Raw genomic sequence first — 55,436 nt, forward strand, 5'->3', positions numbered from 1 at the left:
CTGCCGCTCGCGGTGATCGGCCTCCTCGAGCGGCACGGCCTGCGCGAGCGCGCGCAGATCTGGATCGGCAGCATCAAGGCGGCCACCGCGGGACGCCTGCTGATCGTCTACCTGTTCGTGCGCGAGATCACGGCCGCGGTCGGGCTGACGGGGCTGGGCGGCCATCCGCAAATGGTGCGGCCGCTCATTGCGCCGATGGCCGAAGGCGCTGCCGAAAACCGCTTCGGCAAGCTCGCCGACTCCGTGCGCTACACATTGCGCGCCTATGCGGCCTCCGCCGACAACGTCGGACTCTTCTTCGGCGAGGACATCTTCGTGGCCTTCGGCGCGGTGGTGCTGATGACCACGCTGCTCAAGGAAGCGGGCGTGACCGTGGAGCCGATGCATGTGGCGCTCTGGGGCATCCCGACGGCGCTCTGCGCATTCGCGATTCATGCCACGCGGCTCTGGCTGCTCGATCGCAGGCTGGAGCGCGAACTGGGCGGGGCGCGTAAGGACAGCGGCGTGGGACCGGAGTACGGCGTTAAAGCGCCTGGTCCGGATCGACCGCCTTGCGTGGGACCGGAGTACGGCGCTGAAGCGCCTGGTCCGGATCGACCGCCTTGCATGGGACCGGAGTACGGCGCTGAAGCGCCTACTCCGGATCGACAGGGGGACGAGGCATGACGCTCTCCATCGAGTATCTGTTCTGGCTGCTCGGCATCGTGCTGCTGATCGTGGGCGGCATGATCGTCACGGACCGCACGCATCCGCGGCGTTTCATGGCCGGCGGCTTCTGGCTGCTCTACGCGCTGATCTTTCTCGCCGGCGACAAGCTGCCCGCCGAGGTCGTGGGCGCGCTCGTGATCGCCATGGCGCTGATCGCCGGCTTCGGCGGCGTGACGGCCGCGAAGCCGAAGGTCCTGTCGCTCGAAGCGCGCATGGCGAGCGCGAAGCGCCTCGGCAACCGCCTCTTCGTGCCCGCGCTGACGATCCCGTTCGTCACCGTCGTCATCACGCTGGCCGCGAGCCATCTCGTGTTCGGCGGGACGCCGCTCTTCGATCCGAAGAACGTCACGCTGGTCGGCTTCGGCGTGGGGTGCGTGATCGCACTCGCCATCGCCTGCCTCATCACGCGCGACAGTGTCGGCCAGTCGATGCAGGAGGCGCGCCGGCTCGTCGACGCGCTCTCGTGGGCGGCGGTGCTGCCGCAGATGCTCGGCATGCTCGGGCTCGTGTTCTCGGATGCGGGTGTGGGCAAGGCGGTCGCGCACGTCGCGACGTCGTACATCGACATGGACCTGCGCTTCGTCGCGGTGGCGGTCTACTGCGTGGGCATGGCGCTCTTCACGGTCATCATGGGCAACGGCTTCGCGGCGTTCCCGGTGATGACGGGCGGCGTGGGCGTGCCGGTGCTCGTGGGCGTGTTCCATGCGAACCCGGCGATGATGGCCGCCATCGGCATGTTCTCGGGCTACTGCGGCACGCTCCTCACGCCCATGGCGGCGAACTACAACATCGTGCCCGCCGCGCTGCTCGAACTGCCGGACAAGAACGCCGTGATCCGCGTGCAGGTGCCGACCGCGCTGGGCATTCTCGCCTGCAATATCGTGCTGCTGAATCTGCTCGGGTTTTAGGCGCGCACGGCCGCCCGGCCCGCCGCGGCCATGCGCCGCTCAACCGGGATCGACCGTGAAGCCGTGCTGGCGCAACAGCGCCAGCACCCCCCTGGGTCCGCCCAGGTGCAGCGAACCGATGGCGACGAAAACCGGCTTGTTGGGCGCCGCGATCTGCAGCATGCGCGAAACGAAGCGCCGATTGCGCTCGTAGAGGATGCGGTTGTCGATCGAATCGGAAACGCGCTTGTCGTGCGCCAGCTTCTCCGAGCGCGCGCTCTCCCACGCGGCGATCGCATCGGCATCGCCCACGCGCCACAGGTGCAGCAAGGTCTGCACGTCGGCGGCGTTCTGCGCCGGTGTCTGCGCGAGATCCTGGGCCAGCATCTCGCGCTGCTGCGCCAGCGTGAGGCGCGTGAACGCGCGCATCTGCTCGGAAAGCGTCTCCAGCCCCACGATGCGGCGGCCCTTGAGCCGCAGGAAGACATTCTGCAATTGCGCCTCGGTGCCGTACTCGGTCTGCAGGCCCGCGCTCAGCGAGTCGTAGGTTTCCACGAGCAGCGAAGCGAGCCACGGCCGCATCCGGCGAATTTCGGCGAGCGCCTCGGGATTGCCGCGCAGACGCGCCTCCAGCTTCTGCCAGAGCGGATCGGGCAGCAGTTGCGGCAGACAGGGCCGCGAGCATACGCCGTATTTCGAGACGTCGTCCTGCGAGACGAGCAGATCGTCGGGCGAGAGTTCGAGCGCGAGCGTGGGCGAGGCGTTGAGCGCCGCGAGGATCGATGGCCGAAACGGCTGGTTCGGCGGATAGTCGGCCGGATCGCCCACGTGCAGCGTGCCGAGCACGTAGATCGTGGTCGTGCCGCGCGTGGCGACGTAGTACGGCATGCGCGCCGGCTGCACGCGCACCGGCCCGCCGGCGGTCGTGCCCGAGGCGTAGCTCGGCACTGCGGGCGGCGCGTGGAAGCCGGGGATGCCCGCGCCCGTCGAGGGCGCAGCCGGCACCGGCATGGGCGGCCGGATGCCTGGCGTATTGCCGGCGGAGCCGCCCGCGAGCGCGGCAGGACCGAACGCGACCGCCAGCGCGAGCGACGCGCCCGCGGCCACGCGCGCGGCAGTACGCTTCACCATGCGCCGCAGCGCGCGCAGGACCGAAGCGATACGGCCACCGGCTGTACGCAGGCGACACGTCGCGCGACGCGCCGCTGTCTCATCAGGCCGGCATGGGCCGCCCATCCTGTTCCCCCACCTCCTCAGCACGATGGCAGGATACCTGACGGCCGTCCACTTCGCGAAGTACCGGGACCTCCTTGCGGCATCGCTCGATCGCATACGGACAGCGCTGATGGAACGTGCAGCCCGAAGGCGGATGGAGCGGCGAAGGCAGTTCGCCTTCGAGCCGGATCTTCACGCGCCGGTCGGCCGCGAAGATCGCGGGCGTGGCGGAGAGCAGCGCCCGCGTATAGGGGTGGCGCGGCCGCCCGATCACGGTCTTGCGCTCGCCAAGCTCGGCAATGGCGCCGAGATACATGACCATCACGTCGTCGGCCACGTGCTCCACCACCGAGAGGTTGTGCGAGATGAAGACGTAGCTCGTGCGGAACTGTTCCTGCAGGTCCATGAACAGGTTCAGGATCTGCGCCTGGATCGACACGTCGAGCGCGGAGACGGGTTCGTCGGCCACGACGATCTGCGGATCGAGGATCATCGCGCGCGCGATCGCCACGCGCTGGCGCTGCCCGCCCGAAAACATATGCGGATAGCGGCTCGCATGCTCGGGCCGCAGGCCGACGATACGCATCATGTGCGCGATGCGGTCCGCGCGCTCGCCGGCCGTCAGCTTCGTGTTGATCGCAAGCGGCTCGCCGAGCGTCTCTTCCACGGTCTTGCGCGGATTGAGCGAGGCATACGGGTTCTGGAACACCATCTGCACGCGGCGGCGCAGCGCGGCGGCTTTCTCGCCGCTCGCGTGCGCAACGTCCTCGCCGTCGATCACGAGCCGGCCCGCCGTCGGCGGCTCGATCATCGTGAGCTGGCGCGCGAGCGTGGACTTGCCGCAGCCCGATTCGCCGACCACGGCGAGCGTGCGGCCGCGCGCAAGCGAGAACGAGACGCCGTTGAGCGCCTTCACGGTGCTCTCGCCGAACAGGCCGCGCCGAACGGTGTAGTGCTTCTTCAGATCCTCGGCGACGAGCACGCGATCGTCGTCGCGGCCCGCGTCGCGCGGCGTTTGAGGGGTGCGGGGCGCGGGGTGAGGGACCGCATTCATTGCGCGCCTCCGTTCGTCTGGGTCGTCGCGAGATTGAGCGGCTTGATGCAGCGGACCTGCGCGAGCGGCGCTGCGTCCACGTCGGGCATGCTGCCAGGCAGCGGCCCGAGCGCGGGACGCGCCTTCCGGCAATCGTCCACCGCGTACCGGCAGCGCGGCGCGAAGAGACAGCCGCCCGGCCGGTCGTCGCGCCCCGGCACCATGCCCGGCAGCGCGGCGAGACGCTTCGCGCCCTTGTTGTGCTCGGGAATCGCGGCGAGCAGCGCCTCGGTGTAGGGGTGATGCGGCCGCGCGAAAATGTCGGGCACCCGGTTCGTCTCGATGACCTCGCCCGCGTACATCACGGCCACGCGCTGCGCGACCTCGGACACCACGGCGAGATCGTGCGAAATCAGCACGAGCGCCATGCCGCGCTCTTTCTGCAGATGCACGAGTAACTCCATGATCTGCGCCTGGATCGTCACGTCGAGCGCCGTGGTGGGCTCGTCGGCGATCAGCAGCTTCGGGTTGCAGGCCACGGCCATCGCGATCATCACGCGCTGGTTCATGCCGCCCGACATCTGGTGCGGAAAGTTGTCGATGCGGTTCTTCGCGTCGGGTATGCCCACCTGGTCGAGCAGTTCGAGCGCGCGCGCATGCAGTGCGGCGCCGCGCAAACCCTCGTGCTGCTTCAGCACTTCCTTGATCTGGAAGCCCACGGTGTAACTCGGATTGAGGCTCGTGAGCGCGTCCTGGAACACCATGGCGATGTCCTTGCCCACGATCCGGCGGCGCTCCCTGCCCGTGGCGTTGAGCAGGTCGCGGCCGTCGAACGCGATCGAGTCGGCGCTCACCTTGCCGGGCGCATCGATCAGGCCCATCAGCGCCATCATCGTCACGCTCTTGCCCGAGCCCGACTCGCCGACGATGCCGAGCACCTCGCCGGGCGCCACGGAAAGGTCCACGCGGTCCACGGCGGGCAGGCCGTTGAAGTTCACCGCCAGATTGCGGACGCTCAGCAGCGCATTCGTCTGGATATTTGTCTGCGCATTTGTCTGGGTATTCATCTCAGGCCATCCGCTTCAGCTTGGGATCGAGTGCGTCGCGCAGCCCGTCGCCGAGCAGATTGATCGCAAGCACCGAGATCAGGATCGAAAGGCCAGGCATCGTAACGATCCACCATGCGCTGTCGATATAGTCGCGCGCCGAGGCGAGCATCGCACCCCACTCCGCCCGCGGCGGCTGCACGCCAAGACCGAGGAAGCCGAGCGCGGCGGCATCGAGAATCGCCGAGGAAAAGCCGAGCGTCGCCTGCACGATCAGCGGCGCCGTGCAGTTGGGCAGCACCTGCGAAAACATCAGCCGCAGCGTGCCCGCGCCGGCCACGCGCGAAGCGGTGACGTACTCCTTGTGCAATTCGCCGAGCGCCGAGCCGCGCGTGAGGCGCACATAACCCGGCAGCGCGACGATCGCGATCGCCAGCATCGTATTGGTGAGGCCCGGGCCGATGATCGCGACCACGGCCACCGCCAGCAGCAGCGACGGCAAGGCGAGCAGCACGTCCATGAGGCGCATGATCGGCGTGTCGGCCCACTTCTCGAAGAACGCGGCGACGAGCCCGAGCACAACGCCCGGAATCAGCGCGAGCACCACCGAAACACAGCCGATCCAGAGCGAAAGGCGCGCGCCGTACATGAGGCGCGAGAGTATGTCGCGGCCCGCTTCGTCGGTGCCGAGCAGGAACTTCGCGTTGCCGCCGTCGAGCCAGGCGGGCGGGATCTTCACGTAGTCGCGGTATTGCTCGATGGGGCTGTGCGGCGCGACCCAGGGCGCGAAGATCGCGACGAAAACCAGCACGAGCACGATGACGCCGGCGCCCACGGCGCCCTTGTTCTGCGCGAAGTTCGCCCAGAATTCGCGCAGCACGAGCCTGCGGCCGGAGAGCGGCGTGAGCGCTTTGGGCGTGGCGTTCTGAATGTCGGCCATCACGCCTCCTCGTTTTGTTGCATGAATTGCGGGGTTGGCATCGTCATGGCGCGCTTACCTCGTATGGCGGATGCGCGGATTGAGCACGCCGTAGAGGAGATCGACGCAGAGGTTCACGAGAATCACGAGCGTCGCGATCATGAGAATGCCGCCCTGCACCACCGGATAGTCGCGGCGCGCAATCGCGTCGATGAGCCACTTGCCGATGCCGGGCCACGAGAACAGCGTTTCGGTGAGCACCGCGCCCGCCAGCAGCGTGCCGACCTGCAGGCCGATCACGGTGACGACGGGAATCAGCGCGTTGCGCAGCGCATGCACGACGATCACGCGCACGGGCGAAAGACCTTTGGCGCGCGCCGTGCGGATATAGTCCTCGCGCAGCACTTCGAGCATCGAAGACCGCGTCATGCGCGCGACCACCGCGAGCGGGATCGTGCCCAGCACGATGGCGGGCAGGATCAGATGCGAGAGCGCGGAGCGGAACGAGCCTTCGTCGGTGCCGGGCAGGAGCGAATCGATCAGCATGAAGCCGGTCACGTGCGGAATGTCGTACTCCACGGCAATGCGGCCCGAAACCGGCGTCCAGCCCAATTTCGCCGAGAACACCATGATGAGAATGAGGCCCCACCAGAAGATCGGCATGGAGTAGCCGGTGAGCGCCGTGCCCATCACGCCGTGATCGACCAGCGTGCCGCGCTTGAGCGCCGCGAACACGCCCGCGGGCAGCCCGATCACGAGCGCGAAGAGGAGCGCGCAGATGGAGAGCTCGACGGTGGCGGGAAAGCGCGCAAGGAACTCGTCCATCACGCTCGTATTGGTGATGATCGAGGTGCCGAGGTTGCCTTGCAGCGCGTGGCCCACGTAGTGCAGATACTGGAGCGGCAGCGGTTCGTCGAGCCCGAGGCGATGCATCGCCTCGGCGTGCATCTGCGGGTCGACGCCGCGCTCGCCCATCATCACTTCGATGGGGTCGCCCGGAATCAGGTGGATGAGCGCGAACGCCAGAACGGTGATGCCGATGAAGGTGGGTATCACCATGCCGACCCGGCGCAACACGAAGCGGAACATGTTGTGTTCCCCCCAAAGCTTGAATTGAGCGTGAAAGTGAAATGCGACCGGCGACGGGGGCGCGTGACCCCGGTCGCCGGATCAGGCCCAGCCAGCGACCTCAGTGAAAGGTCCGCCGGCCGAACACCCCCTTCGCCCGATGTTACTGCACGCTCACGCCGTCGAAGCGCGCATAGCCCAGCGGCTCGATACGCATGTCGATCACCTTCTTGCTGACCGGCTGGTAGACGGTCGAGTGCGCGATGGGCGAGAACGGCAGCTGCTGCGCGAAGATCTGCTGCGCCTCGGTATAGTACTTCGTGCGCTGCGCCTGATCCGACGTAATGCGGCCTTTCTGGATCAGGTCGTCGAACGGCTTGTAGCACCACTTGCCGAAGTTGTTGCCGTTCACGGCCTCGCAGCCGAGCAGCGTGCCGAGCCAGTTGTCGGGGTCGCCGTTGTCGCCCGTCCAGCCTATCAGCATCGCGTCGTCCTCGCCGGCATGGGCGCGCTTGATGTACTCGCCCCACTCGTACGTGACGATCTTCGCCTTCACGCCGATCTTCGCCCAGTCGGCCTGGATCATCTCGGCCATCAGGCGCGCGTTCGGGTTATACGCACGCTGCACCGGCATGGCCCACAGCGTGATATCGAAACCGTTCGGCAAGCCCGCCTTCGCGAGCAGCGCTTTGGCCTTCACCGGATCGTAGGGATTGGCCTTCAAGGTCCTGTCATACGACCACTGCGTGGGCGGCATCGGGTTGGCGGCGGCCTGGCCCGCCCCCTGGTACACCGAATCGATGATCGCCTTCTTGTTGATCGCCATGTCCAGCGCCTCGCGCACCTCGAGCTTGTCGAGCGGCTTGTGCTCGACGTTGTACGAGAGGTAGCCCAGGTTGAAGCCCGGCTGCGAGGGCATGGCGATATTCGGTTCGAGCTTGAGCGGCGCGATGTCGGCGGGGCGCGGATAGCTCATCACCTGGCATTCGTCGCGCTTGAGTTTCTGTACGCGCACGCTCGCATCCGGCGTGATCGAGAAGATCAGCTTCGAGATCTTCACGGCGCCCGGCTTCCAGTAGTCGGGATTGCCTTCGAAGCGGATGGTCGCGTCCTTCGTGTAGCTCTTGAAGATGAACGGACCCGTGCCCACCGGATACTGGTTGATGTCGGCGGCCTTGCCGGCCTTCAGCAGTTGATCGGCATACTCGGCCGAGAGGATCGAGGCGAACTCCATCGCCACGTTCTGGATGAACGGCGCGTTCGGCTCGTTCAGCGTGAACTTCACCGTGTACGGGTCGACCTTCTCGACTCTCGCGATCAGCTTGTCGAGGCCCATGTCGGTGAAGTACGGGAACGACGCCGGGTACGCCTTGCGGAACGGCTGGTTCGGATCGAGCATGCGCTGGAACGTGAACACGACGTCGTCGGCATTGAATTCGCGCGTGGGCTTGAAGAACGCCGTGGTCTGGAACTTCACGCCGTGGCGCAGATGGAAGGTGTAGGTCTTGCCGTCGGGGGACACGTCCCACGACTGCGCGAGGCCGGGCTCGACCTTCGTGCCGCCGCGCTCGAATTCGACGAGGCGGTTGTAGACGGTGAACGTGTTCGCATTGAAGTCGACGCTCGTGGTGTATTGGGCGGGATCGAAGCCGGCGGGGCTGCCCTCCGAGCAGTAGACGAGCGTTTTGTTCGGAATGCTTTCGGCCTGGGCGAGAGAGGCTCCAGCCATCGTTGCGGCCGCAAGCACGACGAAAGAGGACAGTCGTGCAGCGCGCAACAGTTTGTTTTCGTTCATGTTTCCTCCAGTTCTGTGCCGGTTGGAACCGGCGTGGCGCGATCCTGCCCGGGTCCATGCCGCAGTTGCAGGCGAGCGGCGTAATGGGTGCGCAAAACACGCGCAAAACGCATAACTTTCTATTGTCGCCGCCCCTTCAGCGCAGACGTATGATTCCTGTCAATCCGGATGGTATTTGATACGCAACTGGAATGGATTCGATCACGGCCAAAAAAAACCGCGCGGCCCTGCCGGGTGACAGGAACCGCGCGGTCTGGTGATCCGGCGATCGGGTTCGCCGCGGCGCTCGCGCGCCGCTCGCGTCTCAGAAGCCGAGGCGCTCGCAAACGGCCTTGGTGGCCGCAGCGCTATTGAGCGTATAGAAGTGCAGGCCCGGCACGCCCGCTTCGCTGAGGCGGCGGCACAGCTGCGTCACCACGTCGAGGCCGAACGCGCGGATTGACTCGCGGTCGTCGCCATAGCTTTCCAGACGCTTCGCGATCCAGCGCGGCACTTCCGCGCCGCACATCTCGGAGAAGCGCATGAGCTGCGAATAGTTCGTGATCGGCATGATGCCGGGCACGATCGGCACGTCGACGCCCAGCTTGCACACCTCGTCGACGAAACGGAAATACGCGTCGGCATTGAAGAAGTACTGCGTGATCGCCGAATCCGCGCCCGCTTTCACCTTCTGCGCGAACGCGTCCAGATCGTGACGCGGCGAGCGCGCTTGCGGATGGTACTCGGGATACGCGGCCACTTCGATATGGAACGCGTCTCCGGTCTCCGCGCGAATGAACGCGACGAGGTCCGACGCATAACGCAGCGCGCCCATTTCGCCCATGCCCGAAGGCAGGTCGCCGCGCAGCGCGACGATATGGCGGATGCCGTGCGAGCGATAGGCCGCGAGGACCTCGCGCAGGCTTTCCCGCGAGGCGCCGATGCACGAAAGGTGCGGTGCCGCCTCGATGCCGTCTTTCGCGATGTCGACCACGGTGTCGAGCGTGCCCTGCTGGGTCGAGCCGCCCGCGCCGAACGTCACCGAGACGAACTTGGGCTTGAGCGTGGCGAGCTCCGCGCGCGTGGCGCGCAGCTTCTCCACGCCGTCCGGCGTCTTGGGCGGAAAAAATTCGAATGAAAGTTCGATCGGTTTCATGATGGGTTGCCGCGGGGACACCTCAGCCGAGGCTGCGGTTGCCGAAAATCAGGGCGGACAGGAGCCACGACACGATGCTGTAGAGGATCGAACCGAAGAACGCGGACCAGAAGCCCGACACTTCGAAGCCCTTGAGCAGCGAGGCCGCGAGCCAGAAACACAGCGCGTTCACCACGAGGATGAAGAGGCCGAGCGTGACGATCGTCACGGGCAGCGTAAGCAGGATCAGCACCGGGCGCAGCACGGCGTTGATGAGGCCGAGCACGAGCGCGATGATCAGCGCGGTGCCGAAGCTGCGGATATGAATCGACGGCACGAGCCAGGTGATGATCAGGAGCGCAAGCGCGTTGATCACCCAGGTCAGCAGCACGGTCATGGTTAGCTCCTTGTTCTTGACGGTAAAGCCGGTGGCGAAACATGCCCGCCACCGGCATCCGCTGACGGCTTAGTAGCGGTAGTGGTTCGGCTTGAACGGACCGTTCTTCTCGACGCCGATGTACGAAGCCTGCTCGTCGGACAGCACGGTCAGGTTCGCGCCGATGCGCGCGAGGTGCAGGCGCGCGACCTTTTCGTCCAGATGCTTCGGCAGCACGTACACCTTGTTCTCGTACTTCTGCCCTTGCGTGAACAGTTCGATCTGCGCGAGCGTCTGGTTCGTGAACGAGTTCGACATCACGAACGACGGGTGGCCCGTGGCACAGCCCAGGTTCACGAGGCGGCCTTCGGCCAGCAGGATGATGCGCTTGCCGTCCGGGAAGATGATGTGGTCGACCTGCGGCTTGATGTTGTCCCACTGGTACTGGCGCGTGGAAGCGACGTCGATTTCCGAGTCGAAGTGGCCGATGTTGCAGACGATCGCGTTGTGGCGCATCGCCTTCATGTGGTCGTGGTTCAGCACGTGGAAGTTGCCGGTGGCCGTCACGAAGATGTCGGCCTTGTCGGCCGCGTATTCCATCGTCACGACGCGGTAGCCTTCCATCGCGGCCTGCAATGCGCAGATCGGATCGATTTCCGTGACCCACACCGTGGCGCCCAGGCCGCGCAGCGATTGCGCGCAGCCCTTGCCCACGTCGCCGTAACCCGCGACCACGGCGATCTTGCCCGCGATCATCACGTCGGTCGCGCGCTTGATGCCGTCCACGAGCGACTCGCGGCAGCCGTACAGGTTGTCGAACTTCGACTTCGTGACCGAGTCGTTCACGTTGATGGCCGGGAACGGCAGGCGGCCTTCCTTCTCCATCTGGTACAGGCGGTGCACGCCCGTCGTGGTTTCTTCCGTCACGCCCTTGATGTGCGCGAGGCGCTTCGAGTACCACGCCGGATCGACGTCGAGGTGCGCGGCGATCGACTTGTAGAGCGCGACTTCCTCTTCGTTGGTCGGCTTGGCGATGACCGAGCGGTCCTTTTCGGCCTTCGAGCCGAGGATCAGCAGGAGCGTGGCGTCGCCGCCGTCGTCGAGGATCATGTTGGCGAACTCGCCGTTCGGCCATTCGAAGATGCGGTGCGAGAACTCCCAGTATTCGTCGAGCGATTCGCCCTTGAATGCGAACACCGGCACGCCGCCTTGCGCGATGGCGGCCGCGGCATGGTCCTGCGTCGAGAAGATGTTGCACGAGGCCCAGCGCACGTCGGCGCCCAGCGCCGTCAGCGTCTCGATCAGCACGCCGGTCTGGATCGTCATGTGCAGCGAGCCGGCAATGCGCGCGCCCTTCAGCGGCTGCTGCGCCTTGTACTCCTCGCGCGTTTGCACGAGACCGGGCATTTCGGTTTCGGCAATGTCCAGTTCCTTGCGGCCCCAGGCAGCAAGCGACATGTCGGCGACGACGAAATCTTTGGCTTGATCTTGCGGAATTGCGGCGTTCATCACGCCCTCCTTTCTAAAATTAACCTAGAAATTAAAGACGTGAGCGCCGTTTCGATGCGGCATTCGCCTCGCGCCATCCACGGGATACCTCGGGATATTGGCGAAAACAAAGTGCCGGATTGAGCGTCTCCGAGCCTGGCGGGGTGAACCCGTCGCAACGCTCCTCGGAGTCGAGGCGTGATTGTAGCAAATCGAGATGGCGGCCGCGTGAGCGGCCTGGCGCGGCGCGGGTATTTTGCGCACCGGGCCGACGCCGGATGCCGGATCAGATGGGCAGGAAGCCCAGCGCCGGCGCGAGCAGCACCATGGCCACACCCGCGATCATCATCGTGAGGCTCGCCACCACGCCTTCCTCGCTGCCGAGCTCGCGCGCCTTCGCGGTGCCCACGCCGTGTGCGGCCGCGCCGAACAGCGCGCCGCGCGCGAGGCGCGTGCGCAGCGGCACGCACGCCAGCACGAGTTCGCCGAACAGCATCCCGCACACGCCCGTGGCGATCACGAAGAGCGCGGTGAGGTCGCGCGGCGCGTGGATCTTGTCGGACACCGCGAGCGCGAACGGCGTCGAGATCGAGCGCGTCATCAGGCTGCGTTGCAGATCGGGCGCGAGATGCAGCAGCTTGGCGAGCGCGAGCGAGCCGCCCACCGCGACGACGATGCCCACCGTCACGCCCACCGTCAGCGAGATCCAGTGACGCTTGATGAGCGCGCGGTACTCGTAGATCGGCACGGCGAACGCAACCGTCGCGGGCCCGAGCAGCCACATGAGCCAGCGCGTGTCGGCAAAGTAGACGGGATACGGAATGTGCAGCGCGAGCACGATCACGCCCAGCACGACGGGCACCGCAACGAGCGGCGTGAGCCACGGCGAGCGAAAGCGCGCGTAGAGCGACTTCGAAGCGAAATAGAGCGCGACCGTGGCGATGAAGCAGGCGGCGGCGATCAGGCGCGCGGCGTCGTCGGCGAACAGGGAGGCAAGAAGCGTGTTCATGACGGATTCGTCCTGGAAAACAATCGGTCGGACTGCATGCGAAATGCGGCTGCGAGGTTTCGGCCGGTCAGGCGCGCGCGTGCTGGAGACGCGCCTGCTGCGCGCGGCGCAGCGCGAGACGCCGTTCGAGCCGCGCGGCCTGCTCCACGGCAATCGCCACGGCCACCATCACCATCAGCGTGCCCCCCATCACCACCAGCGCGAGACGCCAGCCGTCCGCGCGAAACAGGCCGCCATACTGAACCGCCGCCACGGCGGCCGGGATGAAGAAGAGCAGCATGTCGGAGAGCAGCCAGTCGGCGCCGGCCTTCACCCAGCGCGGCGCGACGCCGCCGCAAAAGAGCAGCGCGAGCAGCGCCACCAGACCGACCACGCCCGACGGCACCGGCAGATGCGTGACACGCACGAGCGCGTCGGCGGCAAACCAGACGCCGGCCAGCAACGCCGACTGCGCGGCGATCCGGCCCACGCGCGCCACCCCGCCTGCGTTTCGCGGAGCGTTGCGGGAGGAAAGAGAGGTCGGAGCGATCATGGCAAACCCTGGCTGGCGTTTCGATGGAAGTCAGTATAAGTTGCACCGCAACATAAATAAAATGACTTAGACTCATCGAAGTCATTCCAATCTGGAATTCAAAGCTACGACCGTGGAACTGCGCGCGCTTCGCTATTTCATCGAGGTGGTCCGGCAACAGAGCTTCACTGCTGCCGCGGAGGCCATGCACGTCACCCAGCCGACCATCAGCAAGATGGTCAAGGCGCTGGAGGACGAAACCGGCACGCAGCTGCTGCTGCGCGACGCCCGCCAGATGGTGCTCACCGACGCGGGCCGCGTTGTCTACCAGCGCGGCCAGGACGTGCTCGCGGCGCAGGCGCAACTGGAGGCCGAGCTCGCCGATCTGGCCACGCTGGGCCGCGGCGAGCTGACCATCGGCATTCCGCCGATGGGCGGGTCGCTCTTCACGCCGGCCATTGCGGCGTTCCGCCAGCGCTATCCGAAGATCGAGCTGAAGCTTTTCGAGCAGGGTTCGCGCGCGATCGAAGCGGCGCTGATTTCGGGTGAACTGGAACTGGGCGGCGTGCTGCAACCCGTCGATCCGGCGACGATCGACGTGCTGCCGATCTCGCACGAGGTGCTGTGGCTCGTCGCCCCAAAAGGCTCGCGCTGGGACGGCGCCGCGAACGTGCCGCTCGCCGACCTCGCCGCCGAACCGTTCGTGTTCTACGGCGAGAGCCTCGCGCTCAACGACGTGGTGTTGCACGCGTGCCGCGCGGCGGGCTACGTGCCGCAGATCGTGGGGCGCAGCGGGCACTGGGACCTGATGGCCGCGCTGGTGCTCGCCGGCGTGGGGATCGCGCTCCTGCCCGCGCCTTACGTGCGGCGGCTCGATGCGGCGCGTTTCACGTGCCTGCCGGTGAGCGAGCCCGAGATCGCGTGGGACATGGCGATCGGCTGGAAGCGCAACGCCTATCTGTCGCATGCGGCGCGCGCGTGGCTCGACGTGGCGCGCGAGGAGTTCGGCAAACCTTCTTCGTTTCTCGACGATTTCGTGCGGCCGCCGGGGTTGGAGGGGCAGTGGGGGCGTGGCAATTTCTGACGGGCTCCCGGAAGCGCCGCCGCGCCGATTCCCAAAAGCGTTGCCGTCGAGGATTCTCCGGTTGGGCATCTCGAGTTCGCCCTGCGGCATGAAGGGGTGAACCTTGAAGTTATCGACGCGGCGTTCGAGCATATTTCGGCCGACGAGCTGATCGAAGCGCTGGAATCCGCGCCCAACCGGGCCACGAATCCGGCGCGCCGGCGTGCCCGGGTCGCCGAGTCTCGCGGAACTGATGGAACAGGCGAAGCGCGCACTCGAAACGCTAACCGACCCGGTGCTCTACGAGCGGGCCGTCAACTATCTGTCTCTGTCGGAAACCCGAAGTAGCTACGCCATCGAGCGTGAAACACCGAGTTCCGACAAACAGGAGCGGTTCGTACAGTTGCTTCGTCGGGTCGGCGAGACGGCAGCCGTCAGCGAAGCGTGGCTTGTCGATCTGCAAAACGCCATCGTTCGGGACGTTTATAGCCAGGAAGCGTCCTACAGGACCACGCAAAACTGGCTCGAAGACGGCCTCGGTCGAATTACCTTTTTCCCGCCGCCGCCCGAGGATCTGCGCCGCGCGATGAAGGGGCGGGAAGCGTTCGTGAACGATACCAGCCGATGCGAGCATGCACTCGTCAAAACCGCCTGCGCGGCATTCGGCTTCGTGTACCTGCATCCGTTTCTCGACGGGAATGGCCGGCTGCACCGCTTCCTCATCCAGCACGTGCTGGCCCCTTCGTCGCCGTTGACCGGTGGAGCGCTGGTGCCGGTCTCGGCCGTCATCCTGAAACACATCCCGGAGTACCTGAGCGTTTTGAGCGGCTTCTCCCGGCCGGTTACGCAGCTTTGGCGATACCAGCGAGGGGACGCGACGCCCGTCGTGGTCCATTCGCCCGGTGGCCGGGCGTATCGATTCGTTGACGCGACGGCGGAAGTCGCGTTTCTTCACCGAATGATTCGAAGGGCGGTTGAAGACGAGATACCGCGAAGACGAGATACCGCGAGAGCTCGCGTGGCTGAGCGGCTACGACAAGGCGTACCAGCAGCTGGATGCCGAGCTCGACCTGCCTAACAAAGATTTGTCGGCGCTCATCCGGATGATTCAGTCGAACAATGGGGTCTTGTCGGAGAACCGGCGCAAGCAGTATGTCCACGTGCCGACGCAAATTCTCGACCGTATCGAACAGATTGTACGAGAGGCTTTCAAACAAGCCGACATCGACGCGGGAGATGCCGAGCCAGCCTCCGGCAGCACGAAGTAGCCGGATTTCGGGCTTACGCCCGGCACCGCGCAAAAAATGGGCCGATTTCGAGGCCGGCAAGGCGATTTCGAGAAGGGCTGCCCGTTCTGCCCGATTTTCGAGGTCGGGGAAAAACGCATCAGCAATACGGCTGACGCGTTGGACGAATCAATGATTAGCGCCACCTGGCAGGGCTTCGACAGGATAGCCAGGGTTCCCGCCAGGCGGCCTCCCTCAAGCTCCCCCGCTTACTGCTGCGGCACGAACTCGATACGGCGGTTGTGGAACCGGCCGCTCTCGGTATCGTTGCTGTCAACGGGCTTCGCGTCGCCATAGCCTTGCGCGCTCAGCGTGCCAGGCGGCGCGCCTTGCGCCACGAGATAAGTCCGCACGGCCAGCGCGCGCTGCTTCGAAAGCGCGAGATTGACCGTCGCGTCGCCCACGTTGTCCGAATAGCCCGCCACTTCCAGCTTCACCGACTTGCCGTTCTTCGCGCACGTATCGAGCACCTTTGCCGACTGGCGCAGGTCGTCAGCGGCGGAGGCCGGTACGACGGCGCTGCCCGTCGCGAAGTTCACGACCTGCAGGTTCAGCACTTTCGATACATCGTCGGCGGCGCACGATGCGTCGGCGCCGAAGAGGCCCTTGATCGCGTCGCGGAAGGACTGCGCCGCGCTCGCCACGGCCTGCTGCGCGTTGAATGCGCTGATATCGAAGCTCGCGCCGAACAGTGCCTTGAGCTTGTCGAGCCAGCCCGCCTTCGCATCGGCAGCCGCGCCGCTCAGCTCGACGTGCGTGCCGTCGATCTTCACTTCCGCACCCGGCAGCGCCATCAGCGGCAGCAGGCCGTCGAGGTGCGAGAGCCAGTCGGCAGGCTTCGTCGCCGGATCGACAGTCACGTTGGCCGTGAACTTGCCGTCGCCGAACTTCTTCAGTGCGTCAAGCAGCTGCGCCTTCTCGGCGTCGGTACCCACTGTCGCCGTGATCTGCGGCACGCCGGAGGTGTCCACCGTGAACGCGAGACGCGAGTCCCGCGTCGGCGCGGGCGCGGCGGCAGGCGCCGAGGCCGCGTCGCTCGCAGCCGATGCCGCGAGCGCAGCGGATGCGCCCGAGGCGGGCGCCGCCGCCGGCGTCGAAGCGTCGGAGGCCGGCTCCGCCGACGAGGCCGAAGCTGTGGCGGCGCTCGCCGCCGAATCCGGCTGGGCGGCCGCGCCGGCAGACTCGTTGTTCTGGCACGAACGCAGCGCGAAGAAGGCGAGGGCGAGGGCCAGCAGCGCGAGCAGCCACACGATCCCTGCATGGCTGCGTTTGCGCGGCGGCACTGGTTCGCGCTCGAGCGTCTGCGGCGGCCACGAGTTCGCCACGGGCTGCGACGGCGGATGCGGATGCGCGAAGTGCGCCGACACATCCTTGAGTTTCACGAGAATGGCGCCCCCGAAGGCCGCCGCGCTGCCAAGACCGATCGCACCCGCCATCCGGTCGGTGAGATGCGCCCTGATTGCCGGCAGTTGATGGCCGAGCAACGTAGGTAGTTGTCCTACCAAACCCTGCGACTGCACGAAATGCTGCTTCAGAATGCCCATCAGCGCCGCGCCGACCACACCGCACAGCGCGAAGGCCGTCGATTGCGGCGCGCCCGTATGCTCGGCTACGGCATCGGAGAGTGCGCCGACGTTCGTGCCGGTCGCCGTCTGGATCAATTGGCGGCCGCCGGTTTCGAGCGCGGAAAGGCTCGCCGTGTTCGAGAGCAGGCTGGGCAGCTGTTTGCCGATCTCAGCGTTCACGGCGGGCGACATGATGGCAGCAAAGAGATCGCGCGCCCCCTCTGCCGTGCCGCCGCGGTTCATGACGGCCGCGACAAGCGCCGGCGCGGCGACGCCTGTGATCCGGCGCGTGTACTCGGGGGTGAGCCCGAAACGGGTGGACAAGGTCTTGACGACATCGTCGCTCAGGACCGTTTCCAATAGTTGAAAGACGTTGATACTCATCGACGCGGTTCCTCGGGTTGCCGGACGCGCCACCTGACACGCCCCAATGCGTGCGCGATTATAGGGAGTGCGAAATCTCAAAAATGAGCGATAGGAGCAGGCCAAACACTGTTTGACGAAAGGCGCCTGCGGCGCGTGCTTTTCGTCAAGGAAGCGCGTGTCAGACCGCTACGCCCGCGCGGCTCGTATTGTCGTGAGCATGGCGCGCCTGCGCGATGAAGTCGGCCGCCCGCTCGCCTATCATGACCGTCGGCGCGTTCGTGTTGCCGCCAATCAGCGTCGGCATGACCGAAGCGTCGGCAATGCGCAGTCCGCTCACGCCGCGCACGCGCAACAGCGGGTCCACCACCGACTGCGCGTCGCTGCCCATGCGGCAGGTCGAGACCGGGTGATAGATCGTGTCGGCATGCGCGGCGATGGTCGCGCGCAATTCCGCTTCGGATTGTCCCGCATGCGTGTAGAGCTCGCGGCCGCCCAGCTGCGCGAGCGGCGCCGCGTCGATGATGCGCCGTGCGAGACGCGCGCCTTCCACGAGCCGGTCCATGTCGCGCGAATCTGACAGAAAGCGCGGATCGATCACGGGTGCCACGCGCGCGTCGGCGCTCGCGAGCGTCACCGTGCCGCGGCTGAACGGCCGCAGCACGCAAACGTGCAGCGAATAGCCATGCCCCCAATGCAGGCGGCGGCTGTGATCGTCCACGAGCGCCGTGCAGAAGTGCAGTTGCAGATCGGGCCGGTCGAGATCGGCGCGGCTCTTCAGGAAGCCGCCCGCCTCCGCCACGTTGGTCGTGAACATGCCGCGCCGCGCACCCAGGTAGCGCGCGAGCCCCGGCAGCATCTTCGCGACGCCGCGCAGCGAATAGCCGATGGTTTCGCTCGAATGGACGCGCTTGTTGTACGTAAAGTCGATATGGTCGATCAGGTTGCGACCCACCTCGGGCGCGTCGTGGAGCACGGCGACGCCATGCGCGCGCAGCGTGTCGGCCGGGCCGACGCCCGAGCACATCAGCAGTTGCGGCGTATTGAACGCGCCCGCCGCGAGGATCACCTCCGCGCGTGCGTCCAGCCTTTCGATCCGGCCGCCGCGCGCCACCTCCACGCCGCTCGCGCGCGCGCCTTCAAAGGTGACGCGCAGCACGGTCGCATCGGCGATCAGGTGCAGGTTCGCCCGTTCTTGCCCAGGCTTTTGGTCATACAGATACGCGCGTGCGACGGTGCAGCGTTCGCCGCCGCGCTGCGTCACCTGGTAGAAGCCCACGCCTTCCTGATCGGGCCCGTTGAAGTCGTCGTTGGGGCGAAAGCCCGCTTCCAGCGCCGCGCGCACGAAGCGCCCGGCCACCGGATTGCGCTCGCACAGGTCGGAAACGCTGAGCGGGCCGCCCGCGCCGTGCAGCGCGCTCGCGCCGCGCGAGTTGTCTTCCGCCCGCAGGAAATACGGCAGCACGTCGCGCCAGGCCCAGCCCGTGCAGCCCAGTTGCGCCCATTCGTCGTAATCGAGCGGATGGCCGCGCGTGTAGATCATCGCGTTGATCGCGCTCGACCCGCCGAAGCCGCGGCCGCGCGGCTGGTAGCCGCGCCGGCCCGCCAGGCCCGGCTGCGGTACGGTTTCATAGCCGTAGTTGTTCTTCATGCGCCGCGGCACCAGCGCCGCGACGCCCATCGGCATGTTGACGAGCAGATTGCGCCGCGTGTGCGGCCCGGCTTCGACGAGCGCGACGGTCGCGTCGGGGCAGTTCGCGGCCAGCCGCCCGGCTAGCGATGCGCCGCCCGAGCCGCCACCTACGATGATGTAGTCGTATGCCATCGTCTCCTCCCAGGTTCTTCGCGCTGCACCTGGTTTGCCCTTGGTTGGCACCCGGCGCACGCTCGTTCGATAATTCTTTTTCGCGCATTGTAGAAAGCGTCGCGGGCGGGCGCTGCAATTTATGTCAGAGAGTTCCCTCTAAAACGTAGGACGCTGCCGCGCCTAACATGAAGGGCGGTGCAAGCACCACCGATGAAAGGTTCCAGCAAGCAGTCAGGGAGCGCTGGAGCGGTCATGGGCCAGAAGAGCCCGCCCCAAGGAGGCAGACAAATGGAAATGGCACGTCGCCCCGGCACGACCCACGAAGTGACGAACCAGGCGCCGCCGCTCGCGGACTACAACCTGTTCGCCACCGACGCGGCGCTCGCCGAAGCTCTCGAGCGCGCCGGCGCCAGCTGGCATCGCGAAGCGCTCATGCGCGACGGCGAGCAGCTCGGCACGGCCGGGACGATCGCACTCGCCGATCTCGCCAACCGCCACGAGCCCGAGCTCTTCACCCACAGCCCGCGCGGCGAGCGCATCGACGCGCTCGAATTCCATCCGGCCTGGCACCGCCTGCTCACGCTGCTGCGCGCCGAGGGCCTGCACGCGCTGCCGTTCTCGAACCCGCAGCACGGCGCGATGGCCGCCCGCGCCGCGGGCTATTTCCTGCACGCCCAGATCGAGTCGGGGTCGCTCTGCCCGATGACCATGACGTTCGCGAGCATCCCCGTGCTGCAACGCGAGCCCGCGCTCTTCGAGCAGTTGCGCGAGCGCCTCTACGCGCGCAAGCACGACCCGCGCGATCTGCCCTGGCCGCAAAAGTCGTCGATGATGATCGGCATGGGCATGACCGAAAAGCAAGGCGGCTCCGACGTGCGCAGCAATCGCACCGAAGCGCGCCCCAGCGGCGCCGCGAGCGGCCGCGGCGCGGAATACCGGCTCACCGGCCACAAGTGGTTTTTCTCGGCGCCGCAATGCGACGCGCACCTCGTACTTGCGCGCACGGGCGAGCAGGAGGCGCTCTCGTGCTTCTTCGTGCCGCGCTACGCGCCCGACGGCGCGAAGAACGCCGTGAACGTGCAGCGCCTGAAGAACAAGCTCGGCAATCGCTCGAATGCGAGCAGCGAAGTCGAATTCTTCGACGCATATGGCGTGATGATCGGCGAGGAAGGCCGCGGCGTGCCCACCATCATCGAAATGGCGAACCATACGCGGCTCGACTGCGTGATCGGCAGTGCCGCGCTCATGCGCGCGGCGCTCGTGCAGGCGATCCATCACGCGCGGCACCGCAGCGCGTTCGGACGACTGCTGGCCGAACAGCCGCTCATGCAGAACGTGCTCGCCGATCTCGCGCTCGAATCCGAAGCCGCGACGGCGCTCTTCATGCGGCTCGCGCAGGCCTTCGAGGAAAGCGCCGATTCGCTGGCCGCGCGCGCGTGGCGCCGCATCGTCACGCCCGCCGCGAAGTTCTGGGTCTGCAAGCGCGCGCTCGCGTTCACCGGCGAAGCGATGGAGGTTTGGGGCGGCAACGGCTATGTCGAGGAAGGGCCGATGGCGCGCTTTTATCGCGAGGCGCCCGTCAATTCGATCTGGGAAGGGTCGGGCAACGTCATGTGCCTCGACGTGCTGCGCGCGCTGGAGCGCGAAGCCGATGCCGCGCAGGCGCTCTTCCTCGCCTGGCGGCGCGAGGCGCAGGGGCATCCGGCGCTCGAAGCGGCGCTCGACCGCTTTTCTGCACTCCTGAACGGTGCGCCCGGCACGCGCGAGGCGAACGCGCGGCACATCGCCCAGCAGCTCGTGCTGATCGCGCAGGCCGTGGTGCTGCGCGAAGGCCCGGCCGAAGTCGCCGACGCATTCATCGCCACGCGTCTGGACGAGCACTGCGCCGATAGCGGCCGCGTGTTCGGCACGCTGCCTGCGCGCTTCGATCATGCGGCGCTCGTCGCGCGCGCCTTTCCGGCGCCGTGACGCATGCCGTGACGCATGCCGCGAAAGACACCGTAAAGCGCGAAACCCGAAAAACGACAACACCTTCAAGCTCCGAGGACCGACCATGAAGCACGACCTGCCCGAGGCCCTTTCACCCGATTCGCCCGATTCGCCTGACGCGCGCAAATCGCACGGCGATAGCCTCCCCGCCCTGCTCGCCGCGCAGCGCGAAGCCTTCCTGCGCGAGCCCTTCCCCGCGTGGGAAACGCGTGTGCGCCACCTCAAGGCCCTGCGCGCGATGGTGATGAACCACCGCGACGCGCTGGCCGAGGCGATGAACGCCGACTTCGGCCAGCGCTCAAAGGCGGAGATCACGCTCGCCGAATTCGTGACGCTGAAGCAGGAGATCGACTCGGCGCTCAGGCACGGCGAGCGCTGGATGAAGCCGCAGCGGCGCGGCGTGGGCAAATGGCTGCGGCCGGCGCGCGCGAAAGTGGTGCCGCAGCCGCTCGGCGTGGCCGGCATCGTCGTGCCGTGGAACTATCCGCTGCTGCTCGGCGCGGGGCCGCTCGTGTGCGCGCTCGCGGCCGGCAACCGCGCCATGATCAAGATGTCGGAGCTCACACCGCGCACGTCGGCGCTCTTCGAGGAACTGATCGGCAAGACCTTCGCGCGCGACCACGTGGCCGTGGTGAACGGCGACGCCTCGGTGGGCGCCGCGTTCACGGCGCTGCCCTTCGACCACCTGCTTTTTACGGGCTCGACGCGCGTCGGCCACGAAGTCATGCGCGCGGCGTCGGCCAATCTCACGCCCGTCACGCTCGAACTGGGCGGCAAGTCGCCGGCGATCATCGGCGAAGCGGCGCGCTTCGACTACGCGGTCGACAGCCTGCTGCTCGGCAAGACGCTCAACGCGGGGCAGACCTGCATCGCTCCGGACTACGTACTACTGCCGCGCGGCAAGGAAGCGGCCTTCATCGAGCGCGCGCGCACGCGCTTTGCGCAGCTCTACCCGGACTTCCTGCACAACGGCGACTACACCTCGATCATTTCGACGCGTCATTTCGAGCGCCTTTTGCGGCTTGCCGACGAAGCGCAGGAAGCCGGCGCGCAACTGCACGCGCTCGGCGGCCACGACGCGGCGGCGCGCCGCCTCGCGCCCGTGATCGTGACGGGCGCGCCCGGGAACACGATGCTCATGCGGGAGGAGATTTTCGGGCCGCTGTTGCCGCTCGTGCCCTACGACACGCTCGACGAGGCGCTGCGCTACGTGAATGCGCGCGCGCGTCCGCTCGCGCTCTACTTCTATGCCGACGACGCGCGCACGGTCGATCGCGTGACGCGCGAGACGGTGGCGGGCGGCATGTCGGTGAACGACACGCTCATGCATATCGCCGCGGAAGGCCTGCCGTTCGGCGGCGTCGGCGCGAGCGGCATGGGCGCCTATCACGGCTACGAGGGCTTCGTGACGTTCTCGAAGATGAAGCCGGTGTTCACGCAGTCGCGCCTGAACGGGCGCGGGCTCATCGCGCCGCCCTACGGGCGGCTCTTCAACGCGCTGATCAGGTTGATGATGAAGTTCTGAGCGGCGCGGGCAACGCGGCCGGCGGCACGGGCCGCGCCAGTTCCATCGGCGCGAGGGTGGCTTTCGCGGCATGGTTCGCGGCATCGGCTCCGGCTGCCTTCGCCGGCTCGGCGGCTTCGAGCTGGTGCAGCCACGCCAGCAGTTCCGCTACGGCCTGATAGAGCCGTGGCGGAATCTTCGCATCGAGATCCACCTGCATCAGCAGCGACACCATTTCGGGCGACTGATGCACGTACAGCCCGGCCTCCTTCGCGCGCTGGACGATCATGTCGGCGACGATGCCGTAGCCCTTCGCCACGACGCGCGGCACGCCTTCGGCGGTGGGCGTGTCGTAGGCGAGCGCCGCGGCGGTCTTGCGGTGCATGCGGCTCATCAAAGCTCCCAGTCGAGGTCGGCGTCGGCGGCGGCGCCTGCCTGCGCCTCCTGGGCCGCGGCAGCGGCAGCGGCGCGCGCATAGGCGCTCGCGGCCTTCGAGGCTTCGGCGGGAGCCGGCGCGCCGCCGATCTCGCGAATCGAGAGCGAGGTCAGCGCGAGGCCCAGCGCTTCGAGGCGGCCGCGCAGCGCATCGCCGCCCGCCGTCAGCCGCGCCGCGCCGCCCGGATTCGCCTGCACGCGCACGGCGAGCGCCTCGCCCGCCAGCGTGAGCTCGGCGTCCACGGTGCCGAGCGTCGGCAGCGCGAGCGTGAGCCGCGTGCGCCACGGCGCCTCGGCCGCATCGCCGCCCGCCCCGTGACGCCCGTCGCGCGGATCGAAGCGCTCCTGCTGGATGCTCCAGTCGAACCGCACGCCGGACCACGCCTCGCCGGTCCAGCGGAATTCGCCGGTGGCGAGCAGGTCGAGCTGCTGGCGCACGAGCGGAATCACGGCGGCGTGCACCGCCTGGCTCTGCGCTTCGTTCTGCGACGCCGGCAGGAGCGTCGCTTCGGCCAGGAGGCCGTTCGCGCGCACGAACGCCGCGCCGGCCGGGTTCGAAGCGAACAAGGCCGCGTCGGCCTCCTGCCCCGGGTTGGCCGCCTGCGGCCCATTCGTGTCGTCGCCGCGCGCGCCGCCGGGCGCCGCATCGCGGGCGCCCGTTTCGGCCCAGAACACGTCGTCGGCCTCGTCGGAAGCGAGCGCCCACTCGAGCGGCAATTGCGCCGAGGCATCGACGAGCCGGTTCTGCGGCTCGTCCGCGAGCGAAGCGGGCGTGCGCTGGCCGAGGAGCCACTGCGCGAGGTGCGATTCGTAGAAAAGGCCGCTGCCGGTCACGGTCTGCTGCAGCGCGGCGGCGAGCGCCGCGACCGGACCCGATTGCGCGGCGGCGGCCTGGGCGGTCGCGCCGGCGGATGCGGCTTGCCCGGCGGCGGCATCCTCGGCCGCTGCTGCCGCGGCATTGGCCGTCGCGGCGCTGCCGGCAAGGGAGGAAGCGGGATTCCCGGCGCCTGCCGCGCCTTGCGCGAGCGCGGCGTCCGTATCGGCCATCAGCTCGGCTTCGAGCGCCGCCAGATCAGCCGCCGCCGCAGCAGCAGCGCTTGCAGGGGCCGCGGGCGTGGATGCGGCGGGCATGCCGGGCAACGGCAGGGAAGCGTCGCCGGGCGCGGCGGCATCGGGATCGCTCCAGACCGGCGCTTCGCCGACCACGGCGGGCGTCGCTTCGCCGCCGGAGCGGATGATGGCGTCGAGCGCGAGCGCGACGGCGGAGAGCACCGTCAGCGCCGAGGCCTGCGGGGTCGTGCCGGTTTGCGTGTCGGCGAGCGCGGCGGCGCCCGTGGCGAGCGCGGAAACCCCCGTCTGCGCGGCGCCGGCACTGCCCTGAGAGCCCACCGGACTGAGGCCGCTCACCCCGCTCGTCATCAGCGCGGCGCTGCCCGTGTCGATTCCGTTCATGCGCTCCCCGAAGCCGGCGGATCGCGGCGCTCATGGCGCCGCGCCCGTCTGTCCATATCGATATCAGCCGGCGCGTTCAGCGCGCGCCATACAGTTCTTTCAAGACCCTCGAAGGCTGCGCCGTCCCCGCGAACAGCGCGGACAAACGCGCCATGCAGGGACTCGCGAGATCGCGGATAGCCGCATCGTCGGCCAGGATCTGGCGGATCAACTCGAACTTGCGCGCGCGTTCCGCGCCGGTGAGCCGGACGCCGCCGTCGGCGGCCTTGAGCGCATCGACGAGTGTGCGGTACTCCTCCTGGAGACCGATCAGCGCATTCCAGTGCGAATCGCGTGCCGCGCAGAGCATCTGCCCCGAGACTGCCGCAATCGCTTCGTAGTGGGCGAAGTAGTCTGCTTTCGAACTCATCTCGTCAATGGACCGGACCCCGGAGCAGCTGGCATGGCGCCCGGCCGCTCGGCTTCCGGCGCAATTCCCAGCCATGCTTCCTCGAGCGTTGCCAGGAGCCGGTCGACCTCGACCAGCTTGGACTCGCTCTGTTCAATATTGGCTTCCAGCAGCCGCCGCGTCATGTAGCCGTACAGCGTGTTCAGGCGTTGCGCGATTTCCCCGCCCGCCTCCTGGTTCAGCGACAGCTGGAGCCCACTTTCGACAATCCGGATCGCCTTGCTGATCGCCTCGCAACGCGGCCCGACATTACCCATCTGCAAATGCATGCGTGCCTGTGCAACCGCTTTGCGCGCACCCTGGTACAGGAGGACGATCAGTTTGTGCGGACTCGCGCCCATGACCCCCGTCTGGACCCCCACGCGTGCGTAAGCATTGGCTCCGGAATGGGCAGGGGAAAACATCGGCGCTTCTCCTCGATACGTGCTGCGGTGGTTACGGTCTCTGCGCCCGGCGCGCACAGTGCGCCGGCCAGCTTGTAACCGGGTTATCGGAACGAAGCGGGAGAAGCTTTAGCGCGGCGTCAGTGCGGCGCGCTCAGACCTGGATCTGCATGAGGTCGGTGTAGGCGGACACCAGCTTGTTGCGCACCTGGAGCCCGAACTGAAAGCCGACGTTGGCTTTCTGCATGTCCACCATGACGTCGTTGATCGACACGTTGTTCGACCCCAATTCGAACGCCTGCGACTCGCCCACGGCCTTTTGCTGGTCGTCGCTGATCTTGTCGAGCGAGGCCTTGAGCGCCGCGGCGAACCCGCCCGCCGTCGCCGCGCCCGACGACTCGTCGGCGGCGGTGGTGCCGCCGGCCGCCTGCGCCGCCATCGATTGCATCTGCGCGAGCGCGGAGGTGAGCGGGGATATGGTCATGGTGACTCCACGAATCAGGAAGGAATGGCGCGCCGCTCGCGCGGCCGCAATCGCCCGGCGCCCGCCGCAGCCCGAGCGGACAAGGGCGCCGAGTCTGGTGGAGAGCATAGCAGCGGGCCCTTTGCGGGAGCGCCGAAACTAGGGGGAAAACCCGGCTCTATTCCCGCAATCGGCTTGCCCCGCGCCCCGGATAATTCCCCGGTGTGAAAGTCCCGGCCGTGCGCGCGCAGCGCCGCCAGCGGGACGCAGCAGGACTCCCGGAGAAACCCGACGCATGGATTCGTCAGCCAACTCTTTGATCAACCCCGACGCCCGCATGGGCCTCGCCACGGGCGCGGCCGCAGCGGGTGCGGCCGCGCCCGGCGCCGCGGACGACTTCGGCGGCGGCGCGGGCGGCGGCTTCGCGCAGCGCCTCGGCTCGCTGTCGTCGCTGCGGGGCATGCGCGGCAACCCGCGCGCGCCGCTCATCGTGGCCGTTGCCATATTCGTCGCGGTCGTGGCGGCGCTCGTGCTCTGGTCGCGCGCGCCCGACTACAAGGTGCTGTACAGCAACCTTTCCGACCGCGACGGCGGCGCCATCATTACTGCGCTCCAGGCCGCAAACGTTCCCTACAAGTTTTCGGACGGCAACGGCGCGATTCTCGTGCCCTCCGACCAGGTGAACGAGATGCGCCTGCGCCTCGCTTCCCAAGGCCTGCCGAAGAACGGTTCGGTCGGCTTCGAGCTGATGGACAACCAGAAGTTCGGCATCAGCCAGTTCGCCGAGCAGGTGAACTACCAGCGCGCGCTGGAAGGCGAGCTCGAGCAGACGATCGAGTCGATCGCGAGCGTGAAGTCGGCGCGCGTGCACCTGGCCATCCCGAAGCCCACCGTGTTCGTGCGCGAGCGCGAGGCGCCCACCGCCTCGGTGCTCGTGAACCTCTATCCGGGCCGCATGCTCGACGACGGCCAGGTGGCCGCGATCGCCCATATGGTCGCCGCCGCGGTGCCCGACCTGCCGGTGCGCAACGTGACCGTGGTGGACCAGGACGGCAACCTGCTCACGCAGAACAGCTCGGGCGCCGGCCTCGACGCCTCGCAGCTCAAGTACGTGCACCAGGTCGAGCACGACACGCAGGCGCGCATCGACGCCATCCTCGCCCCGCTCTTCGGCGCGGGCAACGCGCGCTCGCAGGTGAGCGCCGACATCGACTTCTCGAAGCTCGAGCAGACCTCCGAAGACTACGGCCCGAACGGCAGCCCGCAGCAAAGCTCGATCCGCAGCCAGCAGCAGAGCATCGACACGGAAATGCAGCAGGGCGGCGCCTCGGGCGTGCCGGGCGCGCTTTCGAACCAGCCGCCGCAGCCGGCCTCGGCGCCCATCACCGCGCCGGCGGGCGCGAGCGGCGCGCCGGCCACGACGCCGATCTCCGACCATCGCGACACCACGACCAACTACGAACTCGACAAGACCGTGCGCGACTTTCAGCAGTCGCCGGGCGGCATCAAGCGGCTTTCGGTCGCCGTGATCGTCAACTATCAGCCGAAGGTGGATGCGAAAGGCCACGCGACGATGCAGCCGCTCGACGCCCAGAAGCTCGCCCAGATCGACCAGCTCGTGAAGGACGCGATGGGCTACGACGCGAAGCGCGGCGACTCCGTGAACGTGGTGAACGCGGCGTTCCAGCAGGAAGTCGACCCGGACGCGAACCTGCCGTGGTGGCGCCAGCCCGACATCATCGCGCTCGCGAAGCAGATCGCGACGTGGCTCGGCATCGGCGCCGTGGCGCTGTTCCTCTACTTCGCGATGGTGAAGCCGGCGCTGCGCCGCGCGTTCCCGCCGCCGGAGCCGACCGCGCCCGCGCTGGCGGGCAGCGACGACGCCGAGCCGCTGCTGCTCGACGGCCTGCCCCACGCCGAGAAAAAGGCCGAGGACCACGACAGCGAAGCCGCGCTGCTCTCCTTCGAGAGCGAGAAGCACAAATTCGAGCGGAACCTGGAGTACGCGCGCACGATCGCGCGCCAGGATCCGAAGATCGTTGCAACCGTCGTGAAGACCTGGGTGAACGATGAGCGCTGAAGGGGCTGTCAAGAGTGCACTGCTGCTGATGTCGATCGGCGAGGAGGAGGCCGCGGAGGTCTTCAAGTTCCTCGGTCCGCGCGAGGTGCAGAAGATCGGCACGGCCATGGCCACGCTGAAGAACGTCAAGCGCGAAGAGATCGAGGTCATCCTGCAGGAGTTCGTGAAGGAGGCGGAGCAGCACACGGCCTTCTCGCTCGACTCCAACGACTACATCCGCAACGTGCTCAACAAGGCGCTCGGCGAGGACAAGGCCGGCGCGATCATCGACCGCATCCTGCAGGGCGGCGACACGAGCGGCATCGAAGGGCTCAAGTGGATGGACTCGGGGTCCGTCGCCGAGCTCATCAAGAACGAGCACCCGCAGATCATCGCGACGATCCTCGTGCACCTGGACCGCGACCAGGCCTCGGAAATCGCCTCGTGCTTCACGGAGCGCCTGCGCAACGACGTGCTGCTGCGGATCGCGACGCTCGACGGCATCCAGCCGGCCGCGCTGCGCGAGCTCGACGACGTGCTCACGGGCCTGCTCTCGGGCAGCGACAACCTCAAGCGCAGCCCGATGGGCGGCATCCGCACGGCGGCCGAAATCCTCAACTTCATGACGAGCCAGCACGAAGAAGGCGTGCTGGAGAGCGTGCGCCAGTACGACGCGGAGCTCGCGCAGAAGATCGTCGACCAGATGTTCGTGTTCGAGAACCTGCTCGACCTCGAAGACCGCGCGATCCAGCTGCTGCTCAAGGAAGTGGAGTCGGAGTCGCTCATCATCTCGCTCAAGGGCGCGCCGCCCGCGCTGCGCCAGAAGTTCCTCGCCAACATGTCGCAGCGCGCGGCCGAACTGCTCGCCGAAGACCTCGACGCGCGCGGCCCGGTGCGCGTTTCGGAAGTCGAGGCGCAGCAACGGCGTATCCTGCAGATCGTGCGAAATCTGGCCGAGAGCGGTCAGATCGTGATCGGCGGCAAGGCGGAAGATGCGTATGTCTGACGAAACGACGGCCGAAGCCAGCATGGCAAAGGCCAAAGCCAGAACCTCGGCGTACCAGCGCTGGGAGATGGCGTCGTTCGACCCGCCGCCGCCTCCGCCCCCGCCGCCTTCGCCCGACGAAGAAGCGGCCTTCGAGGCCGAGCTGCAGCGGCTGCGCGACGACGCGCACGCGCAAGGCGTGGCCTCGGGCCACGTCGCGGGCCAGGCGCTCGGCTACCAGGCCGGCTATGACCAGGGCCACAAGCAGGGCTTCGAGCAGGGCCTCGCCGACGCGCGCGCCCAGGCGCGCCAGCTCGCGCAGATCGCCCAGCGCTTTTCCGACGCGCTCACGACCGTCGAGGCGGGCGTGGCCGACACGCTCGTCGAGCTCGCGCTCGACATTGCCCAGCAGGTCGTGCGCCAGCACGTCCAGCACGACCCGACCGCGCTCGTCGCGGTGGCCCGCGAGGTGCTCGCCGCCGAACCCGCGCTCGCGGGCTCGCCGCAGCTCGTGGTGAGCCCCGCCGACCTGCCCGTGGTCGAAGCCTATCTGCAGGAAGAACTCGAAGCGCGCGGCTGGACCGTGCGCACCGATCCGGCGCTCGAGCGCGGCGGCTGCCGCGCGCAGGCCGCCACCGGCGAGGTCGACGCGAACGTCGCCTCGCGCTGGGAGCGCGTGTCCGCCGCGCTCGGCAAGGTCCGGCCATGGTGACGCCGCCGACCGCCGGAACGATCCACACGAGCGGCCTGACGCCGCTCGAGCAGGAGCTGGCGCTCGCTTCGTTCGGGCCCGGCGCGCACGACGCGGAGCAGGCCGCCGTGCTGGTGGGCGGCGACGTCCACGCAGCCCCCGCCCCCGCCGCCGCGGGCCCGCACGCGGGCGCTGCCGGCAGCGCCGCGGAAGTCCCGCCCTACACGCCGCCGCCCCACTTCGATCCCGCGAACCCGCATTTGCAGTCCTGGAACACGTTCCTCTCGGGCGTGCGCCAGCGCAACGGGCTGGCGAAGCCGCTGCGCGCCTGCGGCCGCCTCACGCGCGCGGCCGGCCTCGTGCTCGAAGCCGTGGGCCTGCGCCTCGCGGTGGGCGCCGAAGTGATGATCGAACTGCCGCCCGGCGCCACGCTGGCGATGGCCGAAGCCGAGGTGGTGGGCTTCTCGGGCGACAAGCTGTTCCTCATGCCCACGACCGAAGTCGCGGGCCTCTTGCCCGGCGCGCGCGTCTGGCCGCTCGAGGCCGCGCCGATCGCCAATCCCATGGCGGGCGCGAAGCGCCTGCCGGTGGGCTGGGGCATGCTCGGCCGCGTGGTGGACGCCTCCGGCAAGCCGCTCGACGGCCTCGGGCCGCTCGCGGCCGAAGCCGACGCGCCGCTCACCGCGCCCTCGATCAATCCGCTCAACCGCGAGCCGATCCACAAGGTGCTCGACGTCGGCGTGCGCGCGATCAACGCCCTGCTCACCGTCGGGCGCGGCCAGCGCATGGGCCTCTTCGCGGGCTCGGGCGTCGGCAAGTCGGTGCTGCTCGGCACCATGGCGCGCGCGACGAGCGCCGAGGTGATCGTGATCGGCCTGATCGGCGAGCGGGGCCGCGAAGTGAAGGAATTCATCGAGCAGATCCTCGGGCCCGACGGGCTCGCGCGCTCGGTCGTGGTGGCCGCGCCGGCGGACGTCTCGCCGCTGCTGCGCATGCAGGGCGCCGCCTACGCCACGACGCTCGCCGAATATTTCCGCGACCAGGGCAAGCACGTGCTGCTGCTGATGGACTCGCTCACGCGCTACGCCATGGCGCAGCGCGAGATCGCGCTCGCCATCGGCGAGCCGCCCGCGACCAAGGGCTACCCGCCTTCGGTGTTCGCGCGCCTGCCCGCGCTCGTCGAGCGCACCGGCAACGGCCCCGAGGGCGGCGGCTCGATCACGGCGTTCTACACCGTGCTCACCGAAGGCGACGACCAGCAGGACCCGATTGCCGACTCGGCGCGCGCGATTCTCGACGGCCATATCGTGCTTTCGCGCGTGCTCGCGGAAGCGGGCCACTATCCGGCCATCGACATCGAAGCCTCGATCAGCCGCGCGATGACCGCGCTGATCGACGACCAGCACCTGAACCGCACGCGCGCGTTCAAGCAGATGCTCTCGCGCTACCAGCGCAATCGCGACCTCATCAACGTGGGCGCCTACGTGAGCGGACGCGACGCGGTGCTCGACCGCGCGATCGCGCTGTATCCGCGCATCGAGGCGTTTCTGCAGCAAGGCTTTCGCGAGACCGCCAGCTACCCGTCCAGCCTCGAAGCGCTCGGCGCGCTCCTCGGCCAGACCTCCACAGGAGCCAGGACATGACGCAACACTCCCCGCTGCAAACGCTGATCGGGCTCGCGCAGGACGACGTCGACGCCGCCGCGCAGCGCCTCGGGCGCATGCAGCGCGAGAAGAACGAGATCGAGACCCAGCTCGAGGCGCTCATCAACTACCGCGCGGAGTACCACACGCGCTTCACCGAGTCGGCGCGCCAGGGGATGGCGGCCGGCAACGTGCGCAACTTCCAGGCGTTCATCGACACGCTCGATACCGCCATCGAACAACAGCGCCGCATGCTGGACCAGGCCACCGCGCGCCTCGAGGCCGCGAAGCCGGAATGGCAGCGCTGCAAGCAGAAGCTCGGTTCATACGAAGTGCTGCAGGCGCGCCAGGACGACGTGGCCGCCCGCAAGGAAGCGCGCCGCGAACAACGCGACTCCGACGAGTACGCCGCGCGCATCCTGCGCATGCGTGCGCCGCAACACCCTTAACCGTAGGTATCCGAAGGAATCGCCATGCCGATCCTTGCCATTGCCAGTTCGCTGCTCGATGCCGTAGACGACGCGTTGTCCAGCAACTCCGCCAGCCAGACGAACCAGGGTAGCCAGGCCTTCGCGCAAACGCTGCAGCAGAGCATGGGCGCCCAGCAGCAAAACACGCCGCCGGCATGGCAAAACAGTTCGTCCTCGCAAGCGGCGCAGTCGTCGCAGCAAGGGTCGGCGGCGGCGTCCTCGCAGAGCCAGCAGTCGTCGCAGGCCGGTCAGGCCTCGCAGTCGGACGCGGCCGGCGGCACGCAGGACAGCGGGAGCCAGCAAAGCGCCGGCGCCTCGGACGGCAGCTCGCAGTCGTCGTCGGGCACGCAGCAGACGTGGGGCAGCGGCCAGCATCACAACAGCAACTCGCCCACCCAGCAGCAGGCCGACGCCGCCGGCGCACAGGCCGCCGCCGCGGCCATGCAGGCCCAGGCGCAAGCCCAGAGCGCGACGGCCGCCAACGGCCAGGCCGGCACGGACGCCACGCTGCAAAGCCTCGCATCGGGCGCCGCGGCCGGCGCGCTGGCCAACGGCGCGAGCGGCAGCGCTGCGGACGGCGGCGGCAAGTCGGTCCACGACGCGCTGCAGGCCGCGCTCGCGGCGGCGCGCGGCGGTCAGGGCGCCGTTTCGGCACGCTTCGCTTCGGTGGGTGCCGCCGCGGGCAGCGCGGCCGGCGCGACGGCAGGCGCCAGCGGTGCCGCGGGCAGCGCCGGCTCGGCGAACGGTTTCGGCGCTCACCTCGCAGCCCACGGCGCGGGGAAAGACGCGGGCGCGGCCGGCACCGCCAACGGCGATGCGCTGGCCTCCGGCACGAGCGCGGGCGCGAGTCCCGCCCAGGCCGCCGCGGACGCCCTCGCCGCCGCGGCGGCGGCCCAGCAGGGATCGACCCAGACGGCTTCGAGCAGCACCAACCAGGCTGCCGCCGATGCCCTCGCCGCGACGCAGGCCGCCGCCGCGGCGGCCGCCCAGGCCCAGGCCGTGGCGCAGGCGCCGGCCGCGGCTGCCGCGGCCGGCGCGAACGCCGCCGCGCTGGCCCCGCAGGTGGGCACCTCCGACTGGGAGGACGCGCTGAGCCAGAAGGTGGTGTTCCTCTCGAACGCAAGCCAGTCCTCGGCCGAGCTGACGCTCAATCCGAAGGATCTCGGCCCGCTTCAGGTCGTGCTGCAGGTCTCCGAAAGCCACGCCCATGCGCTCTTCGTTTCGCAGCACCAGCAGGTGCGCGACGCCGTGGAGGCCGCGCTGCCCAAGCTGCGCGAGGCGATGGAGCAGAACGGCATCGGCCTTGGCAGCGCCAGCGTGAGCGACGGCTTCGCGCGGCAGATGAACCAGCAGGGACAGCAGAACGGCGGCAACGGCTCGCGCTCGGCAAGCAACGGCGGCGGCGGCAGCAGCTCCAGCCAGGGCGACGACACCGGCACCGTGACGGCCTCCACGGCCACGCAGCGCAGCGTCGGCCTGATCGACACCTTCGCCTGACCCTCCTCTTCCCCTGACCCGGTCCGCGGGACAAAACGCGGATACGGCGGATACGGCGGACACAGCGGGCGCGGCGCACCGAAGCCGGTGCCCGCGCCCGCGCCGCCACGCGCCTTGCGCGGCCGGCCGCGGCCCGTGCAACAAAAGCACGAGATAGCCGGAAATCCCCCTTCTATTCCTCCCATCGCTGCAAGGCAAAAGCCAGAACAATGCAAGCTCCCGGGATTAACGGCCGGCAGGCCCGCTTCCCAGCCCGTACGCAAGGCTCACAACGCACATGGCCACCACGACCGCAAACCAGCAAGCCGCTCCCCAGAGCGCGAAACCCGGCCCGATGAAGCGCCTCATCGTGATCGCCCTGATCGCGCTCCTTGCCGCCGGCGCGGCAGCCGGCGCGACCTGGTTCGTGATGCAGCGGCACGAGGCCAGCGCCCCCGCCGCGACCGCGAGCGCGCCGGTTCCCGCCGTGCCGGTCTACTTCGCGCTCGACCCGATGACGGTGAACCTCCAGTCCGACGACGGCGAAACGCACTATCTGCGCATCGGCCTCACGCTGAAGCTCGACACGCTCGCCACCCAGGACGCCCTGCGCGACCGCATGCCCGAGATTCGCAGCCGCGTGCTGCTCGCGCTCTCGAACAAGCATCCCGAAGATCTCGCCACGCTCGACGGCAAGCACGCGCTCGCCACCGAGCTCGCCGCGCTGATCGCCCAGCCGACCGAGCCGCACGGCACGCCAGCGCACGTCGAAGACGTGCTGTTCACCGAATTCGTCGTGCAGTGAGCGAACACCCATGACAGGCGGGGAGAACTACGCATCATGAGCATGAACCACAGCGAGTTCATGTCCCAGGAGGAGGTCGATGCCCTCCTCAAGGGCGTCACCGGCGAAGTCGACTCGGACCAGGATCAGTCCGAGAACAAGGGCGTGCGCCCCTACAACATCGCGACACAGGAACGCATCGTCCGCGGCCGGATGCCCGGCCTCGAAATCATCAACGAGCGTTTCGCGCGCCTCCTGCGCGTGGGCATCTTCAACTTCATGCGCCGCACCGCCGAGATTTCGGTCGGGCCCGTGCGCGTGCAGAAGTACAGCGAATTCACGCGCAACCTGCCCATCCCGACGAACCTGAACCTCGTGCACGTGAAGCCGCTGCGCGGCACCTCGCTGTTCGTGTTCGACCCGAACCTCGTGTTCTTCGTGGTGGACAACCTGTTCGGCGGCGACGGGCGCTTTCACACGCGCGTGGAAGGCCGCGACTTCACGCAGACCGAGCAGCGCATCATCGGCAAGCTGCTCAACCTCGTGTTCGAGCACTACACGACGGCGTGGAAGAGCGTGCGCCCGCTGCAGTTCGAATTCGTGCGCTCGGAAATGCACACGCAGTTCGCCAACGTCGCCACGCCCAACGAGATCGTGATCGTCACGCAGTTCTCGATCGAGTTCGGGCCGACGGGCGGCACGCTCCACATCTGCATGCCGTACTCGATGATCGAGCCGATCCGCGACATACTCGCCTCGCCCATCCAGGGCGAAGCGCTCGACGTGGACCGCCGCTGGGTGCGCGTGCTCTCGCAGCAGGTGCAGGCCGCGGAAGTGGAGCTCACCGCCGATCTCGCCCAGGCGAAAGTCACCTTCGAGCAGATCCTGAACATGCAGAAGGGCGACGTGCTGCCGCTCAACATTCCCGAGCACATCGTCGCCAAGGTGGACGGCGTGCCGGTGATGGAATGCGGCTACGGAATTTTCAATGGTCAATACGCGTTGCGGGTCCAGAAGATGATCAGCGCAGCCGACACGATGAAGGAAGGTGGATATGAGTGACGTGAACGCCACGCCCGCTGACGAACCGGTCCACGAAAGCGGCGCGCAAGCCGCTGCGCAGGCCGCCGAGGACGACGCGCTGGACGACTGGGCAAGCGCCCTTGCCGAGCAGAACGGCAACGAGCTGGACACGCAGCCGGCGACTTCCGCGGGCGTGTTCCAGCCGCTCTCGAAGGTGAGCCCGACCAACACGCGCAACGACATCGACATGATCCTGGACATTCCGGTCCAGATGACGGTCGAGCTCGGGCGCACCAAGATCGCGATCCGCAACCTGCTGCAGCTCGCGCAGGGCTCCGTGGTGGAGCTGGACGGCCTCGCGGGCGAGCCGATGGACGTGCTCGTGAACGGCTGCCTCATCGCCCAGGGCGAAGTGGTGGTCGTGAACGACAAGTTCGGCATCCGCCTCACCGACATCATCACGCCCGCCGAGCGGATCCGGAAACTCAACCGATGAAACCGCAGGCAGGACGCGGCGGCCGGGCGGCGCATGCCGCCTCGCGTTTCATGGCGCGTTTCATGGCATGTGCCATCGCGCAAATCGGCGGCGCCATCGCGTTGTCCGCCGCGGCCGTGCCGCTCGCCGCGCACGCGGCCGATCTCAAGGCGGTAAACCAGGCCGTGAGCCAGGCCGCAAACCAGGCCGCGGCCCTCTCCGCTTCCGGCGCATCTGCATCCGCGGGCGTCGCGACGCTCGGCGCGGGCAGCGCCGTGCCCGCGCTCGGCTTTGGCGCCGTGCTGCAAACCGTGTTCGGTCTCGCGCTCGTGATCGCCGTGGTGTTCGGCTGCGCGTGGCTCGCGCGCCGTCTCGGCCTGCAGGGCGGGCAGCGCAATGCGCTCGTGAAGACCGTCGGCGGCGCCTCGCTCGGCGGCAAGGAGCGCGTGGCCGTCGTCGAGATCGGCGACACCTGGCTCGTGCTCGGCGCCGCGCCCGGCAACGTGCGCCTTCTCCACACCATGCCGGCCGGCACCGCACCGCAAACCGCGGCCGCCCCCGCCCCGCTGTCGGGCAGCTTCGGGCAACGCTTTCGCGACGCGCTGAAGAGCGAAGCCGGCAAACGATTCAGGCGTCACGACGCCGGAGCGCAGTAAATGCACAGCCGTTCCCTCCACGCGGCGAAGCGCCGCGCGCGCACCGTCTCGCGGGCACGGGCCATGCTGCCTGCGCTGCTACCCGCCGTGCTGACCTTCGGCGCGGCGGCGCTCGCGCTCGTGCTGCCGCATACGGCGCACGCACAGGCCGCCCAGCCCATGGGCCTGCCCGCCTTCAACACGAGCCCGGGCCCCGGCGGCGGCACCACGTATTCGCTGAGCGTGCAGACGATGCTGCTGCTCACGATGCTGTCGTTCCTGCCGGCGATGGTGCTGATGATGACGAGCTTCACGCGCATCATCATCGTGCTCTCGCTCTTGCGCCAGGCGCTCGGCACGACCACGACGCCGCCCAACCAGGTGCTCGTGGGCCTCGCGCTCTTTCTCACGCTGTTCGTCATGTCGCCCGTGATCGACAAGGCGTACAACGACGGCTACAAGCCCTTCTCGGCCGGCACGCTGCCCATGGACGAGGCGGTCTCGCGCGGCGTCGCGCCGTTCAAGACCTTCATGCTGCGGCAGACGCGCGAGTCGGACCTCGCGCTTTTCGCGCGCATCTCGCACGCGGCGCCCATGCAGGGCCCCGAAGACGTGCCGCTCACGCTGCTCGTGCCGGCCTTCGTCACGAGCGAGCTGAAAACGGGCTTCCAGATCGGCTTCACGATCTTCATCCCGTTTCTCATCATCGACCTCGTGGTGGCGAGCGTGCTGATGTCGATGGGTATGATGATGGTCTCGCCCACGACGATCTCGCTGCCGTTCAAGCTCATGCTGTTCGTGCTCGTGGACGGCTGGCAGCTCATGATCGGCTCGCTCGCGCAGAGCTTTACCTGAGTGTTACCTGAGGAGACCCGCTCATGACGCCCGAAATGGTCATGACCCTCGCCCACGAGGCCATGTACGTCGCGATGCTGCTGGCCGCGCCGCTCCTGCTCGTGTCGCTCGTGATCGGCCTGATGGTGAGCCTCTTCCAGGCCGCCACGCAGATCAACGAAACCACGCTCACGTTCATTCCCAAGCTCATCGCCATCGCGTTGACGCTCGTGATCGCCGGGCCGTGGATGCTCACAACGCTCGTGGACTATATGCACCGCATATTCGCGAACATCCCTACGCTCGCGGGCTAGCGCGCGGCGCCCCCAACCCGGTTTTCCGCACGGCTCGCGCACGATGTTTACGGTCACCTACGCCCAGCTGAACGCCTGGCTCACCGCATTCCTGTGGCCGTTCACGCGCATCCTCGCGCTGATCGCGGCCGCGCCGGTGCTGGGCAACCAGTCGCTGCAGGCGCGCGTGAAGATCGGCCTCGCCGCGTTCACGGCGCTCATCGTCGCGCCCACGCTCGGGCCCATGCCGCAGGTCACGGTGTTTTCGGCCGACGGCGTGTGGATCCTCGCGAACCAGTTCCTGATCGGCGTGGCGCTCGGCTTCATCATGCAGATCGTCTTCGGCATCGTGATGACGGCGGGCGACCTCATGGGCCTCGGCATGGGGCTCGGCTTCGCGAACTTCTTCGATCCGCAGGCGGACACCAACGCCTCGGCGGTCTCCAGCCTGCTCAACACCCTCGCCATGCTCACGTTCCTCGTGCTCGACGGCCATCTGCAGATGATCGCCGCGCTCGTGGACTCGTTCCAGTCGGTGCCGATCGGCGCGAACGTGCTGGGGGCGGCGGGCTGGCGCCAGATCGCGGAATGGGGATCGATGCTGTTCGCCACGGGCACCCTGCTCGCGCTGCCCGTGATCGTCGCGCTCCTGATCTCCAATCTGTGCCTCGGCATCCTGAACCGCGCCGCGCCGCAGATCGGCATTTTCCAGGTGGGTTTCGCGCTGACGACGCTCGTGGGGATGCTGCTCGTGCTGATGATGGTGCCGAACCTGATCCCGTTTTTCGCGCGGCTTTTCGATGCCGGCATCGACCAGATGGGGCGTGTGGCGACGGCCTTGGGTTCGGCGAGGTAGCGGGCGATAGCGGCCGGCAGCGGCCGGGGCCGGAGCCGGTGCCGAAGCACCAGCGCCGGCCGGGGCGGCTCAGGGGTTGATGTAGTTGAAGAGCGAAAGACTCTGGGTTGCCGCGAAGGTCTTCTGCGAGGCCGTCAGCGCGTTCTCCACTTCCGTGTACTGGGTGATCGCCGAGGTCATGTCGGTGCTCGTGAGGTTCGAGAGGTTGGTCGAGACCTGCAGCGAATTCGTCGAGGTCACGGTCTGCAGCGCCTCGACTTCCTGCTCGCGGCCGCCCACCGAGGCCTGGATCGTGGTGACGTTCGACAGCGAATTGCTGAGCGCGGTCATGCCGGTCGTGAGCGCGTTGTCGAGGTTGGCGCTTGCCGAGGTGTTGTTCTGCGACGGCGTGTTGAGCGCGGCAATGACGTTGTCGAGCGTGGCGAACACGTCGCTGTAGGCGGACGAAGTGCCCGGCTGCACCGAGAACGAATCGCCGACGGCCGGCGTGCCCGAGATCGTCACGTTCATGCCGCTGCCGAGCGGGATCGCCGAACCGGCCGTATAGTCCGTGGGGCCCACGCTGGTGCCGGCCGTGCTGTCGGTCACCGTGTAGGCGAGCGCGCCGGTCGTCGGGTCGGTGCTGAACGCGATCGAGTAGTTGTCGTTGTTGGTGGACGCCGAAGCGTTGGTCACCGTGACCGCGCTGATCGTGCCGGTGCCCGAGTTGCTCGCATCGCCCGCGGGCACGGCCGCCGAACCGACCGAGGGCACGCTCATGAACACCGAGCTGCCCGGGTCGGCGACGGCGATCTGGCTCGAGCCGGACACCTGGATCATGCGCTGGCCCGCGTCGCCGTTGTAGGTCACGCCGACACCGCTGGCGTTGTTCGTAAACACCGACGACGTGCTCTGGAAGCCCGAGAAGATGGCGTTGCCCGAGCCGTCCGTGGTGTTGGCATACGACATCAGCTCGCTGCGGTAGCCCTCCAGTTGCTGGGCGAGCGCCGAGAGGTCCGCGTTGTTCATCGTGCCGCTCATGGCCGACTGCATGGCCGAATTGGCGCTCTGCAGCGTGGTCGTGATGCTCGTGAGCGCCGAGCCTTCCGTTTGCAGCGACGAGAGCGCCGTGCTCTGGTTCGCCGTGTACTGCGAAAGGGTGGCGCTCGTGGCCGAGAGCTGCACGGCCTGGGCCGCGCCCACGGGGTCTTCCGCCGGGCTCGTGATCGCCTGGCCCGACGACACCTCTTGCTCGATCTGCAGCAGCTGGGCCTGCTGGTTCTCCATGTTCATGAGACTGGAGGTGTAGAGCTCGGAAGTCGCGATACGCATGGGTCAACGCCTCAATAAAAAATGCCGGTCAAGCGCCTGCGAAAATGCCGATCAGGGTCTGGAACATCGTCGCCGCGGTCTGGATCACCTGGGCGTTGGCCTGATAGAGCTGCTGGTACTGCTCCAGGTTGGCCGCCTCTTCGTCCATGTTCACGCCTTCCACCGACTGCTGCTGCGACGTGAGCTGCGTGACGAGCGACTGCTGCGAGGTGCTGGATGCATCCAGCTGGGTCGCCGTGTTGCCGACCGAGTTCACGTAGCTGGCGTACGCGCTCGTGAGCGTGGTCGTGCCCGTGAACGCCGTGCTCGACGCGAGGTTCGCGATCGCCAGCGCGTTGCTGCCGTCCTGGGTGCCGCCCGTGTTCGCCGAGATCGTGAAGGTGTCGTTGGTCGCGGGCGTGCCCGTCATCGTGAAGCTCACGTTGTTCAGGCCGTCCGCTGCCGGGCCCGTGATCGTGATCGTCGCGCCCGTGCTGGGGTCGTAGCTCACGCCGGTGGCGGGCGGCGTGCCGGAGCCGATCGTCACCGTCGTGGGCGTGCTGGAGCCGGGAGTCGTGACGCTCACGGTCGTACCGGTCGGGAAGCCCGAGAGCGTGCCGCTCGTCGCCGGGGCCGTGGGCGCCGTGTACGTGAGCGTGACGGGGCTGCTCGGCACCGTGAAGCCGGCCGTGGTCGAGTACTGCGTGATCGTGCCCGAGCCCGTGTTCGTGCTGCTCGCCGCGACCAGCACCGGCGAGGAGGTGGCGATCGCGCTCGCGTCCGTGGTCGCGACGCCGAAGCTGTCGAGCGCATTGGCCGTCGGCTGGATCGAGTACGAGTCGCCGCTGTTCATCGTGCCGGTCGACGTGATGCTCATGTTGCCCGCGACGAACGGGTTGGCCGTGCTGGGCTGGGTCGTGGTCGAGCCGACGACGGCGTTGGTCGTCGTGTCGGTGAGCGTCCAGGTGCCGGTGCCGCTCGCGGTCGAGTACGAAAGCGCGTAGTTGTCGGTGGGCGGCTGCGTCGGATCGGTCAGCGTCACCGCCACGGAGGCGTTGCCCGTGTTGTTCGTGTTGCCGGTGACGAGCGCCGGGCTCACCGAGAAGAGCGCCCCGCCCGCCGCGCCGCTGGCCGTGTAGCCCGCTTCGTTCTGCGCGTTGACCTGGGCCGCGAAGCTCGTGGCGATCGCGCCGAGCTGCGCCTGGGCCGGGTCGAGCGTCTGCGTGACGAACGACACGAGGCCGCCCACCGTGCCGCCTTGCAGCGCGGCCGACGAAAGCGGCTGCGGCGTCGTGCTCGAGCCCGTGAGGCCGCTCCAGGCCACGGTGAGTTCGGACGAGTTGGTGCTCGACGGCTGCGTGGTGAGGCTGTAGCTCTGGGCGCCCGTCACGAGCGGCTGGCCGTTGCCGAGAAAGACGCTGTAGCTGCCGTTGTTGCTCTGCACGACCTGCACGCCCACCAGCTGCGAGAGGCTCGCCACGGCCTGGTCGCGCTCGTCGAGCAACTGGTTCGGCTGCTGGCCCGCCGTGGTCGCCGAAGCGATCTGCGTATTGAGCTGCGCGATCTGCTGCGAATAGGTGTTGACCTGCGACACCGCGTTCGAAAGCTGCGTATTCACGCTCTGACGCATGGCGTCGTATTGCTGGCCCGTCTCGTTGATCTCGGCGGCGAGCGTCTGCGCGTCGGAAAGCGCGGTCTGGAGCGTCGACGTGTCCGAGGGCGAGTTCGCGGCCGTCTGCATGCCCGTGAAGAACGCGGTGATCGACGAGGCGATGCCGGAGGTCGGGCTGCCCACGAGATTCGAGAGCTGCGTCGCGAGAGTGTAGGAGGCCGTGAGCGAGCTGTTGGTGGACTGGGCGTTGTTGAGCGACGTGGTCAGGTACTGGCTGTACGCGCGCGTGATCGTCGCGGTGGTCACGCCATTGCCGATATAGCCCGAGCCCGAGTTCTGGCCGGTGGCCTCGGTGTAATCCGCCGATTCGACGTCGTAGCCCGCGGTGCTCGAGTTGCTGATGTTCTCGCCCGCAGTCGCGATACCGATCTGGGCCGCCTGCAAACCGCTCAAGCCGATCGAGAAGATATTCGTGGTCATCCGTCGTGATCCTCGTGAACGTCCATCCGCCGGGGCGCCCAGCCGGAGGCGGCCGCGTTGGGTGGACTCCCTCTTATAACGGCAGCGCGCGACGAAAATTGAGTGCCGGCGCGCGCGGAAAGCCGCGCGGGAAACGTTTGCCGCAACCGCGCCGGCGCCGGGCGCGCCGGCATGGCGCGGCGGTTTCGCTCAGGCCCGCGCGAGCGAGCGGCGTTTCATTTCGAGCTGGGTGATATAGCGCTGCAGGCTGTTTTCGGTCGAACCCGGCAGCGCCTCGAAGCGCATGCCGAGGTGATAGCGGCGCTCGCCGTTGGGCAGGTCGATGAAGCGCAGCACGACGAGCGCGAGATCGACGCGCAGCTTGCCGTACGCGCGCAGGTCGAGCTCGATGTCGGGCAGGTAGGCGCCCATGTTGATCGTGCCGGCGCGTTCGTCGCTCGTGCGCAGCCCCACGCCGCCGAGCGACACGTCATGCACCTCGAACGCGAAGCGCTCGCCGTCGGGCAGCGTGCCGCGGCACATGCAGGGCTCGAGCACGGGCGTGTCGACGCGGAAGTACTCGCGGCGCTGCACGTAGAAAAGCACCTCGGGGAACGACGCCTCGAACGCGGGCCGCCCTTCGAACTCGGTACGGCGCGGCGTGGGCGTGTTGAACTCCACGCGCACGCCTTCCGGCGACGCATGGAACTGGCATTGCGGCGTGTCGAGCACCCCGCTGTTCTGGTCCGCGACCCCGCCCCAGTCGAACACGAAGGTGAGCGTGCGCGTGTTGACGTCGAGAATGCGCGTGACGAGCTGGCCGCCTCGGTACTGCAGGGTGAGGAAATCGCCGCGGTTGGCGAGATTGCGCAACTGCACGCCCACTTCGAGCGGATTGCGGCGACCGAAATCGGGGATCTCGTCTTCGTCCCCAGCCTGGTCAGTGTGATTCGAGTGAACGGTATTCATGGGCCTGCCGGAATTTCGTGGACCTGAGGCACGCGGCCGGCGCGCGCCTTCCGGGCGGCATTTGCCACCCTCTCTTTCCCCTCTCGCCAGCTTTAGCGGCAAAGCGGCGGGAAAATTTAGGGTTCAGCACAAAAATATTACAAGCCGTGACGGCAGGCCGTAACGTTTACACGCAGTTTGCCGCGGCCGCCAGGCGCCGGCTTCAGGCCATCAGCTTCATGATCGACAGCAGCTTCTTCGCGTAGTGCGGGTCCGTTGCGTAGCCGGCGCGCTGCATGCCCTGCGCGAAGCCTTCCGCGCTGTGCGCGCTGTTGATGACGGAGGCATAGCGCGGATTGCTCTTGAGCATGCCCGCGTAGTCGGCCATCGCATCGTCGTAGGAGTCGTAGGCGCGGAACTTCTCCACCACGCGATGCGGCTGGCCGTTCACGTATTCGGTCGTGACGGTCGACACCGTCTTGCCGGTCCAGTCTTTCGAGGCCTTGATGCCGAAGACGTTGTGGCTCGTCGTGCCGTCGGCCTTCTTGATCTCGCGCTTGCCCCAGCCCGATTCGAGCGCCGCCTGGCCGATGATGAAGCGCGCCGGAATGCCGGTTGCCGAGCTGGCCTGCTGCGCGGCATTGGCGAGCTTGTCCACGAAGCCGTCCACCGAGGCGTCGCCGCTCGCGCCGGCGGGCACGAGCGCGCCGTTCGGGCCATAGCCCGAGCCATTGCCGAGCGAGCCGTTGGCCGAAGCGTTGCCGTAGGCGCGCCCGAGCGCGTTGAGCATCGCGAGGTTGCCCTCGCTGCCGCCTGCCGCGCCCGCCGCTCCCGCGCCCTGGCCGGCGAGGCCCGTGAGCGCGTCGGCCGCGCCGCCGGCTCCGTCCGCGCCCTGGGCGCCGCCCATGGTCCGCATGAGCTGCTTGAGCATGGCGTTGGCCACGCCGATGCCCTTGTCGGACATCTGCTGCGAAAGCTGCTGGTCGAGCATCGAGACGAAGTTGTCGCCGTCTTTCGAGTCGAGCGGGCCGTCGTCGGGCGTCGCTTCGCGCATGCTCTTGAGCATCATTTGCGTGAACACCGCGTCGAACTGCTTCGCCGCCGCCTTCACGCCTTGCTGCGGCGACGCGTTGGCCGCCGCGCGCATCGCGTCGAAGCCCTGCACGTCCAGCGCGAAGCGGTTGGTAAGGTCGAGGCTGCTGCCGATCTTCGAGTTGTCCATCCGGGTTCCTTAGATGATTTCGAGGTCGGCGCGCAGTGCGCCCGCCGCCTTCATCGCCTGCAGGATCGACATGAGGTCCGCCGGCGTCGCGCCGAGCGCGTTGAGCGCCTTCACGACCTCCGCCAGACTGGCGCCCGCCGTCACGAGCTTGAGCGATCCGTTGTCCTGCTTCAACTGAATCTGCGACTGCCGCGCCGCCACCGTATTGCCGTTCGAGAACGCGTTCGGCTGGCTCACCACCGTCTGCGTGTTCACCACCACCGAAAGATTGCCGTGCGCCACGGCGCAGTTCTGCAGCGTCACCATCTGGTTCATGACGATCGAACCCGTGCGCGCGTTGAGGATCACCTTCGCCTCCGGCTGCGCCGGCGTCACGTTGAGGTCCTGGATCTGCGCGATGAAGCCCACCTGCGCCGCGGGGTCGGCGGGGCCGCGCACCTGGATCGTGCGGCCGTCGAGCGGCATGGCCGTGCCCTGGCCGAACATGTTGTTGATCGCCGACACGATGCGCTGCGTCGTGTCGTAGTCCATGTCGTTGACTTCCATCTGCAGGATGCCGCCCTGCTGCGCCACGGGCGAGGGCACCGCGCGCTCCACGATCGCGCCGGCCGGAATGCGGCCCGAGTCGAGCTGGTTCACCTGCACCTTGCTGCCGTTGGCCGAGGCGCCCGCGCCGCCCACCGCCACGTTGCCCTGCGCCATCGCGTACACCTGGCCGTCCGCGCCCTTGAGCGGCGTGAGCAGCAGCGTGCCGCCGCGTATGCTCTTGGCGTTCGCAAGCGAGGACACCGTTACGTCGATCTGCTCGCCGGGCCGCGCGAACGGCGGCAGCACGGCCGTCACCATGACCGAGGCGACGTTCTTCAGCTGCATGCTGGCCAGGGCCTGCGCGTTCACGGTGGCGCTGTTCGAGGTGTTGTTGATCGAGATGCCGAGGTTCGCGAGCATGTTCGAGAGCGTCTGCATCGTGAACGGCGCCTGGGTGGTCTGGTCGCCGGTGCCGTCGAGGCCCACCACGAGGCCGTAGCCGATCAGCGGGTTGTCGCGCACGCCCTGGAACTGCACGAGGTCTTTCACGCGCTCGGCGCGCGCGGGCGTGGAGAACGCGAGCAGCGCCCCGCACGCGAACGCGACGCCCAGCGCCACGCCGAGGGCCGCGAGCATGTCTTTCACGCGCGAGCGGCGCGCCTGCTGGAAGCGGATCTTCACCATGGCGCGACGTTCAGGAAAAAGCGTTGCAGCCAGCCCATGGTCTCGGCCTCGTCGATCACGCCCTTCGCGGAGTATTCGATCTTCGCGTCGGCGACGTCGGTGGAGAGCACGGAGTTGTCTCCGGCAACGGTGTTGGGGTTGACCACGCCGGAAAAGCGCACGAATTCGTTGCCCTGATTGATGAGCATCTGCTTTTCGCCGGACACGACGAGGTTGCCGTTGGGCAGCACGTTCGTCACGGTCACGGTGAGGACGCCGGTGAACGTGTTGGAGGCGGCGGCGCCGCCGGTGCCCGCGAACACGTTCGAGCCGTTCGAATTCATGTTCATCTTGCCGAACAGGCCGCTCAGGAAACCCGAGCTCGTGGTCCCGAACTGCGTGGTGGACGAACGGTTCGTGTTGGCGCCCGACGACTTGGTGGCGTTGATGTTTTCCGAAATGATGATCGTCAGGATGTCGCCGATGTTGCGCGGCCGCTGGTCCTCGAAGAGCGGCCGGCCCGCATAGCCCGGGTTGAAGATCGCGCCGGGCGAGCCGTTGGGCGGCGGCGGCGGCGGCACGGCCGTCATCGGCTGCTGCGTGATCGGCTCCCGCTTCGGGTAATACGCGCAGCCGGCGAGCGCCATGAAGGCCGCGCCGGCCAGGAGGGCCGCCGCGCGTCTGCGAAGATGGGTAGGTACCGCCATGCTCTTTACCGCCTCGATTCCATGCCCGACGTCAGACCGACATCTGGCTCAGGGTCTGCAGCATCTGGTCGGACGTGGTGACCGCCTTGCTGTTGATTTCGTACGCGCGCTGGGTCTCGATCATGTTCACGAGCTCCTGCACCACATTCACGTTCGAGGCCTCCACGTAGCCCTGGTTGAGCGTGCCCGAGCCGTTCAGGCCCGGCGTCGAGACGATCGGCGCGCCCGACGAAGCCGTTTCCGACAGCAGGTTCTCGCCGTTCGACTGCAGGCCGGCCGGGTTGATGAACATGGCGAGTTGCAGCGAGCCGATGGTCGTGTTGTTCGACGAGCCCGGCGTCGTGACGGTCACCACGCCGTCGGTGCCGATCGTGAGCGAGGTGGCGTTCGGCGGAATCGTGATGGCCGGAATCACCTGGTAACCGCTGGAGGTGACGAGCTGGCCCTGCTCGTTGGTCTGAAACGAGCCGTCGCGCGTGTAGGCCGTCGTGCCGTCCGGCATCTGCACCTGGAAGAAGCCGGCGCCGTTGATCGCGACGTCCTTCGAGTTGCCGGTCTGCTGCAGGTTGCCCTGCGTGTAGAGGCGCTCGGTCGCGACCTGCTGCACGCCGGTGCCGACCTGGCTGCCCGAGGGCAGCTCGGTTTCCTGCGTGGAGTTCGCGCCCGGCTGGCGCAGCGTCTGGTACATCAGGTCTTCGAACACGGCGCGCGAGCCCTTGAAGCCGTTGGTGCTCACGTTCGCGAGATTGTTCGAGATCACGTCCATCTGCGCCTGCTGCGCATTCATGCCGGTGGCGGCGATGTAGAGCGATCGGTTCACGGTGTCTTTCTCCCCGTTTTAGCCACATTCGTGCCGCGCGCGGCGCGGCTTTCAATGCCTGGTTGGTGCCTGGATGGATGCCTAGCTGAACTGCAGCAGCTGGTCGGCCGTCTGGTCGTTCTGGTCGGCGGTCGTCATCAGCTTCGTCTGCATCTGGAACTGGCGCGCGTTGGTGATCATCGAGACCATCGCCGCCACCGGATTGACGTTGCTGCCTTCGAGCGACTCCGGCGCGATCTGGACCGTCTGGTCCGCGTCGGCGGCGTTGCCGTCGGCCGTGCGGAAGAGGCCGTCGTCGCCGCGCGTGAGCGTGCCCGCGGGCGGATTGACGAACTTGATCTGGTCGATCACCGCGATCGCGTAGGGCGGGCTGCCCGGCGCGATGGCCGAGACGGTGCCGTCCTTGCCGATCGTCACCTCGGAACCCGGCGGAACCGCGATCGGGCCGCCGCTGCCGATCACCTGATAGTTGTTGGCGGTCACGAGCTGGCCGTTCTCGTCGACATGCAGGTCGCCCGCGCGCGTGTATGCCTCGTTGCCGTCGGGCGTCTGCACGGCCATGAAGCCCTGGCCCTGGATCGCGATGTCGAGCGGATTGCCCGTTTTCGTGATCGCGCCGGGCGTCATGTCCGAGCCGGGCGTGGCCGAGATCACGAAGGTGCGCGTCGTGTCGTCGTTCACCGTCGAGCCGTCGCCATACGACATCGGCACGTCGCGAAAGTTGGCGAGCTGCGCGCGAAAACCCGTGGTCGAAACGTTCGCCAGGTTGTTCGCCACGGTGGCCTGCTGCTCGAGCGCCTGGCCGGCGCCCGTCATCGCTGTATAGATCAGTCGGTCCATGATTCGCCCGTTTCCTCAGATGCCCGATGGATGGCCGATAACCGGCTTACATCTGCAGCAGCGTCTGGTCGACGGTCTGCTGCGTCTTGATGGTTTGCGCGTTGGCCTGATAGTTGCGCTGCGCCGTGATCAGGTCGACGAGCTGGTTCGTCAGGTCCACGTTCGACTCTTCCACCGAGCCGCCCGTGAGCGTGCCGTGGTTCGTGCTGCCCGGCGTCGACACCTGCGCGACACCCGAAGCCGCCGTTTCCTGGAACTGGTTGCCGCCCAGGTTCACGAGGCCGTTCGGGTTGTTGAAGTTGGCGACCACGATCTGGCCGAGCGCCATGGTCTGGCCGTTCGAGTAGTTGCCCGTGATGGTGCCGTCGGTGCCGATCGTGAAGTTCGAGAGCGTGCCGCTCGCGTAGCCGTTCTGCGTGAGGTTGTTCACGCCGTTCGCGCTGCCGTACTGGGTCGTGCCGTTGACGTCGATCGCGATGCTCTGGCCGGTGGCCGCGCCGTCGGTCGGGTTGATCGTCAGGTTGAAGACGCCGGAGGTGGCCGTCGCGGCGCCAGCCGCCGTCGTCGTGCCCGAGAGCGTGCCCGACGAGTTGAACGTCATCGTGCCGAGGTCCGTCGTCGTGCCGTTGTTCACCGCATAGACATTGGCCGAGCCGGTGGCCGACTGCACGTAGTACAGATTGATCGTCTGCGTGCCGCCGAGCGAGTCGTAGCCCGTGATCGAGGTGGAGTAGCTGTAGCTGCTCGAATTCGAGGGGCTGAACGGCGTGACGGTCGGTGCCGAGGCCTGCGCGTCCAGGTTCACCTCCGCCGAGACCGAGGTCGTGGCGAGCGGGGCGATGTTGGTGGTCGGCACCTGCAGCGGCACGGTCTGCGCGGTGTTGATCACGCCGGCCGAGTTCGCGGCGTAGCCCATCAGCTCGTTGCCCGCGGAGTCGGTGATGTAGCCGCTCGAATTGAGCTGGAACACGCCGTTGCGCGTGTAGGTGAGCGTGCCGTTGTTCGACATCTGGTAGAAGCCGTTGCCGTTGATCGCCACGTCGAGCGCCTGGCCCGTCGTGTCGATCGTGCCCTGCGCAAAGTCCTGCTGCACGTTCGCGAGCGCCGCGCCAAGACCGATCTGGTTGTTCACCGAAGTCGCGAGCGTGTTCGCGTAGACGTCCGCGAACTCGGCCGTGCTCTGCTTGAAGCCGACCGTGTCCGCGTTCGCGATGTTGTTGCCGATCACGTCGAGGTCGTTCGACGCCGCGGCTAGACCGCTCAAACCTTGCTGGTAGCCCATGTTTTCTGCTCCGCGTTATGTCGTGATCATTCGATGCCGGCCACGCTCGACAGCGCGACCGTACTGCCGTTGGCGAGCTGGAGAGCCGCTGCGCCGCTCGCCTGCTGGAGCACGCCGGTCACCTGGCTCGCGACCAGCGCGGTGGCCGTGGCGGACTGGCCGTTGGTCGTGGCCGCGGCGCTGACCGTGTAGGTGCCGGCCGGCAGCGCGGCGCCCGAGGAGTCGGTCGGCGTCCAGGTGACCGGCACCGTGCCCGCCGACTGCGCGCCGAGGTCGACCGTGTTGACGACCTGGCCCGACGAATTGGTGATCGTGAGCTTCACGTCCGAAACCGCCGACGGCAGCGACACGCCGAGCTGCGCCGTCGCGTCGCCCGAACCCGAGCTCGCGGCCGTGACCGCGAAGCTGCTGCCCGAGGCGAGCACGGTCGAACCGACCAGCAGCGCGGCCTGAGCGTTCTGGCTCGCGGAGAGCTGCGTCGAGAGCGACGTGAGCGAGGTGTTGAGCTGGCTGATGCCCGACACCGTGTCGATCTGCGCGAGCTGCGAGGTCATCTGCGAGCTGTCCATCGGATCGGTCGGATCCTGGTTCTGCAGCTGGGTGACGAGCAGCTGCAGGAAGGTCTGCTGCAGATCGCTCGCGCTCGTGCCGCTGACGGAACTCGACGCGCTCGTGCCGTTCATCGTGTCGAGCAGCTGCTGCGACACGGTGGCGGAGCTGCCGCCGATGGTGGTGTTGGTGGTCAACGCGTTCTCCTCGGATGCGTTTCGTCTTTCGTTGCGTGTGGTCTTGCGTAACGTTTGCCCGATCGGCCAGCCCGAATCCTGCTCAGGTGCCGATCGTCAGGGTCTTGAGCATCAGCTGCTTGGCGGTGTTCAGCGTCTCGACGTTGGCCTGGTACGAGCGCGACGCCGAAATCATGTTCACCATCTCCTGCACCGGATCGACGTTCGGCATCGTCACGTAGCCGTTGGCGTCCGCGGCCGGGTTGCTCGGGTCGTAGGTCTGCTTCATCGGCGTCGGGTCGTCGATCACGCCCGTCACCTTCACGCCGCCCACCTGCTGGCCCGAGGCCGTGCGCGCGCCGCCGAGCGGGTCGACCCCGAACACCACCTGCTTCGCCTTGTACGGCTGGCCGTCGGGGCCCGTGGTGGAATCGGCGTTGGCGAGATTGGACGCCGTCACGTTCAGGCGCTGCGACTCGGCCGTCATGGCGGAGCCGGCAACGCTGAAAATATTCATCAGGGATGGCATGGTTTCATTGACCTCACTGCGATGCGAACTCGTGTCCTGCGCTGTCGTTGTGCGTTGCCGCTGTGCTGGATGCTTAGCTCGAACCCGACGTGATCGCCGAGATCATCGTCTTGATCTGCCCCGAAAGCACCGTCATGCCCGTTTCGAAGTGCAGCGCGTTGTCGGCGAACTGCACGCGCTCGGTGTCGAGATCGACGGTGTTGCCGTCGAGCGCGGGCTGCACGGGATTGCGGTACATGAGCGGGCTCGAGTACTGCGTGGTCGGGCCGCCCGTCGGGATCAGCTTTGCGTTGCCCATCATGTGGCCGGCTTCGGTGGCCGCCATCGTCATGCCGCTCGTCACGCCCGCCGGCTGCGCCATCGCGAGCGGCGCGGCGCCGCCGCTTTCCGGGGCCGCCATGCCGGCCGGGGCCGTCGCGCCCGCCTGCCTGAGGGCGCCCGCGAGCGACGCGGAAAAATCGACGTCGCGCGCGAGATATCCCGGCGTGTCGGCGTTCGCGATGTTCGCCGACAAGAGCGCCTGACGGGTGGCGCGCACATCGAGCGCTTCGCGGCCGAAGGCGAATTCGGCGTCGAGTTTGTCCAGCATCGGGCGTCCTCCGTTGCACGAAATGAAAGGCGGTCAGCGCGCACACGGCATGCGCAGACCTTTTCGCATGGAGAGGAATGTTAGGTGCGGCTGGCAAGAACCAATCGGACGAATAGCCGGTAAAGCGCCCCTCTATTCAACGCAAGCGCGCGGGGAGCGCCGCCTAGAATGCGATGCGTGTCAATGCATGAGATGGAGAACGACGATGCCGCAGACTGCCCCTTTCCGAGCGCCTCGCGCCGGCATGGACCGGCGCTCGCGCGGCCGTGCGTTTGCCCGTCTTGCACGGCTTCTCGCGCTGTGTTGCGGCCTTGCGGGCGCGGCGCTCGCGCACGCCCAGGCCGCGGACGGGCAGATCTATATTGCGGGCCCCGGTGATCGCGGCGGCGCCGATGCGGCCCGCATGAGCGCGATGCTCGCGGCGCCCGGCAGCGGCGCGGCGGCGACGAACACCGGCGGCAATCCAGCTGCACACCCGACCGCCTACCCGGCGTACCCGCAAACGAGCCCCGCGGCCCTCGCGCGCCCAGCGACGCCATCGGGCGCGAGCGACGAAGCGCAGAACGGCATGATCACGATTCCCGGTCCGGGCGAACGAGCCGGCGCGGGGGCAAGTGCCGCGGACGCGCCGCAGGTCGTCACGATTCCCGCGCCCGGCACCGCCCTGCCCACCTCGGCCCCGGCCGCCGGCGCACGCTACGGCGCGAACGCGCTGCCCCGTGTGAACGTGGGCGCGGCGGCAACGCGCGTGGCGCCGGTTGTCGTCGAAGCGTCCGGCACGAGCGCACCCGCCGCGAGCCATGCCGCCTACGAAGCCGCCAACGCGCGCGCCGCCGCCGTGCAGCGCTACGCCGCCGCAGTCGCGGGCGCCAACGCTGGCACAAACGCCGCCGCGTCCAGCCCGCGCGCCGCACCGCTTCCCCAGAGCGTCGCCTCGGCGCCCGCCCAGCCGGTCCCGGCGGGACAGGAGGACGGCGAGACGATCCGCAAGACCGCGCTCGCCTTCCTCCAGCAGCAGTCGGTCGGTCTGCCCGGCAAGGTCGCAGTGACCGTCTCGCCCGTCTTCCCGCGCGGCCTCGCCGCGTGCGACTCGCTCGAACCGTTCATGCCGCCCGGCGCGCGCAGTTGGGGCCAAACGACCGTGGGCATACGCTGCGTCGGCGCGAAGCCGTGGACGCTCTACGTCTCCGCGCGGGTTACCGTGGACGTCACTTATTACGTGTCCGGGCGCCAGATCGAGCCCGGCGAGACGCTCTCCGTCGCCGATCTCGTGCCGCGCGAGGCCGACCTCGCGAGCCTGCCGCGCACCGTCGTCACCGATCCGTCGCAGGCCGCCGGCGCCCTCGCGCTGCTGCGCATCTCGGCGGGCCTGCCGCTGCGCACCGACATGCTGCGCAGCGCCTCCTCGGTGATGATCGGCCAGACGGTCAAGGTCATCGCCGTCGGCACCAATTTCACCATCTCGTCCGAAGGCAGCGTGCTCAACAACGCCGCGCCCGGCCAGCTGGTCCGCGTGCGCACGCCCCAGGGCCAGATCATTACGGGCGTCGTGAAGGACGCCAACACCGTGCAGATACAGATATGAGCGCCAGCACACGTAACAGCATGTAACGGCAGGAGTTTCGCGCTAAAGTTCGGGCCGCGGTTTGCCGATATCACGATCAAATCGATCAGGAAGGCCCATCGTGAAAATCGACTCCACCACCAGCAATGGCACGCTCCCGCTGCAAGACGGCGCGGCGCGCACGCAGCAAAGCGACGCCGCCGGCACGACGAACACCAGCGCCAGCGGCACATCGGGCGCACCGGCGCAGGCTTCGTCAAGCAGCGCCGGCGAGGATGCGAACGTGAGCCTGTCCGGCCTGTCGTCGTCGCTGCGTTCGCTCGCCGCGAGCGGCTCCGCCGACATCGACACGGCTCAGGTCGAGTCGATCAAGAGCGCGATCCGCAACGGCACGCTGCAGATCGACACCGGCAAGATCGCGGACGGCGTGCTGCAAACCGCGCGCGACCTGCTCACGCCGGCCTCGGGAAATTAAGACCCGTACCCTTACCGTTTTTTTCAGCGCAAGATGAAAGACGCCCTGTTAGCCACGTTGATCGACGAACACGCCACGGTGGAGGCCTTCGCCTCGCTGCTCGCTGTCGAGCAGAAGGCGCTCACGACCTTGGGCGGCATAGGCTCGCTGCCGCAGATCGTCGAGCAGAAAACGACGCTCACGCAGCGCCTCGCGGGTCTGGAGAAGGTGCGCGACGCGGAACTCGCGGGCCTCGGCCTGCCGGCCGGCCCCAAGGGACTCGAACTGGCGAGCAAGAGCGACGAACGCATAGCGGGCCAGTGGGCGCTACTCAAGGGCTCGACCGAGCGCGCGCGCCGCAGCAACCTCACGATCGGCATGATGATCCGCACGCGCATGGAACATAACCGCCGCGCGCTGGCGATCCTGCGCGGCGACACGGGCAATTCCACGCCGCTGCTGTATGGCCCGGACGGGCGCTTGCCGGCGTTTGGACTCTGACGGCGGGTTACGCTGAACCAAAAAAGCCGAAGCGTTTTGCGCTTCGGCTTTTTTGTTGCTGCGCGGCTCGGGGCCCGAAACGAGCACCCCCTCCCGGTTCCCCGTCTAGTTCTCCGTCCCCGCCCACGCCATTTCGCGCAGCCGCGTGCGCAACCGCGCCACGGCCTGGCTGTGCAGCTGGCACACGCGCGACTCGCTCACTTCCATCACCGCGCCAATCTCGCGCAGATTCATGCCGCGCTCGTAGTAGAGCGACATCAGCAGCTTTTCGCGCTCGGGCAGCCGGTCAATCGCCTCGATCAGCGCGCCGCGCAGGCTGTCGTCCAGCAGCGCCGAGAGCGGATCCGAATGATCGACGCAGTAGCGGTCGAGGAACGGCTCGTCCTCGGCGGAGCGATCGAAGTCCTCGTAGTAGATGAGCTGGCTGCCGTGCAGGTCCTGCAGCATCGACTGGTATTCGTCGAGCGGCATGCTCAGGTGATCGGCGACTTCGGTTTCGCTCGCCGCGCGCCCGAGGCGCTGCTCGACCTGATGGACCGCCGACTCCACCTCGCGCGACGTGCGCCTGAGGCTGCGCGGCAACCAGTCGTTGCTGCGCAGCTCGTCGAGCATCGCGCCGCGAATGCGCTGGCTCGCATAGGTCTCGAACTGGGCGCCCTGATCTTCCTTGTAGCGGTTGGCGGCGTCGAGGAGGCCGATCATGCCGGCCTGGATCAGATCGTCGAGGTCAACGCTCGCGGGCATCTTGGCGACGAGCTGCAGCCCGAGCCGCCGCACGAGCGGCGCGTACTTCGCGAGCACGTCGGCCTGCGAGATTTTTCCTTGAGCGTTGTACATCGTGCTCTCCTGCATCATGTCCTCTGCAACGTTCCCCGGCGCCGCTCACGCGGGCTGCGTCGAAGGCCGCTGGGCGGGCGGATCGGCCCGCCAGCCCGCATGGGCCGGCTCGGGCCCGGATGGAACGCCGGTAACGGTTGAAACGAATGCGTCCGCGGCGGCGGCCGCCGCGGCACCCGGAAGGCGCGAGGCGCCCGGCAAGCGCGACGACACCGCCGGCCGCATGGGCCAGTGCGGCAAGGCATCGGCGAGATGGCGAAAGTCGCGGGCAGCCGCCGTCGACGGAAAGGCGTCGACGATGGAGCGCGAAAGCTGCACCGCGCGCGCCATATGCGGGTCGGCGGCCACGCAGCCCGCGCTTTCCAGCGCGACGCTCAGGTAGCGGCTCGCCACGCCCGCCAGGTTGTCGAGGGCGGACTGCGCTTCGTCCACGCTCGCCACCTGGTTGGCCAGCACGCGGAACTGCCCGATCGCGTGCGCGAAATGCAGCCGCTTCACGCAGGCGTAGGTGTCGGTGATCGACTGCGCGCAAACGCGCATCACGATCAGCACGTCGTGCGCGTGCAAGGCGAGCGGTGACAGGGCGCCTTCGGCGTCGAGCTGGGCATCGATCAGCACGACGTCGGCGGGCCCCGACAGCACATTCTGGAGTTGCGCGCCGGTGTAGCCCGCGCGGTTGTCGCGCGAGGCGGCCAGCACGCCGAAGCCGAACGGATGCCGCCCCACGGCGTCGGCCAGCGTCATCTCGCCGCTCATCACGGCCGCGAAATTGCCCGCGCCGCGCACGCCGCCGAGCATCGTGCACACCGAGCGCGGCCCGAGGCACTCGTCGATCACGAGCACGTCCTTGCCCTGCTCCGTGAGCGCGGCGGCGAGATTGACCACCGTGGTGGTGCGCCCCGGCTCTCCCGGGCCGCCCGTGACGGCGACCACGCGCGAACCGACGCGCGCCAGCAGCCGCCGCAGCCCTTCGGCCTGATCGATCACGAACTTATCCAAACTGAACCTCGTGGGCCTGCGAACCCGTGCGCAGCGAGAGCGCGGAAAGCAGCGCGGGGATGTCGTCCTCATGCGGCACGAACGGCGAGTGCTCGCGCGGCACGCAGAACGCGCTGCGAATCAGGAAGCGGCGCGTGGCCACGTACAGGTTCTCGGGCACCTTCTGGCCCGTCGAGACGTAGTGCACCGGCAGCTTGTAGCGCAGCACCGTGTCGAGCGCGCTGCCCAGATTGGTCGCCTCGTCGAGCTTGGTGAGAATGCAGCCCGTGAGCGGCGCCTTGTCGGGCGAGCTCTGGTAGGCCTGCACGACTTCGTTGAGCGTGTCGCCGTGGCTCGTCGCCGAAAGCAGCAGGAGGCGCTGCACGGGACGGCCCGCGCCGCACAGCATGGCGATCTGGTCGGCCACGGCGCGGTCGCGCTGGCTCATGCCGATGGTGTCGATCAGCACGATGTGCTTGTTCTTCAGTTCGGTGAGCGCGAGCTGCAGGTCCGCGCCGTCGCGCACCGCGTGCACCGAAACGCCGAGGATCTTGCCGAAGATGCGCAGCTGCTCGTGGCCGCCGATCCGGTAGCTGTCGGTGGTGAGGAGCGCCACGCGGCTCGCGCCGAAGCGCATCACGCAGCGCGCCGCGAGCTTGGCCGTAGTGGTGGTCTTGCCCACGCCCGTCGGCCCCATCAGCGCGAACACGCCGCCGCGCTCCATCAGCGCGTCTTCG

General features: G+C 67.9%; 55 protein-coding genes, 1 pseudogene and 1 riboswitch (2 of these 57 cut by a window edge). Of the genes and pseudogenes, 23 read left to right on the forward strand and 33 right to left on the reverse strand.

Annotated elements, in window-relative coordinates; translation table 11 throughout:
• Window positions 1-495: pseudogene (locus BAC01S_RS29835) on the forward strand (DUF969 domain-containing protein); its annotated part reaches 201 nt to the left of the window's first position; the annotation flags it as partial.
• Window positions 496-662: 167 nt separating this feature from the next.
• Window positions 663-1,616 (forward strand): DUF979 domain-containing protein, encoded by a 954-nt coding sequence (locus BAC01S_RS00260; RefSeq protein WP_027792959.1) that lies wholly within the window; start codon window positions 663-665, stop codon window positions 1,614-1,616.
• 39 nt (window positions 1,617-1,655) lie between these two features.
• On the opposite strand, the gene BAC01S_RS00265 is transcribed toward BAC01S_RS00260, so the two are convergent.
• From BAC01S_RS00265 to BAC01S_RS00315, 11 genes are all read right to left on the reverse strand, one after another.
• The gene (locus BAC01S_RS00265) at window positions 1,656-2,831 is read right to left on the reverse strand and encodes a TraB/GumN family protein (protein WP_027792960.1); all 1,176 of its coding nucleotides are present in this window, start codon (window positions 2,829-2,831) and stop codon (window positions 1,656-1,658) included.
• Window positions 2,809-3,864, reverse strand: coding sequence for a peptide ABC transporter ATP-binding protein (locus BAC01S_RS00270; RefSeq protein WP_027792961.1), 1,056 nt, complete (start codon window positions 3,862-3,864; stop codon window positions 2,809-2,811). The genes BAC01S_RS00265 and BAC01S_RS00270 overlap by 23 nt, the downstream gene beginning before the upstream one ends.
• Window positions 3,861-4,910 (reverse strand): ABC transporter ATP-binding protein, encoded by a 1,050-nt coding sequence (locus BAC01S_RS00275; RefSeq protein ID WP_043200656.1) that lies wholly within the window; start codon window positions 4,908-4,910, stop codon window positions 3,861-3,863. Before BAC01S_RS00275 ends, BAC01S_RS00270 begins: the two co-directional genes overlap by 4 nt.
• Window position 4,911: 1 nt before the next feature.
• Window positions 4,912-5,829: an ABC transporter permease subunit gene (locus BAC01S_RS00280; RefSeq protein WP_027792963.1), complete on the reverse strand. Its 918-nt coding sequence runs from the start codon at window positions 5,827-5,829 to the stop codon at window positions 4,912-4,914.
• A gap of 54 nt (window positions 5,830-5,883) precedes the next feature.
• Entirely contained in the window at window positions 5,884-6,897 is a 1,014-nt protein-coding gene (locus BAC01S_RS00285; protein WP_027792964.1) for an ABC transporter permease subunit, read from the reverse strand.
• Window positions 6,898-7,039: 142 nt separating this feature from the next.
• Complete coding sequence (locus BAC01S_RS00290) at window positions 7,040-8,671, reverse strand: ABC transporter substrate-binding protein (protein ID WP_027792965.1); 1,632 nt, start codon at window positions 8,669-8,671, stop codon at window positions 7,040-7,042.
• 304 nt (window positions 8,672-8,975) lie between these two features.
• On the reverse strand, window positions 8,976-9,806 hold the full coding sequence (gene metF, locus BAC01S_RS00295; RefSeq protein ID WP_027792966.1) for a methylenetetrahydrofolate reductase [NAD(P)H]: 831 nt from the start codon (window positions 9,804-9,806) through the stop codon (window positions 8,976-8,978).
• 22 nt (window positions 9,807-9,828) lie between these two features.
• A complete protein-coding gene (locus BAC01S_RS00300; protein WP_027792967.1) occupies window positions 9,829-10,182 on the reverse strand; it encodes a phage holin family protein in 354 nt (117 codons plus the stop codon).
• Between the two features lie 69 nt (window positions 10,183-10,251).
• Window positions 10,252-11,670: an adenosylhomocysteinase gene (gene ahcY / locus BAC01S_RS00305; RefSeq protein WP_027792968.1), complete on the reverse strand. Its 1,419-nt coding sequence runs from the start codon at window positions 11,668-11,670 to the stop codon at window positions 10,252-10,254.
• A gap of 34 nt (window positions 11,671-11,704) precedes the next feature.
• A riboswitch (S-adenosyl-L-homocysteine riboswitch) is annotated at window positions 11,705-11,842 on the reverse strand.
• A 93-nt stretch (window positions 11,843-11,935) separates the two neighbouring features.
• On the reverse strand, window positions 11,936-12,658 hold the full coding sequence (locus BAC01S_RS00310; protein WP_027792969.1) for an LrgB family protein: 723 nt from the start codon (window positions 12,656-12,658) through the stop codon (window positions 11,936-11,938).
• 67 nt (window positions 12,659-12,725) lie between these two features.
• Window positions 12,726-13,190: a CidA/LrgA family protein gene (locus BAC01S_RS00315; protein ID WP_027792970.1), complete on the reverse strand. Its 465-nt coding sequence runs from the start codon at window positions 13,188-13,190 to the stop codon at window positions 12,726-12,728.
• Between the two features lie 112 nt (window positions 13,191-13,302).
• On the opposite strand from BAC01S_RS00315, the gene BAC01S_RS00320 reads away from it, so the two are divergent.
• The 3 genes from BAC01S_RS00320 to BAC01S_RS35420 all read left to right on the forward strand — a co-directional run bounded on the left by BAC01S_RS00320 (window position 13,303) and on the right by BAC01S_RS35420 (window position 15,500).
• Window positions 13,303-14,253 (forward strand): LysR family transcriptional regulator, encoded by a 951-nt coding sequence (locus BAC01S_RS00320; RefSeq protein ID WP_027792971.1) that lies wholly within the window; start codon window positions 13,303-13,305, stop codon window positions 14,251-14,253.
• A 232-nt stretch (window positions 14,254-14,485) separates the two neighbouring features.
• The gene (locus BAC01S_RS33495; RefSeq protein WP_245616447.1) at window positions 14,486-15,310 is read left to right on the forward strand and encodes a Fic family protein; all 825 of its coding nucleotides are present in this window, start codon (window positions 14,486-14,488) and stop codon (window positions 15,308-15,310) included.
• Between the two features lie 25 nt (window positions 15,311-15,335).
• Entirely contained in the window at window positions 15,336-15,500 is a 165-nt protein-coding gene (locus BAC01S_RS35420) for a hypothetical protein (protein ID WP_245616448.1), read from the forward strand.
• Between the two features lie 227 nt (window positions 15,501-15,727).
• Here the strand turns inward: BAC01S_RS35420 and BAC01S_RS00335 are convergent, their stop codons facing one another.
• Together BAC01S_RS00335 and BAC01S_RS00340 are read right to left on the reverse strand one after the other, a co-directional pair.
• Complete coding sequence (locus tag BAC01S_RS00335) at window positions 15,728-17,467, reverse strand: OmpA family protein (RefSeq protein ID WP_027792974.1); 1,740 nt, start codon at window positions 17,465-17,467, stop codon at window positions 15,728-15,730.
• A 160-nt stretch (window positions 17,468-17,627) separates the two neighbouring features.
• Window positions 17,628-19,271: a GMC family oxidoreductase gene (locus tag BAC01S_RS00340; RefSeq protein ID WP_027792975.1), complete on the reverse strand. Its 1,644-nt coding sequence runs from the start codon at window positions 19,269-19,271 to the stop codon at window positions 17,628-17,630.
• A 276-nt stretch (window positions 19,272-19,547) separates the two neighbouring features.
• Here BAC01S_RS00340 and BAC01S_RS00345 point away from each other — a divergent pair, with 276 nt between their 5' ends.
• Together BAC01S_RS00345 and BAC01S_RS00350 are read left to right on the forward strand one after the other, a co-directional pair.
• Window positions 19,548-21,221 (forward strand): isovaleryl-CoA dehydrogenase, encoded by a 1,674-nt coding sequence (locus BAC01S_RS00345; protein ID WP_027792976.1) that lies wholly within the window; start codon window positions 19,548-19,550, stop codon window positions 21,219-21,221.
• Between the two features lie 85 nt (window positions 21,222-21,306).
• A complete protein-coding gene (locus tag BAC01S_RS00350) occupies window positions 21,307-22,767 on the forward strand; it encodes a coniferyl aldehyde dehydrogenase (RefSeq protein ID WP_027792977.1) in 1,461 nt (486 codons plus the stop codon).
• Here the strand turns inward: BAC01S_RS00350 and BAC01S_RS29845 are convergent.
• From BAC01S_RS29845 to fliE, 5 genes are all read right to left on the reverse strand, one after another.
• A complete protein-coding gene (locus BAC01S_RS29845; protein ID WP_084168077.1) occupies window positions 22,745-23,140 on the reverse strand; it encodes an EscU/YscU/HrcU family type III secretion system export apparatus switch protein in 396 nt (131 codons plus the stop codon). The two genes, BAC01S_RS00350 and BAC01S_RS29845, sit on opposite strands and share 23 nt — an antisense overlap.
• Window positions 23,140-24,633 carry a flagellar hook-length control protein FliK gene (gene fliK / locus BAC01S_RS00360; protein WP_027792978.1) on the reverse strand — a complete coding sequence of 498 codons (1,494 nt, stop codon included), beginning with the start codon at window positions 24,631-24,633 and terminating at the stop codon, window positions 23,140-23,142. Before fliK ends, BAC01S_RS29845 begins: the two co-directional genes overlap by 1 nt.
• A 76-nt stretch (window positions 24,634-24,709) precedes the next feature.
• Window positions 24,710-25,042: a flagellar protein FliT gene (locus tag BAC01S_RS00365; RefSeq protein WP_027792979.1), complete on the reverse strand. Its 333-nt coding sequence runs from the start codon at window positions 25,040-25,042 to the stop codon at window positions 24,710-24,712.
• A complete protein-coding gene (fliS, locus tag BAC01S_RS00370; protein ID WP_027792980.1) occupies window positions 25,039-25,485 on the reverse strand; it encodes a flagellar export chaperone FliS in 447 nt (148 codons plus the stop codon). The genes BAC01S_RS00365 and fliS overlap by 4 nt, the downstream gene beginning before the upstream one ends.
• A gap of 133 nt (window positions 25,486-25,618) precedes the next feature.
• Window positions 25,619-25,948, reverse strand: coding sequence for a flagellar hook-basal body complex protein FliE (fliE, locus tag BAC01S_RS00375; RefSeq protein WP_027792981.1), 330 nt, complete (start codon window positions 25,946-25,948; stop codon window positions 25,619-25,621).
• Between the two features lie 274 nt (window positions 25,949-26,222).
• On the opposite strand from fliE, the gene fliF reads away from it, so the two are divergent.
• The 13 genes from fliF (at window position 26,223) to fliR (ending at window position 38,151) form a co-directional block, all read left to right on the forward strand.
• Window positions 26,223-28,007, forward strand: coding sequence for a flagellar basal-body MS-ring/collar protein FliF (gene fliF / locus BAC01S_RS00380; protein WP_027792982.1), 1,785 nt, complete (start codon window positions 26,223-26,225; stop codon window positions 28,005-28,007).
• Window positions 27,997-28,992, forward strand: a complete 996-nt coding sequence (gene fliG, locus BAC01S_RS00385) for a flagellar motor switch protein FliG (protein WP_027792983.1) — start codon at window positions 27,997-27,999, stop codon at window positions 28,990-28,992. The genes fliF and fliG overlap by 11 nt, the downstream gene beginning before the upstream one ends.
• Window positions 28,979-29,683, forward strand: a complete 705-nt coding sequence (gene fliH / locus BAC01S_RS00390; RefSeq protein ID WP_027792984.1) for a flagellar assembly protein FliH — start codon at window positions 28,979-28,981, stop codon at window positions 29,681-29,683. Before fliG ends, fliH begins: the two co-directional genes overlap by 14 nt.
• On the forward strand, window positions 29,677-31,305 hold the full coding sequence (gene fliI, locus BAC01S_RS00395; protein ID WP_043200665.1) for a flagellar protein export ATPase FliI: 1,629 nt from the start codon (window positions 29,677-29,679) through the stop codon (window positions 31,303-31,305). Before fliH ends, fliI begins: the two co-directional genes overlap by 7 nt.
• Complete coding sequence (fliJ, locus tag BAC01S_RS00400) at window positions 31,302-31,754, forward strand: flagellar export protein FliJ (protein WP_027792986.1); 453 nt, start codon at window positions 31,302-31,304, stop codon at window positions 31,752-31,754. The genes fliI and fliJ overlap by 4 nt, the downstream gene beginning before the upstream one ends.
• A 24-nt stretch (window positions 31,755-31,778) precedes the next feature.
• Window positions 31,779-33,272 carry a flagellar hook-length control protein FliK gene (locus BAC01S_RS00405; RefSeq protein ID WP_027792987.1) on the forward strand — a complete coding sequence of 498 codons (1,494 nt, stop codon included), beginning with the start codon at window positions 31,779-31,781 and terminating at the stop codon, window positions 33,270-33,272.
• A 277-nt stretch (window positions 33,273-33,549) separates the two neighbouring features.
• A complete protein-coding gene (gene fliL, locus BAC01S_RS00410; RefSeq protein WP_027792988.1) occupies window positions 33,550-34,056 on the forward strand; it encodes a flagellar basal body-associated protein FliL in 507 nt (168 codons plus the stop codon).
• 42 nt (window positions 34,057-34,098) lie between these two features.
• The gene (gene fliM, locus BAC01S_RS00415) at window positions 34,099-35,097 is read left to right on the forward strand and encodes a flagellar motor switch protein FliM (RefSeq protein WP_027792989.1); all 999 of its coding nucleotides are present in this window, start codon (window positions 34,099-34,101) and stop codon (window positions 35,095-35,097) included.
• Window positions 35,090-35,554, forward strand: a complete 465-nt coding sequence (fliN, locus tag BAC01S_RS00420) for a flagellar motor switch protein FliN (RefSeq protein WP_027792990.1) — start codon at window positions 35,090-35,092, stop codon at window positions 35,552-35,554. Before fliM ends, fliN begins: the two co-directional genes overlap by 8 nt.
• Window positions 35,551-36,189, forward strand: a complete 639-nt coding sequence (fliO, locus tag BAC01S_RS00425) for a flagellar biosynthetic protein FliO (RefSeq protein WP_027792991.1) — start codon at window positions 35,551-35,553, stop codon at window positions 36,187-36,189. The genes fliN and fliO overlap by 4 nt, the downstream gene beginning before the upstream one ends.
• 63 nt (window positions 36,190-36,252) lie before the next feature.
• The gene (gene fliP, locus BAC01S_RS00430) at window positions 36,253-37,023 is read left to right on the forward strand and encodes a flagellar type III secretion system pore protein FliP (protein ID WP_281175869.1); all 771 of its coding nucleotides are present in this window, start codon (window positions 36,253-36,255) and stop codon (window positions 37,021-37,023) included.
• Window positions 37,024-37,046: 23 nt separating this feature from the next.
• Window positions 37,047-37,316, forward strand: a complete 270-nt coding sequence (gene fliQ, locus BAC01S_RS00435) for a flagellar biosynthesis protein FliQ (protein WP_027792993.1) — start codon at window positions 37,047-37,049, stop codon at window positions 37,314-37,316.
• A 43-nt stretch (window positions 37,317-37,359) separates the two neighbouring features.
• Entirely contained in the window at window positions 37,360-38,151 is a 792-nt protein-coding gene (gene fliR / locus BAC01S_RS00440) for a flagellar biosynthetic protein FliR (RefSeq protein ID WP_027792994.1), read from the forward strand.
• A gap of 69 nt (window positions 38,152-38,220) precedes the next feature.
• Here the strand turns inward: fliR and flgL are convergent, their stop codons facing one another.
• From flgL to BAC01S_RS00500, 12 genes are all read right to left on the reverse strand, one after another.
• Window positions 38,221-39,462 (reverse strand): flagellar hook-associated protein FlgL, encoded by a 1,242-nt coding sequence (gene flgL, locus BAC01S_RS00445; RefSeq protein ID WP_027792995.1) that lies wholly within the window; start codon window positions 39,460-39,462, stop codon window positions 38,221-38,223.
• Between the two features lie 28 nt (window positions 39,463-39,490).
• Complete coding sequence (gene flgK / locus BAC01S_RS00450; RefSeq protein WP_027792996.1) at window positions 39,491-41,533, reverse strand: flagellar hook-associated protein FlgK; 2,043 nt, start codon at window positions 41,531-41,533, stop codon at window positions 39,491-39,493.
• Window positions 41,534-41,722: 189 nt separating this feature from the next.
• The gene (locus BAC01S_RS00455; protein ID WP_027792997.1) at window positions 41,723-42,481 is read right to left on the reverse strand and encodes a flagellar brake protein; all 759 of its coding nucleotides are present in this window, start codon (window positions 42,479-42,481) and stop codon (window positions 41,723-41,725) included.
• 202 nt (window positions 42,482-42,683) lie between these two features.
• Window positions 42,684-43,682 carry a flagellar assembly peptidoglycan hydrolase FlgJ gene (gene flgJ / locus BAC01S_RS00460; RefSeq protein ID WP_027792998.1) on the reverse strand — a complete coding sequence of 333 codons (999 nt, stop codon included), beginning with the start codon at window positions 43,680-43,682 and terminating at the stop codon, window positions 42,684-42,686.
• A 9-nt stretch (window positions 43,683-43,691) separates the two neighbouring features.
• Window positions 43,692-44,846, reverse strand: a complete 1,155-nt coding sequence (locus tag BAC01S_RS00465) for a flagellar basal body P-ring protein FlgI (RefSeq protein WP_062859415.1) — start codon at window positions 44,844-44,846, stop codon at window positions 43,692-43,694.
• 41 nt (window positions 44,847-44,887) lie between these two features.
• The gene (locus tag BAC01S_RS00470; protein WP_027793000.1) at window positions 44,888-45,580 is read right to left on the reverse strand and encodes a flagellar basal body L-ring protein FlgH; all 693 of its coding nucleotides are present in this window, start codon (window positions 45,578-45,580) and stop codon (window positions 44,888-44,890) included.
• 31 nt (window positions 45,581-45,611) lie between these two features.
• Entirely contained in the window at window positions 45,612-46,400 is a 789-nt protein-coding gene (gene flgG / locus BAC01S_RS00475) for a flagellar basal-body rod protein FlgG (protein WP_027793001.1), read from the reverse strand.
• 81 nt (window positions 46,401-46,481) lie between these two features.
• Window positions 46,482-47,240 carry a flagellar basal-body rod protein FlgF gene (gene flgF, locus BAC01S_RS00480; RefSeq protein WP_027793002.1) on the reverse strand — a complete coding sequence of 253 codons (759 nt, stop codon included), beginning with the start codon at window positions 47,238-47,240 and terminating at the stop codon, window positions 46,482-46,484.
• Between the two features lie 46 nt (window positions 47,241-47,286).
• Complete coding sequence (gene flgE, locus BAC01S_RS00485; RefSeq protein ID WP_027793003.1) at window positions 47,287-48,522, reverse strand: flagellar hook protein FlgE; 1,236 nt, start codon at window positions 48,520-48,522, stop codon at window positions 47,287-47,289.
• Window positions 48,523-48,548: 26 nt separating this feature from the next.
• Window positions 48,549-49,268 (reverse strand): flagellar hook assembly protein FlgD, encoded by a 720-nt coding sequence (locus BAC01S_RS00490; protein WP_027793004.1) that lies wholly within the window; start codon window positions 49,266-49,268, stop codon window positions 48,549-48,551.
• A gap of 82 nt (window positions 49,269-49,350) precedes the next feature.
• Window positions 49,351-49,776: a flagellar basal body rod protein FlgC gene (gene flgC, locus BAC01S_RS00495; protein WP_027793005.1), complete on the reverse strand. Its 426-nt coding sequence runs from the start codon at window positions 49,774-49,776 to the stop codon at window positions 49,351-49,353.
• Between the two features lie 73 nt (window positions 49,777-49,849).
• Window positions 49,850-50,365 carry a flagellar basal body protein gene (locus BAC01S_RS00500; RefSeq protein ID WP_027793006.1) on the reverse strand — a complete coding sequence of 172 codons (516 nt, stop codon included), beginning with the start codon at window positions 50,363-50,365 and terminating at the stop codon, window positions 49,850-49,852.
• A 205-nt stretch (window positions 50,366-50,570) separates the two neighbouring features.
• Here BAC01S_RS00500 and flgA point away from each other — a divergent pair, with 205 nt between their 5' ends.
• The 3 genes from flgA to BAC01S_RS00515 all read left to right on the forward strand — a co-directional run bounded on the left by flgA (window position 50,571) and on the right by BAC01S_RS00515 (window position 52,884).
• Window positions 50,571-51,950 carry a flagellar basal body P-ring formation chaperone FlgA gene (gene flgA, locus BAC01S_RS00505; RefSeq protein WP_245616450.1) on the forward strand — a complete coding sequence of 460 codons (1,380 nt, stop codon included), beginning with the start codon at window positions 50,571-50,573 and terminating at the stop codon, window positions 51,948-51,950.
• Between the two features lie 100 nt (window positions 51,951-52,050).
• On the forward strand, window positions 52,051-52,404 hold the full coding sequence (gene flgM, locus BAC01S_RS00510; RefSeq protein ID WP_027793008.1) for a flagellar biosynthesis anti-sigma factor FlgM: 354 nt from the start codon (window positions 52,051-52,053) through the stop codon (window positions 52,402-52,404).
• A 33-nt stretch (window positions 52,405-52,437) separates the two neighbouring features.
• A complete protein-coding gene (locus BAC01S_RS00515) occupies window positions 52,438-52,884 on the forward strand; it encodes a flagella synthesis protein FlgN (protein WP_027793009.1) in 447 nt (148 codons plus the stop codon).
• Window positions 52,885-52,989: 105 nt separating this feature from the next.
• Here BAC01S_RS00515 and BAC01S_RS00520 read toward each other — a convergent pair whose 3' ends face one another.
• The 3 genes in view from BAC01S_RS00520 to flhF are tightly spaced (at most 45 nt apart) and all read right to left on the reverse strand, a layout consistent with a single transcriptional unit that may run on beyond the window.
• The gene (locus BAC01S_RS00520) at window positions 52,990-53,721 is read right to left on the reverse strand and encodes an RNA polymerase sigma factor FliA (RefSeq protein WP_027793010.1); all 732 of its coding nucleotides are present in this window, start codon (window positions 53,719-53,721) and stop codon (window positions 52,990-52,992) included.
• A 45-nt stretch (window positions 53,722-53,766) separates the two neighbouring features.
• Window positions 53,767-54,720: a MinD/ParA family ATP-binding protein gene (locus BAC01S_RS00525; RefSeq protein ID WP_027793011.1), complete on the reverse strand. Its 954-nt coding sequence runs from the start codon at window positions 54,718-54,720 to the stop codon at window positions 53,767-53,769.
• On the reverse strand, window positions 54,713-55,436 hold the end of the coding sequence (flhF, locus tag BAC01S_RS00530) for a flagellar biosynthesis protein FlhF (protein ID WP_027793012.1). It continues 1,259 nt past the right edge of the window; 724 of the gene's 1,983 nt are visible here — the last part of the coding sequence; its start codon lies beyond the right edge, outside the window; it ends in the stop codon at window positions 54,713-54,715. The genes BAC01S_RS00525 and flhF overlap by 8 nt, the downstream gene beginning before the upstream one ends.

Source organism: Paraburkholderia acidipaludis NBRC 101816, assembly GCF_000684975.1.
In the GTDB taxonomy this organism is placed as follows: Bacteria; Pseudomonadota; Gammaproteobacteria; order Burkholderiales; family Burkholderiaceae; genus Paraburkholderia; species Paraburkholderia acidipaludis.

Coding starts and splice junctions, on each gene's coding strand:
- BAC01S_RS00260 (WP_027792959.1), top strand. CDS start 663: ATGACGCTCTCCATCGAGTATCTGTTCTGGCTGCTCGGCATCGTGCTG.
- BAC01S_RS00265 (WP_027792960.1), bottom strand. CDS start 2,831: ATGGGCGGCCCATGCCGGCCTGATGAGACAGCGGCGCGTCGCGCGACG.
- BAC01S_RS00270 (WP_027792961.1), bottom strand. CDS start 3,864: ATGAATGCGGTCCCTCACCCCGCGCCCCGCACCCCTCAAACGCCGCGC.
- BAC01S_RS00275 (WP_043200656.1), bottom strand. CDS start 4,910: ATGAATACCCAGACAAATGCGCAGACAAATATCCAGACGAATGCGCTG.
- BAC01S_RS00280 (WP_027792963.1), bottom strand. CDS start 5,829: ATGGCCGACATTCAGAACGCCACGCCCAAAGCGCTCACGCCGCTCTCC.
- BAC01S_RS00285 (WP_027792964.1), bottom strand. CDS start 6,897: ATGTTCCGCTTCGTGTTGCGCCGGGTCGGCATGGTGATACCCACCTTC.
- BAC01S_RS00290 (WP_027792965.1), bottom strand. CDS start 8,671: ATGAACGAAAACAAACTGTTGCGCGCTGCACGACTGTCCTCTTTCGTC.
- metF (WP_027792966.1), bottom strand. CDS start 9,806: ATGAAACCGATCGAACTTTCATTCGAATTTTTTCCGCCCAAGACGCCG.
- BAC01S_RS00300 (WP_027792967.1), bottom strand. CDS start 10,182: ATGACCGTGCTGCTGACCTGGGTGATCAACGCGCTTGCGCTCCTGATC.
- ahcY (WP_027792968.1), bottom strand. CDS start 11,670: ATGAACGCCGCAATTCCGCAAGATCAAGCCAAAGATTTCGTCGTCGCC.
- BAC01S_RS00310 (WP_027792969.1), bottom strand. CDS start 12,658: ATGAACACGCTTCTTGCCTCCCTGTTCGCCGACGACGCCGCGCGCCTG.
- BAC01S_RS00315 (WP_027792970.1), bottom strand. CDS start 13,190: ATGATCGCTCCGACCTCTCTTTCCTCCCGCAACGCTCCGCGAAACGCA.
- BAC01S_RS33495 (WP_245616447.1), top strand. CDS start 14,486: ATGGAACAGGCGAAGCGCGCACTCGAAACGCTAACCGACCCGGTGCTC.
- BAC01S_RS35420 (WP_245616448.1), top strand. CDS start 15,336: ATGATTCAGTCGAACAATGGGGTCTTGTCGGAGAACCGGCGCAAGCAG.
- BAC01S_RS00335 (WP_027792974.1), bottom strand. CDS start 17,467: ATGAGTATCAACGTCTTTCAACTATTGGAAACGGTCCTGAGCGACGAT.
- BAC01S_RS00340 (WP_027792975.1), bottom strand. CDS start 19,271: ATGGCATACGACTACATCATCGTAGGTGGCGGCTCGGGCGGCGCATCG.
- BAC01S_RS00345 (WP_027792976.1), top strand. CDS start 19,548: ATGGCACGTCGCCCCGGCACGACCCACGAAGTGACGAACCAGGCGCCG.
- BAC01S_RS00350 (WP_027792977.1), top strand. CDS start 21,307: ATGAAGCACGACCTGCCCGAGGCCCTTTCACCCGATTCGCCCGATTCG.
- BAC01S_RS29845 (WP_084168077.1), bottom strand. CDS start 23,140: ATGAGCCGCATGCACCGCAAGACCGCCGCGGCGCTCGCCTACGACACG.
- fliK (WP_027792978.1), bottom strand. CDS start 24,633: ATGAACGGAATCGACACGGGCAGCGCCGCGCTGATGACGAGCGGGGTG.
- BAC01S_RS00365 (WP_027792979.1), bottom strand. CDS start 25,042: ATGAGTTCGAAAGCAGACTACTTCGCCCACTACGAAGCGATTGCGGCA.
- fliS (WP_027792980.1), bottom strand. CDS start 25,485: ATGTTTTCCCCTGCCCATTCCGGAGCCAATGCTTACGCACGCGTGGGG.
- fliE (WP_027792981.1), bottom strand. CDS start 25,948: ATGACCATATCCCCGCTCACCTCCGCGCTCGCGCAGATGCAATCGATG.
- fliF (WP_027792982.1), top strand. CDS start 26,223: ATGGATTCGTCAGCCAACTCTTTGATCAACCCCGACGCCCGCATGGGC.
- fliG (WP_027792983.1), top strand. CDS start 27,997: ATGAGCGCTGAAGGGGCTGTCAAGAGTGCACTGCTGCTGATGTCGATC.
- fliH (WP_027792984.1), top strand. CDS start 28,979: ATGCGTATGTCTGACGAAACGACGGCCGAAGCCAGCATGGCAAAGGCC.
- fliI (WP_043200665.1), top strand. CDS start 29,677: ATGGTGACGCCGCCGACCGCCGGAACGATCCACACGAGCGGCCTGACG.
- fliJ (WP_027792986.1), top strand. CDS start 31,302: ATGACGCAACACTCCCCGCTGCAAACGCTGATCGGGCTCGCGCAGGAC.
- BAC01S_RS00405 (WP_027792987.1), top strand. CDS start 31,779: ATGCCGATCCTTGCCATTGCCAGTTCGCTGCTCGATGCCGTAGACGAC.
- fliL (WP_027792988.1), top strand. CDS start 33,550: ATGGCCACCACGACCGCAAACCAGCAAGCCGCTCCCCAGAGCGCGAAA.
- fliM (WP_027792989.1), top strand. CDS start 34,099: ATGAACCACAGCGAGTTCATGTCCCAGGAGGAGGTCGATGCCCTCCTC.
- fliN (WP_027792990.1), top strand. CDS start 35,090: ATGAGTGACGTGAACGCCACGCCCGCTGACGAACCGGTCCACGAAAGC.
- fliO (WP_027792991.1), top strand. CDS start 35,551: ATGAAACCGCAGGCAGGACGCGGCGGCCGGGCGGCGCATGCCGCCTCG.
- fliP (WP_281175869.1), top strand. CDS start 36,253: ATGCTGCCTGCGCTGCTACCCGCCGTGCTGACCTTCGGCGCGGCGGCG.
- fliQ (WP_027792993.1), top strand. CDS start 37,047: ATGACGCCCGAAATGGTCATGACCCTCGCCCACGAGGCCATGTACGTC.
- fliR (WP_027792994.1), top strand. CDS start 37,360: ATGTTTACGGTCACCTACGCCCAGCTGAACGCCTGGCTCACCGCATTC.
- flgL (WP_027792995.1), bottom strand. CDS start 39,462: ATGCGTATCGCGACTTCCGAGCTCTACACCTCCAGTCTCATGAACATG.
- flgK (WP_027792996.1), bottom strand. CDS start 41,533: ATGACCACGAATATCTTCTCGATCGGCTTGAGCGGTTTGCAGGCGGCC.
- BAC01S_RS00455 (WP_027792997.1), bottom strand. CDS start 42,481: ATGAATACCGTTCACTCGAATCACACTGACCAGGCTGGGGACGAAGAC.
- flgJ (WP_027792998.1), bottom strand. CDS start 43,682: ATGGACAACTCGAAGATCGGCAGCAGCCTCGACCTTACCAACCGCTTC.
- BAC01S_RS00465 (WP_062859415.1), bottom strand. CDS start 44,846: ATGCTCGCGGCCCTCGGCGTGGCGCTGGGCGTCGCGTTCGCGTGCGGG.
- BAC01S_RS00470 (WP_027793000.1), bottom strand. CDS start 45,580: ATGGCGGTACCTACCCATCTTCGCAGACGCGCGGCGGCCCTCCTGGCC.
- flgF (WP_027793002.1), bottom strand. CDS start 47,240: ATGGACCGACTGATCTATACAGCGATGACGGGCGCCGGCCAGGCGCTC.
- flgE (WP_027793003.1), bottom strand. CDS start 48,522: ATGGGCTACCAGCAAGGTTTGAGCGGTCTAGCCGCGGCGTCGAACGAC.
- flgC (WP_027793005.1), bottom strand. CDS start 49,776: ATGCCATCCCTGATGAATATTTTCAGCGTTGCCGGCTCCGCCATGACG.
- BAC01S_RS00500 (WP_027793006.1), bottom strand. CDS start 50,365: ATGCTGGACAAACTCGACGCCGAATTCGCCTTCGGCCGCGAAGCGCTC.
- flgA (WP_245616450.1), top strand. CDS start 50,571: ATGCCGCAGACTGCCCCTTTCCGAGCGCCTCGCGCCGGCATGGACCGG.
- BAC01S_RS00515 (WP_027793009.1), top strand. CDS start 52,438: ATGAAAGACGCCCTGTTAGCCACGTTGATCGACGAACACGCCACGGTG.
- BAC01S_RS00520 (WP_027793010.1), bottom strand. CDS start 53,721: ATGTACAACGCTCAAGGAAAAATCTCGCAGGCCGACGTGCTCGCGAAG.